Here is a 57,671-nt window from a genome sequence, read left to right as displayed (position 1 = left end):
GTTGTAAGTTGATGCGTAAACGGCACTATTTTGCCGAATATTTTTGCGCCAATACAACGATGCCCCACATTTGAGTGGATGTAGTAAGCAAAATCAAGCGGTGTAGCGCCAAGTGGTAAATCGATAATATCGCCGCTTGGGGTAAATATATATACGCGGTCTTCTACTACTTGGTTTTTAAGCTCTTCTGCTAAATCGCCGCCATCGACTACTTCTTCTTGCCATTGGAGTAGTTTACGCAACCAGCTAATTTTTTGCTCATAACCCGAGCCGCGCCCTGGTAATGCACCTTCTTTGTACATCCAGTGTGCAGCCACCCCTAACTCAGCATCTTGATGCATGTCGCTGGTACGAATTTGTATTTCTACTGTTTTACCTTCAGGTCCAAATACCACGGTATGAATTGACTGATAGCCGTTTTGTTTTGGGGTTGCTACATAGTCGTCAAACTCTTTATTAAGATGACGCCAATTGGTGTGCACAATGCCCAGCGCACCGTAGCAGTCTTGCAATCGTTCAACGACGATACGCATTGCCCGAATATCAAAAAGCTGATCAAACTCGTAGTTTTTTTGCTGCATTTTTTTATAAATGCTGTAAATGTGCTTAGGACGGCCATAAACCTGGGCCTCTATGCCCGCTTCACTTAAACGATTTTTTACTTGCTCAACCATATCTTCCATGTAGGCTTCGCGTGTAAGACGTTTGTCGTCAAGTTGTTTGGCTATGCTTTTATAGGTGCCTGGGTGCAAATATCTAAACGATAAATCTTCCAGTTCCCATTTTAATTGCCCTATTCCTAATCTGTTTGCCAATGGTGCAAAAATATCAGCCGTTTCTTTAGCGGCAATGACGCGGTCTTCTTCATCCGCATTTTTTACATTGCGTAAATGACATACCTGCTCGGCAAGCTTAATGACCACGGCGCGCACATCTTCAACCATGGTTAATAACATTTTTCGAATATTATCAACTTGCATAGTGCCTTTACCTTGATGCGATAAAGTACTAATAGTGGCCATTTGTGCAACCCCAGTTAGCAGCATGGCAATGTTATTCCCAAGCTGCTCTTCGATGGTTTCAAGCGAAATTAAGTCGTTTAAAAAATACGGGGTTAAATACGCAGTAGCTAACGATTCGGGGTCGAGATTTAGCTCAGCTAAAATTTCAACCATTTCGATTGCAGTAGTTTGCCTGCTTTCACTATCACATTTTACGCAGAGCGCTTGGGCCTTAGTAAGTAGCTCTGTTTTTTCTTCAGACAAGGCAAGAAATGAAAGCCGAGTGCTAAAATCTGTTGTCTCATCTTGTTGATGTGATTGTCGTGTAGCTACCATAATGCGTTCTACCTCCGTTGAAATAACGCCATAGTTTCAATATGCCCTGTATGAGGAAACATATTCATTAGCCCAATTTTATTAAGATCAAAGCCAGCTTGTGAAATAATTGCGCTGTCACGGGCTAAAGTAACAGGGTCACAAGAGACATATAAAATAGTTTTAAACTGCTTTAAAGGTAATTGCTCTAATACCGCCATAGCACCAGTCCTAGAAGGATCAAGTACAAGCACATCTAAGTTTTTGCTAAACCATGGGGCGCTCTGTATGCTTTGGGTTAAATCAAAGCAATGAAACTGCGCATTGGTAATAGAGTTAGTTTGCGCATTTTGAGCAGCCATTGCAACCGCTGAAGTCACACCTTCTACACCAATTACAGATTTTGCTTGTTTTGCCAGCACTAATGAGAAATTACCAATACCACAAAATAAATCCAATAAATTTTCATCACCTTTTAAATCAAGCCAATTTGCAGCTTGCTTTAACATAGCTTCGTTAACTTGTGCATTTACCTGAATAAAATTACCTAAACCAAATTCAAATTTTAGATCAAATTCTTTAAGATAATAAAATGGCATGGCTAAGTGTGAATGTTCTATTGCATCGCTCTCGCTTTGCCATACAATTTCAAATTGCTGGCTTTTTGTTATGTGCTCAACCAAAGCCTTTGTATCATCATTAATTGCTTTAGTGTGACGAATAACAACAAAGTTTTGTTTATCACTTTGGCATAACTGTAAATGGCTTATACTGTGCAGTGCTTTGTGTTGATTAATTAAATCATCAAAAAGTGTAAAAACATCTGTAAATACTTCATCAAGTACTGCACATTTATTAATACTCACAATATTTTTTGAGCCACTTGCTCTGTAACCCACGCGCATTTTTTTAGCTGCTTTATCAAACATAACGGCTATGCGAGCGCTGCGTCTGTAATGCACAGGTTTACTTAATAATGGGGTTTGCCAGTTTAAGCTGTTTAATTTAGCAAACTTACTAAATAACTGAGTAACTGCAGTTTGTTTTTCTACAACTTGTTGGCTTACTTCTAAATGCTGTAATTGGCAACCACCACACTGATTATAGTGCTCACAAAAAGCATCTAATCTTGATTCACTCGCTTGAATAACTTTAATTACTTTTGCACTGCTGTATTTAGCTTTATCTTCGACGAGTGTTGCTTTGACTGTTTCGTTTGGTAATGCACCGCTTACAAAACATACTTTATTGTTATGTTTAGCAATGCCACGCCCTTGATGATCCATTCCCGTTATAGTTAATTCTAGTGTTTGTTGCTTTAACGGTTTTTTTTTCGCTTTAAAAATTTGCGCCATTAGGCATTACCTTAACTTTATTTATGAAGCACCTATATTTAGATGCTTTAGAATGCGTGTTGAACCGTATATACTCAAGTCATACTAATAACGATAAAACGCTCTCATTATGACCAAATTAGGCTTACGCGATTCTGTTTTAACACTGACCCTGATCCCAACGGTGATCATAGGATTACTACTTGGTGGCTATTTTACAATAAATCGTTACATTGAGCTTGATGAAATTTTATATCAGCAAGGCACTACTATTTCTGAGCCCCTTGCTATTGCACTTGAGCAACCCATGCTCGAAAAAAACAAACAGCTATTGAATCGCCTTATAAGCTACACACATAACAAGCACTCCCCTACAATTAAGTCGATTGCAATTTTTGATAAAAATAATGCGCTATTAATGACCAGTAATTATCACCGCTCATTTAAAAAGTTAATTAGTCAAAAAACGCTCATAAATTTAAAAACCACCCATGTGCAAAAGTCAGATGAGCTTGTTACATTTTTCACACCCATTATTAACCATACAAGTCACGATTCTAAATGGGACCCGTCGGCTTTTCAGTCATCTCTGGGCACCGTTATTATACAGCTAAATAAAGACCAAGCTGTTATAGGGCAACAACGAGCTTTATTAATTAGCGGTATTGTAATTATTTTATCATTGGTGTTTGCAGCTATTTTAGCTTTAAAGTTAAGCCGCATGTTTATGACGCCGCTTAATAAGTTAGTACTTGCAACCGACAAGTTAGTTGAAGGTAAAAGAAGTACTGGCCTTAACGACAACATGATTGGTGAGTTTGAGTTACTTCGAGAAGGCTTAAACACCATTGCTCACACTATGGTGATGCAAAAAGATGAAATGCAAAAAAATATTGATCAAGCAACAAGCGACTACCGCGAAACACTAGAGCAATACGAAACGTCAAATATAGAGCTCTCGTTTGCAAAAAAAGAAGCGCAAGATGCTAACCGTGTAAAATCAGACTTTTTAGCTAAAATGAGTCACGAGCTTCGTACTCCGTTAAACGGTGTTATTGGATTTACACGCCAGCTTTATAAAACACCGCTGAATAAACATCAAAAAGATTACCTCGACACTATTATGCTCTCAGCAAATAGTTTAATGACTATTATTAGCGACATTTTAGACTTCTCCAAACTAGAAGCGGGGGCAATGGAGCTTGAGTCGATTCAGTTTCAACTTCGTGATGCTGTAAATGAAGTAATGACACTACTCGCTCCTAGCGCACACGATAAGCAATTAGAGCTATCCATTTACATTAACCAACAAGTACCGGATGACTTAACAGGCGATCCCACTCGCTTTAAACAAGTCTTAATAAACCTGTTAAGTAATGCGATTAAATTTACCGAAAAAGGCTCTATTAAGGTCGACATAAGCCATCGGTTACTCGACGACGAACGCACTTCTTTACTTGTGTCAGTAACAGATACTGGCGTGGGTATACCTATGGATAAGCAAGACTCTTTATTCACTCCATTTGGGCAAGCAGACTCAAGCATTACACGTAAGTTTGGTGGTACAGGCCTTGGTCTTATTATTACCAAGCATATTGTTGAAGCAATGAGTGGTCGTATAACGTTAAATTCTGCGCCTGGTAACGGTACCTGCTTTACATTCAATAGTGTGTTTAGTTTGCCAAATCACGTATTTACAAATGACTTACCGACTAAATCGCTCATTGGTAAGCGTATCTTATATTTAGAGCCACATGAGCATACGCACCATGCCGTACTTTCGTTATTAACCCAGTGGGAATCAAACGTTACGGCATGCTTTAACGAAACTAGCTTTTTAGACGCTATAAAAAATACTGAACATAAATATGACGTTTGCTTAATTGGCCATATGGCATCAGTTGATGATATGCAGCAACTAAAAAGCTATGTAAAAGCCGTGCGTGAATCTACTGATTACTTATATTTAATGCTTAATACTGTATCGCACAATATGCGAGAAGCCTTTATAGGCAGCGGAGCTGATGCATGTTTAAGTAAGCCACTTAATCACCGTAAGTTATGTGAAGTACTTGCAGCACCTTACAGACTTGACCACCCGACTCATAATATTGAACAAAACGATCAAGCTCTACTGCCGTTAAAAGTATTGGTTGTTGATGATAACGATGCTAATTTAAAACTTCTCCATACTTTGTTAAGTGAACAGATTGAAGTAATAGAAACGGCTCATAATGGTTCACAGGCATACAGTTTAAGTAAAAGTCATAAATACGACATAATTTTTATGGATATACAAATGCCAATTATGGACGGTATAACCGCATGTAAGCTTATACAAGAATCATCACTTAATGAAGACACACCCATTATCGCTGTAACGGCACACGCCCTTCAAAGCGAAAAAGAGCAACTACTAAAAGATGGCTTTAAAGGCTATTTAACTAAGCCTATTGATGAAGATATGCTTAAACAAATTATTAGCGACCATAGTCCACAGACTCCTGTTAATCGTGACAAAGCTAAGACAGATACACCACAAAGTCCTGCACCATTTCAAAGTAGTAGAATTGATTGGGCACAAGCCCTGCAGCGTGCTGGCGGAAAGAGCGAGTTAGCGCTAGAGATGCTTAACATGCTACTTTTAAGTGTCCCTGAGACCCTTACATTACTTACTAAAGCAATAGAGAGTAACGATTGCCAGCAAGTGTTAAGTATTGTCCATAAGTTTCATGGTGCATGTTGCTACACTGGTGTACCAAAACTTAAGTCACTCGCAGAAACAATTGAAACATCGCTTAAAAATAAATGCTTGTTAGAGAATATTGAACCTGAATTATTTGAGTTACAAGATGAGCTTGAAAACCTACTTGCGGATGCAAGTGTGACCGAACTACAAAGATAAGCTTTGAATTTTAGATACAAAAAAACGCGGTATTTACCGCGTTTTTTTATTAAGCTTTTTAAATGCTTATGTTTGCTTATCTTACATTCTTGCTTCAATCATTAATCGTTTCATGTCGCGTACGGCTTTTTCAAGCCCATCTATCGCTGCACGAGCAATAATAGCGTGACCAATATTTAGCTCATAAATCTCAGGCATTGCAGCGATTGGTTTCACGTTATGATAATGAAGACCATGGCCAGCGTTAACAATCAAACCTAAGCTTGCTGCGTATTTAACACCTTCACGAATGTGCTCTAACTCTTTGTATAAATCAGTATCATTTGTTGCATCAGCGTACGCGCCTGTGTGTATTTCTACATAAGGAGCACCACATTCTTTGGCTGCATCTAACTGTGCTTTATCTGCATCAATAAATAGCGATACTTTAATACCCGCTTCGGTAAGCGTTTTTGTTGCTGCTTTAATTTTATCTATATTACCGGCTACGTCTAAGCCACCTTCGGTTGTTAATTCTTCGCGCTTTTCAGGTACTAAACACACGTACTCAGGTTTTACTTCAAGCGCTATTTTTATCATTTCATCGGTAACAGCGGTTTCAAGATTCATACGAGTTTGAATGGTTTTAGCCATTACATAAACGTCGCGATCTTGAATATGGCGTCTGTCTTCACGTAAGTGAATCGTAATACCGTCTGCGCCTGCATGCTCTGCTACACTGGCTGCATGAGCGGGATCTGGATAGCTTGTTCCACGCGCTTGGCGAAGTGTTGCAATATGATCTACGTTTACACCCAAAAGAATATCTTTCATTTTCTTACCTGTAAAATTACGTTTATTGAGAGGCCATAAATAGCTCGCGGCTTTTTAATGGTTTACTACCTAATAAGGGTTTTAATAAATAGCGACTTAATTGCTTTGCCATATATAGCACATCATTTTGGCTAAAGTCATGATTTGCTATGGCGTTAAGTTGTTTGCCACTAAATCCAGAACGTGTATCTTCTTGTACTAAAAAACCAAGTTCGGGGAAATAACTATACGTCTGCTTTTCATCTATTGGTTCACCACTGGCGTCAAAACTAAAATCCACGCCATAACCGAGTAATTCCAATAGTTGAAACTCGTATGAGCGAAGCACCTCTTGTAAATTAGCCCCGCTGTTTAGGTTTGATAGATGAGTTTTATATAGCTCAAATACTTGTTCAATTGGCTCGTTAACAGGAACGATACGATTTGTAAGCTCATTTAAATAAAAACCACAATAAAGCTCATCACCTTTTAAAAAGTGCGAGTTCCCATGCAGTTCAAACTTATTGATATATTTTAAATCGTACTTGCCACTGTAATTAACAAGCAGTGCCTGAAACGGCTGAAGTTGTGCTTTATGTTTAGTGGCCTGGCGACCACTAATTCGGGCCAGCATTCTTAACTGACCAACGCCTTCTACAAGCATATCTAACATTACTTGGGAGTCACTATAAGGACGCCTATGTAATAAATACGCGGTGTAGAAGTCGCTATCCATTCACTAAGCTACTGCTTGGTTTAGTCTTCACTGTAACCTAAGCTTCTTAGTGCACGTTCATCGTCAGCCCAACCCGACTTAACTTTAACCCAAAGCTCTAAAAACACTTTGTTATCAAGCATTTCTTCTATGTCTTTACGGGCTTCACGGCCAATGGTTTTTAGCTTTTCGCCTTTATTACCAATAACCATGCGTTTTTGTGTTTCGCGCTCAACAAGAATCAACCCGTTGATATGCCAAATACCGTTGTCTTGCCATTTAAACTGCTCAATTTCAACAGTTACAGAATACGGCAATTCTTCGCCCATAAAACGCATTAGTTTTTCACGAATTACTTCAGCTGCCATAAAGCGCATTGAACGGTCAGTTACATAATCTTCCGGAAAGTAAAATTCGCAAGGAGGTAAGCGTTTAGTAACTTCTGCTTTGATTAAATCAACATTTTTACCTTGCGTTGCCGATACAGGCATAATTCCAACAAAATCAAACTTGTCGCTTAACCACTTCATATGAGGCAACACAAGGTCACGGTCTTTAACTTGGTCTATTTTATTAATAACCAATAATACCGGCTTACCACTTTGCGATACTTTATTAAGTACCATGTCGTCATCGGCATTCCAATGAGTGCCCTCAACTACAAAAATAATAAGCTCAACATCACCAATAGAGCTAGACGCGGCACGGTTCATTAAACGGTTAATCGCACGTTTTTCTTCAACGTGTAGACCTGGTGTATCTATGTATACCGCTTGGTGTTTACCTTCGGTATGAATACCCATAATACGATGACGCGTGGTTTGTGGTTTACGTGAGGTAATACTCACTTTTTGCTCAATAATTTCATTAAGCAAAGTCGACTTACCTACGTTTGGGCGCCCTACAATAGCAACCATTCCACAAAACGTATCTACATCACCTTCATGAGGCTGTATTAGGGTATCAAGGTTCATTTTTAAGTATCTTCAATGCTTTTTCAGCAGCTTTTTGTTCGGCTTTACGGCGCGAGCTACCTACAGAAATTATGCTATCCATTCCATCAACAATACATTCGACCGTGAATGTTTGATTGTGTGCTTGGCCTTTGGTATCAACCACAGTGTAACCCGGTAAAGATAATTTACGGGCTTGTAAATACTCTTGCAGCAGGGTCTTCGGATCTTTTTGGTTAAGCCCTGGTGAAATAGCATCTAATCGTGATTCGTACCATGACAATATAAGATCGCCACAGCTATCAATACCTGAATCTAAAAATGCAGCGCCAATAATAGCTTCTACTGCATCAGCAAGCGTTGACTCGCGACGGAATCCGCCACTTTTAAGCTCGCCCGGCCCTAAGCGTAAATAATCGCCTAGGCCAAATTCAAGACCAAACTCGGCAAGTGTTTGACCACGCACAAGCGTTGAGCGCATGCGGCTTAAATCGCCTTCACGCGCTTTAGGAAATTTGGCATAAAGTGCATTGGCAATCACAAAGCTTAAAATAGAGTCGCCTAAAAATTCTAGTCGCTCATTATGCTGGCCTTTGTGGCTGCGGTGCGTCATTGCTTGCTCAAGTAAACCTTGATCGGCAAATTCATAGCCAATTTTTTTATATAATTCTGTTACATTTTTTTTCATCGTTACTGAATATTACCTAGGCGCTCAAAGCGAACACCAGTTGGAACCCATCCTGGTAAAATATCATCAGGGCCATTCTCAAATTCAAAACTCATCCATATAAAGACAGCTTTACCCACCAAGTTTTCTTTTGGTACAAAGCCCCAAAAGCGACCATCTTGGCTGTTGTCGCGGTTATCACCCATCATAAAATAATGATCAGCAGGAACAGTCCATTCATCAGAAGGCGTGCCCGGTTGCTGGTAGTAACGCCCTTTTCTCTCAGGCGCTTGTGGGTTGATTAATATATCATGCGTAACTGTTGTTAAATTTTCATTTACACGAGCTAGAGGCATTGGGCCTTGTTTAAATTCGTTATCATTAATTAGTTTAAAATCAATTTTATTGAATTCATTACATAAAAGCTCACCCTGCTGGGTTTCGCCTTCTTTACAATTTGGCTGAATATATAAACGTTTATCGCGATAAACAATTTTATCGCCAGGTAAACCAATTGTACGTTTAATATAGTCAACATTTTCGTCTAAAGGGTATTTAAAAACAACAATATCACCACGCTCAGGCTGCCCAATATCAACTAATTGAGTACGCCAAACAGGGTCTTTTATTCCATATGAATACTTTTGTACTAAAATAAAATCACCTACTAATAATGTAGGCATCATTGAACCGGATGGAATTTGAAACGGTTCAAAGATAAATGATCTAAAAATAGTAATTGCTGCAATCATCGGGAAAATCGACTTTGCTGTTTCTGTTAGTACTGGTTCTGGTGCAATTAATGCCGCAGTTTCTTCATCTAACGGAGCTCCAGCAGACGTTTGCGCTATCGCTAAGCGCTCCTGCCTTTTTGGGGCGTACATTAGGTGATCTATTAACCATATTAAGCCTGAGCCTAAAGTTAATAACACCAATAAAACTGAAAAATAACCAGCCATTTATAATCCTTTGTTTTTATTTGCCAACTTTTAAAATAGCTAAAAACGCTTCTTGAGGCACTTCAACATTACCTACTTGCTTCATACGTTTTTTACCATCTTTTTGCTTTTTAAGTAGCTTTTTCTTACGGCTCACATCACCACCGTAACACTTAGCAATTACGTTTTTACGTAATTGTTTTACCGTGGTACGGGCAATAACATGTTGTCCGATAGCAGCTTGAATCGCTATATCAAACATTTGACGTGGGATAAGCTCTTTTAACGCATCAGCTAACTGGCGACCACGAGACTGTGCACCATCTCTGTGAACAATTATCGCAAGTGCGTCAACGCGCTCACCATTGATTAAAATATCAACACGCACCATATCTGATGTTTGAAAGTGTTTAAAGTTATAATCAAGCGACGCAAAACCACGGCTAGTAGATTTTAATTTATCAAAGAAATCCATCACCACTTCAGCCATAGGTAGCTCGTAAGTTACAGCTACTTGCTTTCCGTGATAAGTCATTTTTGTTTGGCTACCACGTTTTTCAATACACAAAGTAATAACGTTACCTAGGTATTCTTGTGGTACCAAAATATTAGCTTCAACAATCGGCTCACGAATCTCTACAATATCGTTTACTGCAGGCAAATCAGATGGATTATCAATCTGAAATGTACCTTCTTTAGTAACTATCTCATAGATTACCGTAGGTGCTGTTGTAATTAAATCAATATCGTATTCACGCTCTAAACGCTCTTGAATGATTTCCATGTGTAGCATACCTAAGAAGCCACAGCGGAAACCAAAGCCTAGTGCAGTTGAATTCTCTGGTTCAAAGAATAACGACGCATCGTTTAAGCTTAATTTATTAAGTGCATCACGGAACGATTCATACTCATCTGATGCAATTGGGAACATACCCGCATAAACCTGAGGCTTAATTTTTTGAAAGCCAGGTAAGCGAAGTGGAGCTGCATTTTTTTGATGAGTAATAGTGTCACCTACTGGCGCACCATGTATCTCTTTAATACCAGCAATAACAAACCCTACTTCACCTGTTCTTAAAATACCGGTGTTGGTTTGCTTAGGTGTAAACACACCTACTTGGTCGGCAGTATGTATATGCTCGTTCGACATTATTTTTATTTTGTCGCCAGTGCGTAATTCACCGTGCTTAATACGCACTAGTGATACAACGCCTTGGTATGGGTCAAACCAAGAATCGATAATAAGTGCTTGTAAAGGTGCATCTTTGTCGCCTACTGGCGGCGGTACATCTTTAACAATCATTTCAAGAACTTCGGCAATACCTACACCTGTTTTAGCGCTACACTGCACTGCATCAAGGGCATCAATACCAATAATCTCTTCAATTTCTTCTGCAACACGTAAAGGATCCGCTTGCGGTAAATCGATTTTATTAAGTACTGGAATTACTTCTAATTCCATTTCAATAGCGGTGTAACAGTTAGCTAGTGTTTGTGCTTCAACGCCTTGGCCTGCATCAACAACAAGCAACGCGCCTTCACAAGCAGCTAAAGATCGTGAAACTTCATACGTAAAATCAACGTGTCCTGGAGTATCAATGAAATTAAGTTGGTAGGTTTCGCCGTCGTTCGCTTTGTAATTCAACGTTACACTTTGCGCTTTAATGGTAATACCACGTTCGCGCTCAATATCCATTGAATCCAAAACTTGTTTTTGCATTTCACGGTCGGTTAAACCGCCACAAACTTGGATCAAACGATCTGAAAGGGTCGATTTACCATGGTCAATATGGGCGATGATCGAAAAATTACGGATATGCTTCATAAACTGGATTCTATACTTCTATTTTAATGGACTAAATATGAATACCTAAGTGACTTGAAAATACTTGCTTTAGGATGCCATAAGCTAAATTTGTATATAACAAACTGTACTTACGCTTTTTAAGATGGGTTATAACCATTTTATGTATTGAATAACAATAAGTTATATTTACTTAACTTAAATAATTCAGCCAGATAAAATAATTTAAAAAACCACGGTTCCCTGTATTTCCAAGTTACTTTGGTATAAAACGGCAATTTTACATTTAATTGGCGTCAATCACCATCTATTTGAGTTAAAGGGATACTAATTGGGTGAATTTTTATAACTTTTATATCGTGCTTTAGAGATTTCACGCGAGTTTTAGCTATAAAAAAGCCAGTAACGCCACCTAGAGCAGCAGCTAAAATCTGCCAGCCTTCGGAAGCTATAAACAATTGCGCCGCAACAAATGCAAAAACAAGACTCAAAAGGAGCGGTAGCATGTAAACCGCAAAAGCATGCTTAACAACATGACTATCATCTAGTGACAAAGTGACCTTTTGCCCTATTTCTACTGAGGATTCAAATTTATAAGGAAAGGTTTTTTTTGCAGTGCCAAATAATTTACTAAACACTTGTGAGCCGCAACGACCATTGCAGCCTTCACAAGCTTGTTTTTGCTGTGCTTCTAAATGAGCAATGTGGCCATCGAGGGCCACAACAGTGAGGGTTTGTTCAATCATAACAATCCTTACGGAATCGTCTATAGTGCGCGGGTAACTGACTCCGCAATCGCTTTTGCGGTCATACTCGGTACATTACCAACAACCGAAACATCAAAATTACCGCCATTATGCACATATACTGTCGTTGCACCAGAAGTGAGTGCTCCACTTAAACGCTTACCTGGTAATGGGCGCTGAATAAATACAGAAACCTCAACAAAACCATCAGAGAACAAGTAATAATCAGTTAACTCGTTATTTAAATCGAGCTTATGTCTGTCTGATTTTAGCAACTCAAAGCCATCTGGTAACCAGCTAATTTTCCAATTAGTGGCAGTACTATCTTCATTTATAAGTGCATCGTTTGGCAAAGGCGTTGGAAAGTTTCGATTGAGCACTTCAACTAGCATACCGGCTGGCTGCTCTGTCACACTAATATGTGTAAGCTGTAACTGCTCTAAGGCTTCACCTTCATGGTTAACATACGCGGCTTTTAGCAACAACGACGATTCCATATCCAGCCAAATCCAATAATTATATTTATACTCGTCTTTAGATTCAATGCGAACAAGTTGCGCTGCGCGCCCTGCAATACGCCCTTTACCGCCTAGTACAAAATCATAGTGCGCACTTAAGCGATCTATATCTTTAAAAAGTACTTCGGGGATTGGACCTGCTATTGAATCTGTTTTTAGAGAATATGGTTCAGACTGAGGTTCAAAATAAGTAACTTGATTATCGATACGGACCATTTCAAGCCCAGCACCGTTAAGTAAACTTAAATGCTCAAGCTCGGTGTCACCTTGTAAAGCATGCACCCATCGGTAGGGTTCCATTGTTTTACCTTTAACAACCACAAACGAGGCGTCAAAATTACGGGTGTGAACGGCATTAGCCATTTTGAGTAATAAATCTTTGGCAGGATTTGTGTCGTTGGCAAATGCATTAAAGCTTACTACCAACGACAGAACAAAAGTGATTACTTTCATTTAATTAGTTTTTTTCCTCAGACGCTTTGGTATTAGTTTGCGCTGTTTCTAAAGAATTCGCAACTCGTGCTTGGCGTTGATGCTCAAGAACTAACGCACCAATACGCTGTTGCTGTAGTTCACGTAAACCTTGCTCAGCATTTTCAAGCGCAGGCTCAGATGAGTAACTTACTGGCGAGGCCATACCTGCTAGCGGTGTGGTTTGCAGTAATGGAATTTCACTTTGCTGCTCATTGTTACTTTGAGGAAGCGTATTAACGCCCACAATAGCAAACATCGCTACACTTGCTGCAATAGCTAATTGAGCAACTGGTTTGCGCCAATTAAAAGCGACTACTTTATTATCTTGTACTGTTTCACTGATTGCTTGAGGCTGTGTTTTTGACTGACTAAAGTCAGCATAAACAGGCTCGCTTTCTAGTGCTAATGCAACGCGATCGCTAATATCAATATGTATGTCGTTATTATTTTTTTGAGCACGCATCGCATCACCAATTAACGCATAACGGCCAAACGTAGTTACATCTTGCTCTGCAATTTTTGCATCAGTTAGATGTTGCTCGCCATCAAGTAATGCCGATAACGCTTCGTTATCTAACTTGTTAAGGTGTGCTTTTGTCATACTAAGACTCGCCTATTAATGGGTTTAATTTGTTATCAATTGCTTCACGGGCACGAAATATACGCGAACGCACAGTCCCGACTGGGCAATCCATTACCACTGCTATTTCTTCATAGCTCATCCCTTCTATTTCTCTAAGGGTGATTGCGGTTTTAAGATCTTCAGGCAAACTATCAATCGTATTAAAAATAACAGCGCGTACTTCTTCGCTTAAAAGTAGGTTTTCAGGAGATGCATTCGATCGCATTGAATCTGCACAATCATAAAACTCGGCATCTTCAGCGTCTATATCATTTGCTGGCGGCTTGCGCCCCTGAGCTACTAAGTAATTTTTAGCACAATTAACGGCAATACGGTATAACCACGTGTAAAAGGCGCTGTCACCTCTAAAGTTAGGAAGTGCACGGTAAGCTTTAATAAAAGCTTCTTGTGCTACATCAGCAATATCGCCTTGGTTAGATACATAACGTGAGATCAAACCTGCAATTTTGTTTTGATACTTCTTTACTAATAGGTTGAAGGCGTTTTTATCTCCTTGCTGGACCCTTTTTACTAGCACTAAATCTAATTCCTGCTCGCTCATTCGAGCCGGTACTCCTATGTCTGATTTTTGCTTGTTATTCATATTGTCGTCATTGTTCACAAATACTCTGACCTCTTTATGAATAAAAAGTTCTGCTTAATATTATTTTTTTATAAAATAGATGATAATAACGGCGCTAAGCCTTTAAAATCACTACGTAGTAGTATGGCAAATATGATACAACTACAGATATTAAAAACAAATATTGCTCTATATGGGCATTGTAACCGCAAAGTACCTCTGACATGAACCAAAATAAACATCACATTGCAGATGTCGCTATTATAGGTAGCGGCGCAGCAGGCTTATCACTTGCATTATCTCTAGCTAATTATTGTAACGTTACCGTGATCAGTAAAGGAGCGCTTACTGAAGGTTCTACTTTGTATGCCCAAGGCGGTATAGCTGCTGTATTTGATAAACAAAACGACAGCATAGAATCTCATGTTGAAGATACACTCGATGCAGGCGGCGGTTTATGCGATAGAGACGCTGTTCATTATACCGCCAGCAATGCTCACGATTGCCTACAGTGGTTAATCGACCAAGGCGTACCCTTTGATATGGAGTTTGATAGCAAAGGAAAAGAGCGTTTTCATTTAACACGTGAAGGTGGTCACAGCCATCGCCGTATATTGCATGCAGCCGATGCAACAGGCAAAGCGGTGCAAACAACACTTATCAGCCAAGTTAAAATTCATAAAAATATAACGCTTTTAGAGCAGTACAACGCCATTGATTTAATCACAGATAAAAGCGCCGGAAAAACAGGCTCACACATTGAAGGCATGTATGTGTGGAACAAAAAAGCTAAAAAGGTAGAAACCATTTCAGCTAAATTTGTTGCTCTTGCAACCGGTGGTGCAAGTAAAGTGTATTTATATACATCTAATCCAGACGTATCAAGTGGTGATGGTATTGCAATGGCTTGGCGTGCAGGTTGTAAAGTTGCCAATATGGAATTTAATCAATTTCATCCAACAAGTCTTTATCATCCAGAGCTACAAAACTTTTTGATTACCGAAGCCATGCGCGGTGAAGGGGCTTATTTAAAGCGCCCTGATGGAACTCGGTTTATGAAAGACTTTGATAGCCGTGAAGAGCTTGCTCCACGCGATATAGTGGCACGCGCAATCGATTTTGAAATGAAGCGCTTAGGCGCTAACTGTGTTTATTTAGATATTAGCCACAAAGATAAAGACTTTATTATTGAGCACTTTCCTACTATTTACGCAAAATGCTTAAGTGTAGGCCTCGATATAACGAAAGAAGCAATCCCAGTTGTGCCTGCTGCGCATTATACCTGTGGTGGTGTAATGACTGACTTTAACGGCAAAACAGATCTCGATAACTTATATGCTGTAGGTGAAGTTGCTTACACAGGTTTACATGGTGCAAACCGTATGGCAAGTAATTCACTATTAGAGTGCATTGTATTTGCCCACGCTGCAGCTAAAGATATTTTAAGTAAAATTGAACATGCACCAGAGCCGATGGCGCTTCCTCATTGGGATGAGAGCCGTGTTAGTAACTCAGATGAAGAAATTGTTATTACCCATAACTGGCATGAACTACGTTTATTTATGTGGGATTATGTAGGTATTGTACGCTCTACTAAACGCTTAGAACGAGCACTTCATAGAGTTGAGTTGCTACAGCAAGAAATACACGATTACTATGCAAACTTTAGAGTAAGTAACAACTTACTTGAGCTTCGTAATTTAGTGCAAGTATCAGAGCTTATTATTAGAAGTGCTATGGAGCGAAAAGAAAGCAGAGGCTTGCATTACACTATTGATTACCCTGAACAAAGTGAAAATCCAATGCCGACTATTTTGACTCCAAAACGCAATTAATTGCGCCGACAGTGGCACGTTTTAGACGCGCATAACTTTGCTCATTAACGCCATTGGCTGAAATTATAAGCCAATGGTTGTTACTAAAACCTTTAATATGAAGCCATATATTATTACCATAAAATCGGCTTTTGTTACTTATTTCCCCCTGAATTTTTAAGCTCTCGCCCTCAAACCTAAATAACTTTGGTTCTAATATTATAATGCCCTCATGCGGGTGAATTGCTAATACCTTGCGCCACATTATCAAGCCAGCTAGTGCATTAATTATTAAACAAAAAAGCATAGCTAATAGTGAATCCAAAAATAAACATAATATAAAACTGAGCATGCAAAAAAAGACCACAATTGGTTTGTGGTCAGCTTTATTATTCGTAACCGTAAACCTATACACGAACTCGGTCTAAGATCAGCGAAACCATACCGTTTAACTGCTCGTCTTTACATTCTTCATGACCCATAAACCATGCAAATAAGTCAGGGTCTTCTTCTGTTAGCAAACGTTGAAAGATAGCCTGTTGCTCTGCGCTCAAAGAGTCGTATGCTTCTTCTACAAACGGCATAAACAAAACATCTAGCTCTAACATGCCACGACGACAAGCCCAACGAATACGTGCTTTACTATGAATTTCAACCATTTTAAACCTCATACTTAATTGACTCGAGTTTAACAAACACAAGCCTGTTTAGCAGCTATTAATCTCTCATTAAATAATAAACCCGCACCAATAAGCGCTTGTCTGTACCATACGTAACAACTGCGTTATTATGTCACTTCATTTATATTGCAAAGAAGGTTTTTATGTCGAGCGTTTATGCATGTCCGTTATCTCATCAACTTATTAGCCTCCGCGGTGCTGATAAATTATCTTATCTGCACGGACAAATCACTCAAGATCTAAATAAATTAACCAGCAGTAATTATTTGTGGGCTGGCCATTGCAGCGCCAAAGGTAAACTTTGGGGTGTATTTAAATTATTTTCTTACCAAGATAGTTACTACCTTGCAGGTAGCCAAGCTGAAGTTGAAAAATCATTAGCTGAACTTAAAAAATACGCTGTATTTGCAAAAGTTGATATTACTGAATGCTCAAAACGTTTAATTGGTTTAATTGGTGATGATTTATCTGATGTACTGGCACAACTTGATATTAGCTTTGAAGGCGATGCAAGCGCGTGTGATTTTACTAATGGCAAAGCGCTAAAATTAGCTGATAACCGTGTTTTAATAATGGTTGATAACCAATTTAGCATGCCTGATAACGTATCCACACTTGATAACGAAGCCCCTTGGCAACAAGCAGCGATGCTTGCCGGTGAGCCTCAGCTAAGTGCAGATGCAATTGGCGAGTACGTTCCTCAAATGGTAAACCTACATGCTATTGGCGGTATAAGTTTCAAAAAAGGGTGTTATACAGGTCAAGAAACCGTAGCCCGTATGAAGTACCTTGGTAAAAATAAACGTGCAATGTATATCGTTTCAGGGCAAAGCGAAGGGATTCTTTCAGAGCCTGATTTAGAAACCCAATTAGGCGAAAATTGGCGCCGTGCAGGTAAACTTATTGCACAAAGCTTTGATGAGCAAACAAATAAATTAACAGGCCTCGTTGTGTTGCCAAACGATACTGATGTAACTCAGGTACTTCGTGCAAAACACACACCTCAGGTGGAGCTAAGCATTCTGCCTCTACCCTACTCTCTTGAAGATGAATAAATAGGAATGACTATGATCGTTGCGGCAAACAAAGTGGTAAAAATGCATTATTCAGTAATGGATAATGATGGCAATAGCATTGATAACTCGTTCGGTGGTGAGCCACTACACTTTATCATTGGCACAGGCTATTTAATTTCAGGCCTAGAAAATGCTTTGCTGGGCAAGCAACCAGGCGACACGCTTAGCGTAAAGGTTGAACCTGAAGAAGGTTACGGCGAGCGCCACGAAAACCTAATGCAAGCAGTACCTAAATCAATGTTTGAAGGTATGGAAATTGAAGTTGGCATGCAATTTCGTGCATCAACAGATGATGGTGACCAATCAGTAATGATCATCGATATCCAAGATGAAGAAGTGATTGTAGATGGTAATAACCCACTTGCAGGTATAACACTTAACTTTGATGTAGAAATACTAGAAGTACGTGATGCTACAGAAGATGAATTAACTCACGGCCACGTACATGGCGAAGGTGGGTGTGGCCACGACCACTAATGCACTGCTAAACAAATAAAAAAAGCGCCTTAGGCGCTTTTTTTATATCATATTGTTACGCTTAACCGTTTCAGCTTTTGGCTTACTAGGCAGCGCGATTGATACGTTTTTTTCTTTTAAAGCAGCTAGTAAACCTTTTTGATCGTTTGTACCAACTCTATACAAGGTGCCATCTTTGAGCGTTAACTGTATTGCACTAAAGCCAGATACTGTATATACCCAACCATCATGAGTAATTCGCATACCAATACCGTGCCTGTAAGAGTTTTGAACTGCTTTTGCTTCTGCTACTTCGCTAAGCTCAATACTTTGCCCAGCAACGCCTGGACCAAACGCCCAGCTAATATTTTTATCATCTACTTTTACTGTTAGGCCATGGAACAAAAAGCCCACCAGCACTAAAATCCCAGTAAATATTATTAAAGGTCCATCAGCGCCTAACAAGTTCCACGCAAGCGCCACAAAACCGCCAATCCACGCTAATACAAAAAAGATAAACACCGCATACTGTTTATGCTGATACATAATATTCTCTAAATTAAATAAATACTTAAAAGCTGTATACCAATGTAGCACTCAGCTCTGAGTCAAACTTGAGTTTATCATCTTCGGGTTTTGAATTATAACGATACATGTAGGTAAATTTGAGTGATACCGCGCCAATCACTTGGCTTATCAGTGCTGTTTCCGATTTTAAGCGAGAATTAAGACCTGAAAGCGACTGCTCTATACTCACATCTTGATTAAAACGAGTACGCTTAGAGACCAAACGTTCCCACTGCATTGCAACACGTACTAAATAACCGGTTTTATCAATTTCATCTTCGCTCACATCCGAATCTTCATCGGCGACTGAACGGTATAAACCAGGTCCTATATCAATATCTACTTTGTTTTTAGAGCCTTGATATACACGCGCACCATAGCCTGTCGCCACCGTGCTTTTAAAATCAAGTCCACTAAACTCATCTTCTTCGTAATCACCGTAAATAAAAAATGAGGAGTTTTTAACACCTACTTTATAGTTACCTTGCGCTGATACAAAAATACGATTAGCTGTAACATCAGTGCCACCGCTTTCATCGTTCTCATCACGCTTATAAAGAGAGTCTATTTTAAATTGGTTACGCCACTTTTCAAAATCTTGGTATAAATTACCTTTGAGCTTAAAACTGGTCGAATTGGTGTTACCTTTACTTAGAATAAAACCAAATTCAGTATCACCGTAAAGCATATCACCTTTGTGTAACTCATGAATTTCTTCATCAGAGAGCTTGCCATATTCATGAAAATCTTCAAATGGATCAACAGCCCAACTTGGGCAGCTAATTATTAAAAAAATTAAAAATAAATACTTACACACAACACTCTCTCTGCACACAATTATAAAAATAAGCGGTATTGCTTATTCACTCTCTTTCCATAAAATATGACAAAACGGAGCATCTTTATCACGACTAATCAAAATTTTAGCAAACAAAACATCATCATTTTCAAATTCTAAACCAACTAGCACCTGAATAAAGTGCTCTGGCTCTATCTCAAGGGCAACAAAATCTTGCCACTGATCGTCTGGCTCGTCTTCTTCGATAAAGCCTAGGTCTTCTCTAAACTCATTAAAGTCTTCAACATCTTTATCACTCAAGTTATTTGGCGCTAGCTCTAAAAAAATATCATAAGCTTGGTGAGTAGCTTCTTCTACCGTATATAAACGTGGACCCGACATATGTGCTTAACCTTAAGCTTTTAAGTTGCGCTATATTATCAAATCTCATCATCATTTTGATAAAAAAAAGCGTAAAACACAGACTTTTTTGTAACTGAGTCATGCTTTATTCAGCATACAACTCAAACAATAAATAATAATTTAACTAACCCATTGAATATCAAGATTACTTTTTTAATTTAAGCTTAAAATAACAACGTAAAAAATTTTATTATCTCAAGTGCTAATTGTTTAGCTTTTTCTCATCTAAATCTAACCCTTTAAGACTACAGCTTTAGCAATAAATTCCATTTATTTAAAAAATACCGTCACTTTACTTAATTCTTATAACAACATAAGCTCAACTAACAGGTCAGAGGAGTGTGTAATGATAAAACTAGAAAAACAAAATGGCATTGCAACCGTCACGCTTAGCAGAGCAAAAAAACAAAACGCATTAAGCTTTGAAATGTTTGTAGAGCTAAACAAAGCCATTAAAAACATAAAAAGAGATCGCAGTATTCGTGCTGTAGTAATAAAAGGCGATGGCGAGCATTTTTGTGCAGGCCTTGATATATCAGCCGTAATGGCGGCACCATTGAATATTATAAAATTATTGCTTAAATGGTTACCTGGCAATCAAAACTTAGCGCAAAAAGTAGTATTAGGCTGGCAGTCACTGAGCGTGCCTGTTATTGCACAAATTGATGGCAACTGTTTAGGGGGTGGTTTACAAATAGCGCTGGGTGCCGATTACAGGATTGTTCATATTGATGCCAAGCTTGCCATTATGGAAGCGCGTTGGGGGTTGTGCCCCGATATGGGCGCAAATGTAATGATGAGCGGTTTAGTTAAGCGTGACCAAGCCCTTTGGCTTGCAAGCCACGCAAACCCAATCACAGCACAACAAGCAAATGAGCTAGGTTTAGTTACTCAGCTTACCGATGATACTCAACAAGCCACGCAAAACATGCTCAATACATTACTTGAGCGCTCACCCGATACGCTTGCTGCTATTAAACGTGTTACACAACTTAGCTATAAACCAAACCAACGAAAAATACTCGCTAAAGAAACCTTCAGCCAAATTCGCTTATTGCTAAACCCAAACACTAAAAAAGCAATTGCTAAAGCAAAAGGAAAAGTGGATATAACCTACGCAAATACAAAGCACTGGTAGACTATTGCACAATGCATAAAAGAGTTTGATTTGTTAAAGTTAAGCTCTTATCTTTTCTGTGAGCCACTTTGATGAAATATCTGCTCAGTAGCGCTATTATTTTACTATGTTTAGCCTGCGCTAAACTCATTATGCACTTTATTGGTGGAAGCTTTCCTGCGCCGTTACTCGCTATGGTTATTTTATTAGTTTTACTCTTATCGGGTATTGTAAAAGAGCAACATGTAAAACCATGCGCCTCCCCTATTTTAAATATTATGCCTATATTTTTCATTCCTGCTGGCGTGGGATTTATTGAGCATCTCGGTCTTATAAAATCGCACTGGGCATTTTTAGCATCAGTTGTGGTGCTTGTCCCTATAACTACCTTATTGCTTGTTAGCAGTGTAATTTCGTACTTTAAGGGAAGAGAAAATAATGACTAATTTTACTTTTTACGCTATTTCAGAGCTACAGCCCAATTTATGGTGGCTAAGTATTCCTTTTATTATTGTATTATTTTTAGCACTAAGGGCCGTAAACCAAAGTATAAAAAACAGCGTATTTAAATCGCTCACCAACCCCGTATTTTTAAGTATTAGTATTATTGCTTTATTACTCGTTAATCTAAACTTGCCTTATACGCAATTTGCCACGCACAGCAAATTACTAAGCTGGTTATTAGAGCCCGCAATTGTGGCTCTAGCGCTTCCTTTATATCAGCAGTTTACACACGTACAAAAAAATCTATTACTCATAGTCGCAACATGTAGCTTAGGCATTGTTACTGCAACCGTTGTGGCATTTTTGCTAAGCATATTATTTAACGCACCTGCACAGCTAAGTGCATCAGTTGCCGCACTCAGTGTGACGACCCCAATATCTTTAATTGTTACTGACTCGTTAGGAGGGATTAGCTCACTTGCTGCGGCTTTAGTTATTTTTATTGGTTTACTAGGCGCTTTATTTGGTTTTATGCTTTTTAAACTCATTAATATTTTTAATCACGAATCTCAAGGCGTTGCCATGGGCACAGCTTGCCATGCAATTGGGACCGCTGCTGCTATTGCTGAGCATCCAAAAGTAGGCGCTTACTCATCAGTTGCAATGGCACTAAGTGCTTTATTAACAGCGATTATAGTGCCGCTGTTATATCCATTTTTAGTCAACATTTTGCTATAGTTGGAAAAATACAACATAGCCCTAACTTAGAGCGCTTTATGATCAGTTCTGAAATCGAACAGTTTGAAAAATATTACACCATGCTTACTGAGTATATGGTTACCTACAGTATGCAAATTGTTGGCGCTATTTTTATCGTCCTCATTGGTTTGTGGATAGCACAAAAGCTTGCCAAATTTGTAGCCGCGTTAATGACCCGTCATAACGTTGATATTACGCTCACAAACTTTGTCAGTAGCGTGGTAAAAGTACTGCTAATTGTAATGGTTATAATTATTGCACTTGGCAAAATAGGTATCAGCGTTACGCCATTTGTAGCAGCCATTGGTGCTGCATCTTTAGGTGCTGGTTTAGCGCTGCAAGGAATGCTTTCTAATTATGGTGCAGGCCTTGCCATTATAGCCACTCGACCTTTTGTTGTTGGTGATACTATTGAAGTTAAAAATGTAAGCGGCCAAGTTAAAACAATTGAGCTTGGCTACACTATTTTAATCAATGAAGAAAAAGTAGAAATCACCATTCCAAATAAGCACATAGTGGGTGAAATACTTCATAACTCATTTAGTTACTCATTGGTCAAAGGTGAAATAGACATAGCCTATAGTGCTTGCTCTGATAACGCGATTAGCCTCATTGAAGACGTACTTAAAGCACATGAATTAGTCGCACAAAATCCGTTATCACAAGTGGGTATTGAACGCTTCGCCGATAGCGGTGTTACAATAAGCTACCGATACTGGGTGCCTACTACTAAAATTATCGAAACCAAACTGGCTATTAACGGTGGTGTTTATAAAGCAATTAATAACGCTGATATTGAAATTCCATTCCCTCAACGCGTCATTACAATTAACAAAGCCGACCTAGAAAGCTAATTTATTTTTATTTTGAGCTTGCATATCTGCAAGCTCATCCTTTACTCCCCCCTCTGCTCAGAATAAACTCAAATAGTTGTGTTATAGATTTATTTGCCATATAAATAGTGTTAATAAATATCAATACGCACTTAATTTTAATAATAAAAAAACAATAATGAGTAATGATGATGCGCAACCCCTTCTACCTAGGCGATTGGCAAGTAACACCTTCAACTAACTCAATTCAACTCACTGGTAAAGCCAAACAGTTAGAGCCCAAAGCGATGGAAGTTTTATTGCATTTGTGTCAACAAAATGGCGACATTGTAAGCAGCGATGAATTGCTCAATAAATGCTGGAAAAACAATGATATTGGCGATAATCCATTACATAAAACTATCACTCAGCTAAGAAAAGCGCTCGGTGATAAAGCCAATGAACCAAATTATATTGAAACTATCCGTAAACGTGGCTACCGCATTATTGCAAAATTATCTTTTCCGTTAGCAGATCCTATCCCAAGCACTAAAAGTACATGGCAGGGAGGATCCCCTTTCTTAGGCCTGCGTGCATATAACCCAAATGATACCCACGTTTTTTTTGGCCGTACCCAATCTATAGCTACCCTGCTGGAAAGGATATCTAGCCAGGTAAATTACGGTCGTGCTTTTTGCTTAATACTTGGCCCTAGTGGTACAGGTAAATCCTCGCTTGTTAATGCTGGAATTTTACCAAAACTGCTAGATGAGCGAGGCTATAATAGCATCGGGGTTATTTCCTACACCCAGATCGACTTTGCAGATGTGCATAAAAATAGACTTTTTCTAGACTTAGCTTCTGCATTACTTGATTGGGATATAAACGCCCAGCCTGTGTTTGAAGGATTAAGCGCGCAAACACTTGCAGAGCAACTAGAATTGGCAATAGATGGCGTAATTAACGCCATACAAGCTGCACTTAGTAAAGCCTCTACACAACTTAAAACACCACAGTTATTTTTATTTATTGACCGCTTAGAAGTACTGCTTTCTTCTCCTATATTTAGTAGCGAAACACGCAGCCATTTTTTATCGGTTATTGAACGCTTAGCAATCTCTAAAGCTGTGATTGTATTTAGTGCGTGTCGTAACGACTTTTACCCTTTAGTTGTTGAACAACCAAGTCTAATGGCAGGCAAAGCTCATGGCGCCCACTACGATTTAACACCGCCAAACCGCCAAGAACTCCAACAAATTATTCGCCTGCCAGCGCTAACCGCTAATTTAACGTTCTCAAATGACCCACAAACCCAAACACCACTGGATGAAATATTGTGCGCCGATACAGCCAATAACCCCGATGCATTACCCATGCTGCAATACACATTGCAAGAGCTGTACTTACAGCGCAGTGATAATAACGAGCTACTGCACAGTGTTTACACAAAACTCGGGGGTATTGAGGGCGCCATAGGCAAAAAAGCTGAAGATATATTTATTGACCTTAGTAATGAGCAACAGCAGCAACTAAAAAGCGTATTATCACAACTGATCACTTTAAACCCAGATGGTAAAACCATTACGAGCCGCGCTGCCCGCTGGCAAATATTAACGAACACAAGCCAAAAAGAGCTTGTGCAAGCCATGGTCGATAGCCGTTTATTTGTATCGCATTTACAAAACCAAGAAGCCTGTTTTAGCCTTGCTCACGAGGCATTATTACGTCAATGGCCGCGCGCAAAACAATGGATTAATGACCATAAAGATGCCTTAGCAATAAAAAGTCGTTTACAACACCAAGCGCAAAATTGGATAGATGAAGGTAAAAATAGTGCTTACCTCCTAGCGCCAGGTAAACCGCTACAAGAAGCGCAGCTATTACTAAACGACAAACTGTTTAAATTAGATGATAACGAGCATGCTCTTATCAAAAGCTCTGTAAAAAAAACAAAAACAAAAATAAGAGTAAAACGGGTGACCGTTGCTTTATTGTGCTTACTTACATTTACCGCGTTATTAATGAGCTTTACTAGTTTTAAGGCCCAACAACATGCGCAAAAAAAACAGCTTGAGGCCGAAAGCTTACTAGGGTTTATGGTGGGTGACTTTGCCGATAAATTACGTAGCGTTGAACGCATGGACTTACTTGATGGTATTAGTAATAAAGCACTTGAGTATTTTACTGATCAAACTGACGATTCAAGTTCACTTTTTAGCTTTAGCGATAATAAAGCACAATTTAACAACCGTTTTCAGTACGCACAAACCCTCGAAGCAATGGGTGAAGTAGCTTATTCGCGAGGTAAAACCGATGAAGCCTTTACCGCCTTTGAAAACGCCCGCACCCGCCTTGAGGCATTATTAAAAATACAGCCTAACAACTTAGAGCTACTAACGCTTGCAGGCGCCAATGCCTTTTGGCTTGGTCAATTAGCTTATGATCAAAATGATCATCAAGCTACTGAGCAAATGTTTAAAAAATACCACGCTTACAGTAAAAAAATGTATGCGCTGGCAGCCAATGATTTTAACTCCATTATGGAATTATCGTATTCGTCTAATTCTTTAGGTTCTTTATACATTGAAAAATCCAACTACAGCGCTGCAAAAAAGAACTTTGCAGAGTCACTTTTACTTAAAAATAAAGCGCTTGAACTGAAACCCAATAACAAAGATTTACTTCGAGATAAATCCGATACGATTAGTTGGCTTGCAAAAACAGAAGAGAAGCTAAGTAACTTTAATGAAGCAGTTAATATATTGGAAGATGCAGTTGAGGTAATCACAAAATTGATTGCTAACTACCCTCGTGATGCAAGCCTTTTTTACACGTCAGCAAACCTATATATGCAACAAAGTTATTTACTGAGCTATTTGAGTGATAAACGGATGGCTCATAAAAAAGCCAGCTTGGCTAATCAAGTTATCAATGAAGCTTTAGTACAAGATCCAAAAAACAATAAATTTCAGCTTATGTATTATCGCTCTTTAGCACATTCACTAATGCTATCTACTGATGAAGCTACTGACTCAACAATTGAAAAAATAATTAATTTTTTAAAATCTCAAAATTTTAAAAATACCAGCACTATTAATACACAAATTACACTGATTCAATATTTTATAAATAGACAATCACCACTCAAAGCGCAGGAGTTATTAACTGAGCTTGAGAATAATGAAAACTACAAACATCAATTAGCCAACCTAACTAAAACTGGTGATTACTTAGTATATACAAGAATAAACTTAATCAAAGCAAACTTAGCTACAACTAATAAACAGCGAGAGCAATTTTGCTTAAGTGCTATCAAAGCAATTTCTAAAGCTGCAAAAATAAGTCAGAGCGTAAAAATAACATACCCACTAGTACAAGCTTATACCTGTTTAAACAGAGAAGACGAGATATCAGAAATAAAAACAAGCCTAGTTAAATTAGGCATTACGAACTTCCAACTATAATTACTCATAAAGGAAATGATATGAATAACACCCTAGAAAATGTCGACTTTCAAGTAAATATTAAACTTAACAACGGTGAAGCTATTTTTAGCTATACAAAAAATGGCGAATCCGCTACTGGCGGTGGTGTTGTAAGAACTGAAACCGCTGGCAACTACAATTTAGACGACGCCACAATTCAAAATGGTTTCGTATTTACTGGCGCTACTATCACCGATATCGACACACAAAAACCATGCGCCCAAGACTTCAGCTATAAAGTAAGTGACAACGGCCACACAATTATCATTACCGACACAGATGAAAATAATGGCTCTGTATGCTTAATCTTTAACGTTGAGTGTAATGGCAATAAATATGAAAGCGCTGATCCCCAAGTTAAGAATGAAAAAGAACTCTAATTAGTAATGCTTATTTTTAAATTGCACAGCCATATTAATTGCGATGCAATTTATTTAAAAATGCCCCTTAAATAAACATAAATAACAACAACTTAAATCAGAAGGTTACCGAAAGGTTTAAAAACGATAAATTGAATAAACTGCTAGACATAAAGTTTCATTAACAATAAAAATGAGCAACACCATGTCTAACAATAATGAAAATAGCAGAGCAAACAACACCGACAGCGCTGTATCTGCATTAATCAGCAGCATTTCTAATACCGTTAACAATGAAAAAATAAGCGCAATTATTAATGTCACTAATGTCATGGCCGATGCTATTTTTATTGTTAATGCAGATGGGGTGTTTGAATCAGTAAATCCCGTAGCAGCACGTTTTTTCAATGTAACGTCTGATTCATTAATAGGTAAAAAATGGCAAGATTGTTTACAAGAACAGTATCGCGATGACTATAAATACATGTTTGAAAGTTGGAAAAACAACTATCAAACACCACTCAACCATGGTCCGAAAGAAGTTAAAATAAGAAAAAACAATGGTAACTGTTTAGATGTTGAGTTATCTATATCATGTTTACCCGAATCGGTAGTCGCAAGTACCCCACTTTTTATTTGTATAATGCATGATATTTCAAAGCACGTTAAAAAGTATAAAGTACTGGAAAACGTAGCCAGACTTGATCATCTCACTGGTATTGCTAATCGTTGTACTTTAGAAAAAACCATCATTAAAAATTGGCAAGAGTGCATAGTTAATAAGCAGCCTCTTAGCTTTATACTTATCGATATTGATTACTTTAAATTATTTAACGATAACTTTGGCCATGTAAAAGGTGATAAGTGCCTTCAAAAAGTCGCTCGTACAATTGAAGAGTGCTTACCATCTAAAGACAGTTTAGTAGCACGCTATGGTGGTGAGGAGTTTGCTGTTGTGCTGCCTCGTTCGCACATTTCAAATGCACAAATGATTGCTAAGCGTATTCAAGAAAAAATACTCAACATTAATTTTAGAGATCTCGGTTTACCAGCGAATGTAAAAATAAGTGTAAGTCAGGGTTTAGCGTGTGAATACGATAATCAATACAGAACATCTGAGGCATTAATATGCGCGGCGGATACGGCCTTATACAGAGCGAAGTCGGAAGGTCGTAATAAATTATGTATAAGGTGATGTACTAACTATTTGGCATGGCATTTATCTACTAAAATAAAAAAACCGCAATTGCGGTTTTTTTATTACTTGAGAAAAGTTTAAATATCGATTAACAATCCTTCATCCTTTTTAATCTTTTCGATCACCATATAAGTATGATGAGTACCCACGCCGGGAATATCTACTAAGTCGCCAAGAACTTGTCTATATTCTTCCATATTAGAAACGCGAATTTTTAATAAGTAATCATAACCACCAGCAACCATGTCACATTCGACTACTTGTTCTATCCTTAATATGTGCTCTCTAAATACTTTAAATACAGCTGTATTTGAAGCAACAAGCGATACTTGAACATGCGCTACTAAGCTCTGATTAAGTTTAGCTTCGCTAAGCTTGGCATAATAGCCTTCAATATACCCTTCTTGCTCTAATCGTTTAACACGATCTAGGCACGGGCTGGCACTCAAATTAACCTGTTTTGCGAGGTTAACATTAGAAATTCTGCCGTTCTTTTGAAGAACGTCTAGTATGGCTAAATCAATACGATCTAGCATGCGTAATCTATTTGGAATTGTCATAACAGAATTTTATGCGGATAAGTTAAATTTATACCCTGTAAATTATCGTAAATCGCGAAATTTAACCAGCATATTCTGCTGAATTTTAATTAGAATGCACTCACAATATCACTGGTAATTTATTGGTAATTAATTTTACTTTAATTCTTAACATCCTGAGGGTTGCTTATGTTATTCAACGGCGATTTAACTACTACTTGTCCTATCAGACAAAGAATCCGTGACTTCTACCGCATAGATGAAAATGCAGTTATTGATCATATTTTACCGCTTGCAGAAGTAGGCGTAAAAGCACGAAGTCGTGCCTGGGAAAGAGCCCGCCAGATTGTTTTGAACATTCGTAAAGAGCAAGATGGGCAAGGCGGTGTTGATGCGCTTTTAAATGAATTTTCACTCTCTAGTGAAGAAGGCGTTGTATTAATGTGTTTGGCCGAAGCACTGCTTCGCGTACCAGACAAAGCAACTCAAGATGTACTTATTCGTGACAAGTTAGCCAAAGGTGATTGGAGCTCTCATTTAGGAAGCAGCGATTCTTTATTTGTAAACGCATCTTCTTGGGGATTATTAGTTACCGGTAAAATGGTTAACTACACAGACAAAACTAAAGAACAACAGTTCGGCATGCTTAAAAAGACCATTGGTCGTTTAGGTGAGCCAGTTATTCGTAAGTCTGTAAACTTTGCTATGAAAATTATGGGCAAGCAATTCGTAATGGGTCGTACCATTGACGAAGCAATTGAACGTGCTGCCGAAACAGAGCAAAAAGGCTATGTGTATTCTTACGATATGCTAGGCGAAGGCGCGCGCACAATGAAAGATGCGAAGCGTTACTTTGACAGCTACATGAATGCTATACACTCAATTGGTAAAGCGGCTAATGGTCGTGGTCCAATTAAGAGCCCGGGTATTTCAGTTAAGCTTTCTGCTATTCATCCACGCTATGAGTTCACTCATAAAGACCGTGTGATGGAAGAAATAGTACCAAAGTTAAAAGAACTTGCGCTTGCCGCTAAAAAATACGATATCGGCTTTACCGTTGATGCAGAAGAAGCAGACCGTTTAGATATTTCATTAGATGTAATTGAAGCGGTATTCAGTGATGAAGATCTTGGTGATTGGCAAGGATTTGGCTTAGCAGTTCAAGCGTATCAAAAACGCGCTATTTTTGTAATTGAATGGCTAACTGATCTTGCAACCCGCGTTGGTCGCAAGATGATGGTACGTCTAGTTAAAGGCGCATACTGGGATACTGAAATCAAAACCACACAGCAAGATGGTTTAGATCATTACCCTGTATTTACCCGTAAAGCAACAACAGACGTTTCTTACAAAGCGTGTGCTATTAAAATGCTTGAAGCGCGCGATGTGCTTTATCCGCAATTTGCTACACATAACGCTTACACTGCCGCAACTATTCTAGAAGTAGCAAAAGGCGACAACACTGGTTTTGAATTTCAACGTTTGCACGGTATGGGTGAGTCATTATTCGACCAAATCGTTAACGAAGAAAAAATTCAATGCCGCGTATATGCCCCAGTTGGTCAACATGAAGACCTCCTTGCGTACCTTGTTCGTCGTTTATTAGAAAATGGTGCTAACTCATCATTTGTGAACGCAATTGTTGATACAACAAAACCTGTTGAATCATTACTTCCAGACCCTGTAGAAACATTGCAAGGCTTGCGTAATAAGTACAATACGCAAATCAAAATGCCAATTGATTTATACGGTGAAGAACGTGCTAACTCAAAAGGCATGGATTTAACCGACATTAATGTTATCACTCCTTTCAAAGAGAATCTTGAAACATGGTTTAACGAGCACTTAATTGAGCAAAGCCAAGTACCTGAAGGCTCATTAGCTGTTAAAAACCCAGCAAATCACAAAGAAATCATTGGCCACGTTAAATTGCAAACTGGCGAAGAGATGAAAGTATTACTGGCTAACGCTGAAGCTGCACTTGAATCATGGTCACAAACACCAGTAAGAGAACGTGCTAACTTACTGCGTCGCGTTGCTGACATATTAGAGCGTCATCACGACGAACTTGTTGCTATCTGTATTAAAGAAGCAGGTAAAGTAGCGCAAGATGGTATTGATGAAGTACGTGAAGCGGTTGATTTTTGCCGTTACTACGCGGCGCGCGCTGAGGAGCTATCGCAAGATGAGCGTTTTGAAGCCCGTGGCGTTATTTTATGTATTAGCCCGTGGAACTTCCCGCTTGCAATATTCTTAGGCCAAGTTGCCGCTGCGATTGTTACAGGTAACACTGTAATTGCAAAGCCTGCTGAGCAAACAAGTTTAATAGCCCTTCGTGCTATTGAACTAATGCTGTCTGTTGGTTTACCTGAGCATGTTGTTCAACCGGTTATTGCTCGTGGTTCTGAAGTAGGCAAAACAATTGTTCCTGATGAGCGCATTCAAGCGGTTATGTTTACAGGCTCTACTGAAACAGGCACATTAATTTCTCAAACACTTGCTGCACGTAACGATATTCAAGTACCGTTAATTGCAGAAACAGGTGGCCAAAACTGTATGATTGTCGACTCAACGGCGCTTCCTGAGCAAGTAGTTGACGATGTGATCAGTTCTGGTTTTCAAAGTGCTGGGCAACGTTGTTCAGCTCTTCGTGTGTTATTCATTCAAGATGACGTAGCAGATGGCATTATCGAAATGCTTAAAGGTGCCCTAGCTGAGCTACACATTGGCGACCCATCGTTACTATCAACTGATGTTGGTCCGGTAATTGATGAAAAAGCACTTAAAAACTTAAACGAGCACGTTGAGTACTTAAAAGGTAATTCTATACTTCATTACGAGTGTAAAATTCCGGATAACACGCAAAATGGCGCATACTTTTTTGCACCTCGTTTATACGAAATCAAAGATTTATCAGTACTTAAGCGTGAAGTATTTGGCCCATGTGTTCATATTGTTCGCTTTAAATCGAGCGAACTTGATGATGTGATGGATCAAATTAACAACACAGGTTATGGCTTAACAATGGGTGTACATTCACGTATTGAAGAGCGCTGTGAGTACCTTGCTAAAATGTCACGTGCGGGTAATGTTTACATTAACCGAAACATGATTGGTGCTATTGTTGGTGTGCAACCATTTGGTGGCCGTGGTTTATCAGGTACTGGCCCTAAAGCCGGTGGCCCTAACTACCTTCAACGTTTAGTAAAAGAAAAGGCATCACCAGATAACGTGCAAATGACAAACCTGACGCCAGATGAGCTTGATTTACACCACTACAGCGGTGCAGATGAGCAAGTTAAAAAGCTAATGGCTAACTCAATGCGCGATGAAAAAATCTGGCGTGCAACACCACTAAACGACCGAGTTTCGGCTGTACGTCAGTTGCTTGCTAAAATCGCGACGGTAGAAATTATCGACGATTTAGCAGACGATTTAGCATTAACATTATCAGAAGCTCGTGCACAGCTTAACCGCCTTGAAAAGCACATGCGTAAATTTACTACCCTGCCAGGGCCAACGGGTGAGTCTAATACACTTCATCTAGAAGCGCGTGGTTGTGTAGTGTGTTATGCAGATAAGAGCACATCATTTAACTTCTGGGCATTGTCTATCATTACCGCTATTGCCGCAGGTAATACGGTAATTACTGTAGCGTCTGAGCTGTTTTACGATGAAGCTGTTGCCTTTAAAGATAAATTTATCTCTACAGGTGTTGCTGAAGGTGTTTTCCAAGTAGCTAAACCTAATCAGTTACAAGCTATCTTAGCTCACCCTCATTTAGCTGGTGCGGTAGTTGCCGCTCGCTCGTCTCGTTTAGGCTACTTCAGCCAACAGCTTGCACAGCGTAAAGGCGCAATTTTACCGGTAATTAGCTCTGAGTATTATGATACATTAATCAAGCGCTTAATTACTGAAAAAACAATTAGTATTGATACAACAGCATCAGGCGGTAATACCTCGCTAATGACGCTTGTTGAAGATGATGAATAATTAAGCTAATAGTTTTTCACTAAAAAATAAAAAAAGGCACTGTAAAGTGCCTTTTTTATTTGGTCGTTACGTATAAGTTTGTTAGTTTAAAAGTAGATTAACAACTGAAGCCGTGAAATTGAAAACCATTCCTATTACTAAGTTAGTCCCAGGTATGTTTGTGCAAAGCGTTACCAAACAAACTGGCAGCATTAAAATTAAAAACCAAGGCTGGGTTAAAACTCAAGCTGGTATTAATAACCTGATAAAAGCAGGTATTTTAGAAGTAGAAATCGACCCAGATAAAACCCTCATTGATTCAGTCCCTGAAAAAGATCCTATCGCTACACCTACAACAAAAATAAAGCGTGATCCTTGGCAAAAAATAAACAGCGCTGAGCAAGAAATGGGAAAAGCAAAAAAGCTTTATGACGAAGCAAAAACACTGCAAATAAAAGCATTTAAAGATATAAAAGCTGGCCGTGATATAGATATAACCCCGTTTAGAGAACTGGCAAGTGGCTTTATGGATTCTGTTTTTAGAAATCAAGATGCCCTAGCCTGCCTTACCCAAATGCGCCAAAAAGATGCCTACCTACTTGAGCACTCAATTAATGTATCAATATTAATGGGTATTTTTGCAAAACACTTAAATATAGAGAAAGACACTATTGTTGAGCTGACTACCGGCGCACTATTACACGACATTGGTAAAATAAAAATCCCTGATGAAGTGCTAAACAAACCTGGCCGCTTTACAGACGACGAATTTAAAATAATGAAAATGCATTCGCTTTTCAGTAAAGAGATATTAGAAGACTCTGGCTTAACAGGAATCGCGGTAGATATTGCAGGTATGCACCACGAAAGACTCGATGGTAAAGGCTACCCGTTTGGTAAAAAAGGTGACGAGATAAGTCAGTATGTGCGTATGGCGTCAATTGTAGATGTTTATGATGCACTTACCGCAGAACGTGTTTATAAAGCAGGCATGGAGCCAATAAAGGCGTTTAAAATATTAAAAGACGGGTGCCCTGATAGCTTTGATCCTGTGCTGCTTAATAAATTTATTCAATGTATTGGCATCCATCCGGTAGGAACGCTTGTAAGGTTATCGAGTCAAAGAGTGGGTTTGGTCACCGAGAGTAATCCGGGGGCACCACTAAAACCTGTCGTTAAAACATTTTACAGCGCTAAGCATAGCCGCTACACCGAAGTAAAAGATATTGATTTATCTAATAAAAAAACTGTAGACACTCTTGAGTCAGCGATTAAACCTAAAGAATATAACATTGATTTAGAACGCTTTTATAAAAATTCAATATTATCCTAAGCACTATTGAGAGCTCAATATTCTACCGAGCTCTCAACGTGATAACTAAGCGCTTACTGCGGCCAGTCTTGCAAAGCTTTTAAGCTAAACTCATAACCATCAAAATCTAGCACACTTTGCTCAGGTGTAATTTCTGTGACTGTTAGAGCTCCTATGCTTTCTCCTTCGTGTAATTCTCGGCCATTTAGCTTGATCCAACGTTTATCAGCACTCGATGAATATATATGCGCTTGATATTTAATACTTGGTAACATTGATTGCAAACCATCAGGTAATAACTCAACAGGCTCAACACGTGATGACGTTTTTGACGCTTGAGTAACTTCATAATCTTGGTTTTTTTCGACATCTTGTATAGCTTGCGCAAATGCATTTTTAAGAGTTGTAGGCACAGCATCAAGCTCAGGGTCACTCGTCTGTTGAGATTGGGTGCTGCCATTAATTGGCTTACCCAATACTTTATATTTACTCATATCAAGTTGAGCCGATGCGGTATTTTGATTTTGCCCAAATACCGAAGTGTTTTGTGCATTATTTGGATTGTAATTACTTTGTGGGTTAAACGCTGGCTGATTATAATTTTGAACAGGCATTACTTGTTGCATGTTTTGCTGATTATAACCTGCTGCGCTCGTGACCTGGCTCGACGGCATAGGAATATACTGACCATTTGGGGTTAATAACATTTGCTGTACACCATTGGGGGTTTGCACATGCACAAGTTGCCCTTCAATCGTTGCAGTATTTGTTGGAGCTACTTTAGCAGGCTCCAACTTAGCTACTTGCTGTTTTTCAGCTTCAGCATCTTCCTCTTTAACGTCTTTGTTAGGCGATGATTTTTCGCTTTCCACCACCTTAATTACAGCGGGTTCCGCTGCGTTTAATAAAGTCGTACTTTGAAACCACTTTCCGGCGGTAAAGCCACCCGCTACCGCAATAAAGGCAGCTAAGCTTGTACCAAATACTAATGCTAATCGTCTATAACGCTTAAGTGCTTGCTGTTGCTTTAACTGCTCAGATTGTAAGTCGTACTGTTCAGCACTCATATCTGATTGCTGCGACTGCTTTAGCGCATCTAATAAATAAGACATAACTTACCTAACTATAAAATAAATGAAAGCCCAATGCCTACGGCAAATAAAGCAGCGAATGCAAGGCTATAGGGTACAAATGACGTTGCTTTGTTAGCTTCGTTAACCGGTGCTACAAAATCCATGGGTAATGACTCATGGGCTGATTTTTTTATTATATCGCTATCAACTATCAACTGCTGCTTTGCAAAAGTCCCAACTAAAGCACGCTCACAGACCAAGTTCATTAATCGTGGCACACCGCCAGTTAATTGATGAACAGCTTGCATGGCATCCATCGAAAAGATTCCTTTATCACACCCTGCAATATGTAACCGATGCTTTATGTAAGCGACTGTTTGGCCTTGCGTAAGTGGTAATAAATGGTAACGAGCCGTTATCCTCTGGGCAAGTTGCCTTAATTCGTTGCGCTTCAAAAGATCTTGCAGCTCAGGTTGACCAACCAATACTATTTGTAATAATTTTTTATGATCGGTTTCTATATTTGTCAGCAAACGTAATTGCTCAAGCACGTTAGGGGCAAGTAATTGTGCTTCGTCAATAATAAGTATAGTGTGCCCGCCCGATTTATTATTAGTCTCTAAATGCTTTTTTATAATATCGGTAAGACTTTTAAGCGTCGCATTATGAACATCGTAACTAATATTGAGCTCATCACAAATACTGGCTAATAACTCCAGCTCTGAAAGCGCTGGGTTATGGATCATCGCTACTTGAGTGTTTTCAGGAAGCTGCTCCAACATACTGCGGGTAATTGTAGTTTTACCTGTACCTACTTCACCTGTTAATAATACAAAACCACCGTCTTCACCTAATCCATAGGTAAGGTGTGCTAAGGCTTCTTTATGTCGTTCACTTAAAAATAAGTAATGAGGGTTGGGCGAAATCGAAAAAGGTTTTTCGTTCAGGCCAAAATAGCTTAAATACACCGTGATGTTCCTTCGTAATTAAATCACGGCCTATAATGGCAAAAAAATGCGCTGAGTGACAACGTTGTAAGCGCTTTATTATTGAAATAACGTAAATTTATGTAAAACAAAAAAGTGCAGCTGTTTTAAGGCTGCACTTTTGTCTGTCTAATCTTAGTATGCATTTTACTCTTCGTAGCGCACTAATCGTAAATACACATTACTGGTTTTAGCATGTAAGCTATTCAACCCACTATCAAATTGATAAACCCACGCTGAGCTCATTGTGCTTACACCCGATGTATTTGACCAATAGTTTTGAAGCTTAGTGCCCAAAAATACGTCTTCATTAATACTCGGCTCTGTGCAACTGTGCTCTAAAATACTCGCCAATTCTTTAATGTTAGGCACTTGCCAATCATCGTAATCTGCGGTTGTATCATTTTTAGCACCGCGTAGTGCCTCTTGCCAAGTAAGAGAAGGTGTTGAACCTTCACAAAGTTGTGTCTCTGTATTATAAGTTTGTCCATAACTACAGCGTTGCCACATAAGGCCTGTTTCACTATCAGACACTGTGCCATCTGTATTTATAGTAAATCTATCTGTCGGTGTTGTGGTATCTGCACCGTCGTAGCACGTTTGCGCCGCTGCAATATTAAAGCTCAAACTTATAGTTGCTAGTGCATAGAGTAATTTAAATTTCATTATTTTCTCCTAACGACTTCTAACTAAACGTACATAAGCAGTATTTTCTTTTGGATAAGCAAGGTCGTTACCATCACTCATATCAATGATATACGCTTGAGATAAACTGGTACCATCAGCTGCTGTTTGAGAGGTCCAGTAACGTAAATGGCTTAATGCACTTTCACTTGGCATATTAGGAAAAAATGCCTCATCAATTAATATACTTTGCCCTTGTTTACCGTAATCAATTAAGTCCAAAAGCTCTGTATAAGTAGGTAATCGCCAGTTTGTACCACCACAAAAATCTAAATCATTAACTTCGTTTATATAACTTTGTACTCCACAACTTGTATTGTCCGGACACGTTGAATTGGCTGTACTGGTATCGGTAAAAGTCGTATTCCCTACATCCCAAAAGTAATGATTTTGACCATCACGTAACGAAGTATTTGGTACCGTGCCAGATGCCACACTTTTCACCTCCCATACAAGCCCAGTAACATTATCGCGTATACAGGTAAAGTCACTACTATCATCACCAACTTCATCAGCAAACTGATTAAGTTTAGTGTAATCAAACGCTAAATTACCTTTGCCAACTTTATCTAAGCGGTTTGCATAGCTATCGCGCCCAAGCTCTGCATCTTGCGCTGGAAAGTCATCACTCTCACAATTAATACGTTGAGTATTGTTATAACACTCACCGACACCACTATCGTTGATGAATCCAAGTGCTTTGGGTGATACATCAACAAATAAGGAGTCTGTATCTGTGCGTCCTTTTGAGTCGGTTACCGTGACTTCAAAGCTCAATGTAGACTCAGTATCAACATCTGAGGCAAAAAATGTCGTTGTACATTGGTCGCTATTGCTTAATGTTTCGCTATTACCGGTAAGTTGTTGCCATTCACACTTATAGGTATCGGTAACTGTTTCGCTATTTGTAGCATCAAGCGTTACTTGCTCAAACTCTTCGACATTTTGATCAGCGCCTGCATTTGCATCTACTAACTCATTTGTTTTGTTGAGTGTCATTGAATATTGAGTGCTCGCCTCGCCACCTTCATCATCAGTGACAGTTAGCTGCCAAGATAAATTCACGTTACTTTCAAGTAATGGATGAGAAAAACTAAGAGTTGATTCATTAAAACTCTCAATATCTAAATCAGGACCCGATAGCAATTGCCACAAATAACTATCAATTTGGCCATTATCATCAGGATCGCTCGACTCTAGGGCACTCAAAGTCACTGTATCGTTGTATACAGAGGGAAGTGTTTCAGGAGATGTTTGTGTAACAACAGCAAGAGGTAGTTGGTTATTAGAGCTCACTGAAATAGAAATGTCGTCACTAACAGCGCTACTACCTGTACTTTGATAGCTCACTCTTAATATTATTTCACTATCAGTTTTTACGTCAGGTGCAGTAAGTGTTTGCTCAGCGCCTTCAAGGGGGAAACCTTCTATGCTTGGGCCACTAACTTGTTGCCATGAAAACGTACCATCAGCGGGGGAACCTTGTGCTGTGATGGTAAATTCAGATTTTTCGATAATTTGTAAATCGGCTCCAGCATTAACAGACGTTTCAACAACTGTATTATCGCTATCACCGCCACCGCCTCCACACGCACTCAGTAAACTACAAGAAATGAGGGGGATTAAAGCAAACGCTTTCATACGCAGCACCTTATTATGTCAAATAATTACTATAGTGTAATCACTAGCAATAAAGATGCCATTAAAGTACTACATATATGTGTCTTGATGAATACGTACAAACAACTTCGTACCGATTTTACTGTAATCTATTTTGTATTCACGCCCGTCTAGAGCTTGGATAAACAGCAACTGCTTTTCTTCGCCAAATACATCAGCGCTACTTACATAAACCATTTCTAAATAACGCTCTTTTGCATCACGGCGGTTTTTAGGTAATTCTTCTTTAAATGGCTCCAGACCATGTTGCGTTACTTTAATTCGAGGATGAATTTCAGAGTTTACAATCACTAAATCATGCTTTTTATCTTTATGTATTATGGTGTTTCGACCACTTTTTAAAAAGGCTCTCTCTTGACTCATTTTTCTTTCCTACAGTCGTAGCTTAATTACTAAGCTGCGACGCTATAAACTGACTAGGCTCGCGCTTCCACTTATTTAAGTTAGCACTAAATGCCCAAATATCTCTATCTAACACGCTGGCAGGCAATAATAAATCGTAACCTGTTAGCTGCTGAAGGTGCTTAGTTCTATTAGCAAACATGGCTATAAGCCCAGTATAGCTTATCCCTTTATGGGATGTGTAATGTGTATCTTCTATTAACCATTCTGATGGGCAATTGCCATTTTTGCAATGTTTTTGAACAACTTGCATAAATAAATTACGCTGCTCTATTAATAACTTCCCTGCAATTCTAGGCGCTATACTTGATAAAAAGTCGTCTATATCATTTACCCTAACGCCAACCGCATTTAATTCTAAATAGTCAAAGCCATCTTCTACTTTGGGTATTCCACTGTGATGAAAGTTACTATGAGGCATACACCAAGCTCCGTACTTGTGGCAATAAACGAGCTCAGATTCGCTCAATATAAGGCTATGGTATGGTTCTTGAGATTTTAAAAATCCAATAAAAATAGCCACAAGGCACAAGCTCACTAAAAATATTTCAAGTATGCTAATTTCACCCGGCCTCAGTAAATTAAATAACATAATAAAGACTAAGCCTATAGCACCTACAACAATCGCCTCAATTGCGTTTCGCGCGCCCTGTGCCCGAAACTTAATGACATTGTCAGATTTATCCATATCGGTAAAACACCATATAAAAAACAAACATAATAATGCCCCAAATTATGACCTTTCTTGTTGTTATACATAAGTTACAGCTAGTTTTAAATTTCATACATTACCGCTTTTTCCTCAACAAAATAGGAACAATGAATAAATCTTATTTACTTTTACGCTTAACGCACAAATTTATGAGATACATAACCGTCTTTTCACGGTCTTATTTCGTACAATACTTACAATTCATTTTCAGGTATGAAATCAATGTACTCAAGACAATCAGGTAAAGCACTTTTTCCATTTATTATTACGTTACTTCTAATATTTAGCGTTTATTTATATTTACCCGCTAGCCACGGCGAACAAGCCGATTCATCACAAATGTCTACCGAAGTAACGGCTCATACTGTTACCTCTGAGGAAAACGCAGTGATGATAGAGGCCATCGGTAGTGCACGTGCAAACCAAGCTATTTATATAAAAAGTGCGCAAAACGATTATGTCACAGATATATATTTTAAAGATGGCGACTTAGTCAGTAAAGGACAAAAATTAGTACAGTTACAAAGCCAACAAGAGCAACTCGCAGTTAAAGAACTCGGTATTAACTTACGTGAGGAAAAACGCCAGTTAGATCGCCTTACCGAACTTTCACGCTCGCAATCAACGGCAAAGTCATTACTTGAAGAACAATTATCTCGTGTTGATGCCACTGAAGCTCAACTAGAAAGCGCTAAAACAAAGTTAAATGAAATGACTATTACCGCGCCATTTTCAGGCCTGTTAGGTAAGCGTGAAATATCAGTTGGCGCCTACGTAAGCAACACAACAATAATCACCACACTTGATGATATTAGTATTATTAAAGTTGACTTTAAAGTACCTGAAAAATATTTAGCACAATTAAACATAGGTATGAAAGTACTTACCCAAAACGATGCCTACCCAGGGCAGACATTTAACGGCAAGGTAACGCATATTAGCTCGCGTATTGATTCGGTAACACGCAGTGTTGAAGTAACTGCAAGTTTTGCTAATAAATCAGGATTACTTCGCCCAGGTATGCTACTAAATACAGCACTTGAGCTAAGCAGTAACCAAGCTTTAATGGTGCCAGAAAAAGCGGTTATCCCTTTACAAGACAAACACTTTGTTTTTCAAATTCAAGACGGAGTAGCCAATAAGGTTGAAGTGCATGTTGCTGGCAGAAATAATGGCTGGGTTGCTATCGATGAAGGTTTAAATGATGGCGAGCAAATTGTTACTGAAGGGCTAATAAAAATTCGCTCTGGTAGTAAAGTAAGCGTAAAGGGGTAATACGTGAAAATTACTGATACTAGCGTTAAACGCCCCGTTTTTGCCATAGTAATTAATTTGCTGCTTCTTACTTTTGGTCTGGTTGCATTTACTATGCTACCACTTCGTGAGTACCCTGATATTGAAACGCCAATAGTAAATATCAGCACTGAATACACAGGTGCTTCTGCCGAAATTATAGAAACCAAAATAACGCAAATAATAGAAAATCGAATTTCCGGTATTGAAGGTATTAAAAGTATTAACTCTTCGAGCCGGAATGGGCGCTCAAATATTACCATTGAGTTTGATATTAACCGCGACATAGATGCTGCATCTAACGATGTACGCGAACGTGTAGCACGTGCACTTGATAGTTTACCCGATCAGGTACGCCCACCAGAAGTGTCAAAATCAAATAGTGATGAAAGCCCTATTGCATGGTTTGTATTAAACAGCGAAACAATGGACTCGTTGCAGCTCTCTGATTATGCGCAGCGTTTTATTGTTGACCGCTTAGCCGTTGTAGATGGTGTATCTAACGTGCGTATTGGTGGTGAGCGCCAATACGCCATGAAAATTTGGCTAAACCGCCAAGCAATGGCTGCACGCGGTATTACCTCAAGCGATATTGAAAATACACTGCGTACAGAAAACGTTGAATTACCTGCCGGCGAAATAGAATCAATAGATCGCGACTTTACCGTGCGTACTGCACGTAGTTATAAAGATCAGCGCGATTTTAAAAACCTTGTTATTAAACGTGGTGAAGAAGGTTATTTAGTGCGTTTAGGTGAAGTTGCCGACGTAAAATTAGAAGCTGCCGATGACGAAAGCTTATTTCGTGGTAACGGGCGCAACATGATTGGCCTAGGAATTGTAAAACAAGCTAAAGCAAACACGCTTACCGTAGTAGACAACGCACGCAGCGAACTTGAAAAAATCAAACGTAACCTACCTGAAGGCACAACAATTCAAGACAGCTACGATTCGTCTGTATTTATTAAAGAATCAATTAGTGAAGTTTACAGCACACTTGCCATCTCTATGGGTTTAGTCGTACTCGTTATATTTTTGTTTTTAGGCAATATACGAGCAACGCTTATTCCTGCGGTTACCGTACCGGTCGCACTTGTTGGTAGCTTTATGTTTTTATTAGCAATGGGTTACTCAATCAACTTACTCACTTTACTTGCCTTAGTACTGGCTATTGGTTTAGTAGTAGATGATGCCATTGTAATGCTTGAAAACATTCACCGTCGTATTGAACTAGGTGAGCCGCCATTACTAGCTGCATATAGAGGTGCGCGTGAAGTTGGTTTTGCCATTGTCGCAACCACGCTTGTACTAATATCGGTGTTTGTGCCACTTGTATTTATGGATGGCCGTATAGGGGCATTATTTACTGAGTTTGCAATGGCGGTGAGTGCTGCCGTATTTTTCTCAAGTGTTACAGCGCTGACTCTCGCACCAGCCTTGTGTTCTAAAGTACTTAAAGTATCAGACAAACCAAATAAATTTAGCCAATGGATGGACCGCCAGTTTACTAAAATTGAAGTAAGTTACCGTAATTCGCTCTCCACTAACATAACCCGTAAATGGGGCTTAATGGTGAGCTTATTATTAGCGGGCTTTGTTAGTTACTCGTTGTTTTTACAAGTTCCCTCTGAGCTAACGCCAAAAGAAGACCGTGGCACGTTCTTCATTATGATGAGCGGCCCTGAGGGCGCAAGTTACGAAAATAACGCCGCTAATATGGCTAAAATTGAAGAACGCTTAATGCCTTACTCGCAAGCAGGTGAGCTAAGTCGCGTACTTGTTCGAGTACCTGGCTGGGGTGGCAGCGGCGGTGTTGCTATTGTTGGTATGGCCGATTGGGATAAGCGCAAACGCTCAACATGGGAAGTAATGGACGAAATAAGCGGTAAAATGCAAGAAGTTACCGATGTTCGTGCATTTGCCATTATGCGCCGTGGTATTGGCGGTGGTGGTTCATCTCGCCCTATTGAGTTTGTATTGCAAGGTAATGATTATGCACAACTTGCCGATTGGCGTGACCGTATAATTAAGCGTGCTGAACAAAACCCAGGTTTAGTAAGAATCGATCATGATTATAAAGAAACCTTCCCGCAGTTTTTAGTCAGCATAGATAAAAACAAGGCCGCTGATTTAGGCGTTTCTGTATCTGATGTAGGCCGTACACTTGAAACAATGCTTGGCCAGCGCCGTGTTACAACCTTTATTGACCGTGGTGAAGAATACGATGTAATTTTAAAAGGGACTAAAGAAGACTTTACTAACCCTACTGACATTTCAAATATATATCTTAAATCACGAAGCGGTGAACTAGTCCCACTTGATAGCCTTATCAGCTTAAAAGAAGAAGCAACCGCATCGCGCTTAAACCGATACAACCGTATGCGCGCAATTACATTAAGCGCCAACTTAGCCGACGGTTATACGCTTGAGCAAGCGCTTAACTTTTTAAACGAAGTAGCCGCGCAAGAAAACGATATAGATGGCGCCGTAGATTACAAAGGCGAGTCGCAGCTTTATTACGAAGGCGCATCAGCGATGACCTACGTATTTATACTTGCACTCACTGTTACCTTTTTAGTACTGGCAGCGCAGTTTGAAAGCTTTATGCATCCGTTCGTCATTATGCTTACCGTACCACTTGGTTTAATGGGCGCTATGTTCGGACTTTGGGCTACAGGACTTACCTTAAATATTTACAGCCAAATAGGTATTGTCATGCTCATTGGGTTAAGTGCTAAAAACGGTATTTTGATTGTAGAATTTACTAACCAACTGCGCGATAAAGGCGTTGAATTTAGTGAAGCTATTTTGCAAGCAGCAACTCAGCGTTTGCGCCCTATTATTATGACCTCGCTGACTACGGTTATGAGTTCGGTACCTTTAGTACTTGCTTCAGGTCCGGGCGCTGAAAGCCGTATGGTGATAGGTGTAGTCGTGTTTACTGGGGTTATTGTATCGACCCTACTAACTCTTTTTGTTGTACCTGCTGCATATTATGCACTTGCACGTAACACTCAATCACCTGAGTTTTTACAGCAAAAATTAGACAAACAAGCTGCTGAAAAACCTTTCGAAGAGATCTAGCCTCTTAATTGCGCCGTAACCTTGTTGTTGCGGCGCATACAATTTATGCTCGCCTTTAAACCCCATATACATTTTAGGAATACTTATGAGCTCAACAACGCAAGTAGCAACATTTGGTGGCGGCTGTTTTTGGTGTATAGATGCTGCATTTAGACGTGTAAATGGCGTACTAACCGTAAGCTCTGGCTACACCGGCGGTGAAACAAATAACCCAACATATGATTCTGTATGCTCAGGCACAACCGGTCACGCTGAGGTTGTTAAAATTGAATTTGACGCGACTGTAGTTAGCTTTGAAACACTCTTAGCTATGTTTTTCACACTGCATGATGCAACACAATTGAATCGCCAAGGTAACGATATAGGCACACAATATAGAAGTGTGGTTTACTATCACGATGAAGCTCAACTTAAGCAAACCAACGAAGTGATAGCTCAACTGCAAAGCCATGTCGCTGAGCCAATTGTGACAGAAGTCAGCCCTGCCACTACGTATTATCCAGCAGAGCATTATCATCAAGATTACTATAACGAAAACCCACAGCAGGGTTACTGTAGTATTTTAATAGCACCTAAATTACATAAGTTTGAAACCGTATTTAAAGAGTTCTTAGCTGACTAGCTAATTTGAGCAGTTAAATTAATTAGTTAAACTTAGCTACACATTAAAAAGCCCGACATAAGTCGGGCTTTTTAATATTAATAAATACCGTTAAAACTGGTAGCTTGCGCCTGCAAAAAAGCGACGCTCTGGTGTGTTGTAGTAATACACTTCACCCGTTGTAAAATCAACGTTTGAATCAACAGCGTTATACTCTTTATCAAATAAGTTTTCTACACGAAGCGAAACTTCAATATGTTCATTTACTTGATAATTACCCGCTAAGTTCCAAAGCGTGTATGATCCTAAACGCGTCACAGCACCTTGTCGGTCGCTACGGTATTGCATGTCTAAGCTTGCGTCAAAAGCACCAAACTGTTTTGCAAGTTCCCAGTTAAAAGTACGTTTAGCAACATTACGTAACTCTGCGCCCGTTTCTTCGTCTTCAGCGCTTAAGTAAGCAAAGTTAAGGTTGCTATCAAAACCAAAAAACTGCTGAGATAAGCTAAATTCAACCCCTTCGTAACGTGCTTCATCGATATTAGCCAATGCAAAGTTTGCATCGTAATCAATCTTATCTTCTATATTGTTTCTAAATATTGCAATATCAACTTGCGCGATATCAAAATCCACACTCAAACCTAACTCACGGTTTACTGATTTTTCAGGTTGTAAATCAGGGTTACCATAAAGTGGATAATATAAATCGTTAAATGTAGGAGCTTTAAAGCCAGTACTTTGGCTTATACGAAATGTTGCATCTTCAGATAAATGATAACCTGCAGCGGCGGTATACGTTGTTTCATCGCCAAATTGCTCGTCATCATCTTGGCGAACAGTTAAATTAGCCAGTACTTTATCTGCATCGTAGTAAGCACCTACAAACACAGCAAGTACATCGCGGCTGTCTTCAACAAATAGTTGCGAACTATGCGACACATCATCGTTGTACCAATTAACACCACCACTAATGTTAAGTTCATTAGATAACAGGTACTGGCCGTTATAATCAATTTGTGTGCGTTTAGTTATAAATGTACTTGTTGTTGGCCCAACTGAAAAATCGACATATGTATTGTCTGAATCATCTGTTGAAAGCGCTAAATCAATACTATGCGTTTGGTTAGTGTAGTTTTTACTCCAACCTGCAGAAAGTTGATAGTTTTTAAAATCATCTCGTTCAATCGTACTGCCTGCAGGGCTAAAGCGACTGTCGTAATCTGCATAGCCTTCACTGTATTGGCCTAATAACTTAAAGTCGCCGTAATGTGCATCGGTGTAGTTAACTTTAAAACCAAGGTTTTTATTTTCATAGCCATCTTCATCAGGTGCTACGCCTTGCAGTACATCAAAGTTATCTGTTTTTTCAAAGCCTGCGTTAAATGCTGTTGTTATATCATCTGATTTTACAGAGCCTGCAACTTGATAATTTTGATAAGAGTCAGAACCAAATGTAGCGCTTAGGGATAAGTTATCTGACTCACGCGTAATAATATTAATAACACCAGCGAGTGCATCAGAGCCATAAACAGCCGCGCGAGAGCCTTTAATAATTTCTATGCGTTCAATACTATTTAGAGGAACATTATTTAATGCTTTTTGACCTAGTGTTGCTGAGCCTGTACGTACACCGTCAATTAAAATCAACGTATCGCCAGAGCCCGTACCACGAAGTGACACACCTGTATTTTGACCAAAACCACCATTTGGATTAACCTGAAAACCCACTCGCGTGCTTAAAAGTGTAGGTAAATCGCGTACATTACTAGCTTCTATTTCAGCACGTTCAATAACATTTACACTCGCTAAAACGTCGTTAATTGATTGCTCAAACTTATTAGCTGTAACGGTTATTTTTTCAATTGATTGCTCTGCACCAGACACAGAAAATGAAAGCGCAGCAGAAATTGCAACGCCTAGAGTTGTTTTGTTTAACATGATGTCCCCTACCTTTGCCCACCGCAAAGATTTAAGTAAGTAAGATTGCATCAAGGCCGGTCTCCGGACTCAGTAAGCACATAAAAACATGCAATACTCTACCGTTGCGGGGGCAGTGTTGGGCTTGTAGTCATCATGAAAACGCACCAACTTCCCGATTATCCTGCTAAAAAAATCATTACATGAAGTGGCTAGCAAGCACCTTGAAAATATGCCGTCATTGTGAGTATTTTGTTTACAAATGTCAATGGACGTCTATATAGCTAAAAGCTATTTCAGTTCAGTGCTGTATTATTATAGCTTGAAGGAATACCGTACTTATCAAGTAGCTTCTGAAGTTGCATTTGTGTAGTAGGTAAATTTAATATTTCATCCATTTTGTGAATTGATATTTTATTTGATTGTGAGTTAATCAAAAAATGTGTTTCATACACTGCATCTGGTACGTCACTCTTAAATAGTAAATCCATATTTAAGATATTCTGCTTTTTAAAATACTGATAAGCAATACTGTTTAAAACCCCGACTTCAGCGCGCCTTAATAGCAGCATTTTAACTACATTGAATTCATCAATTGTTAGGCTTACCTGGTGCTCTTCTCTCAAGTATTCGGCATTTGTATTAAATCCTGCAAATTGATACGAGTACCCTAAAACCCCAACTTTGGTTAATTTGTCCAGATTGTCAAAATAAGTTTGTTCTGATGCATTCTCTTTGAGTGTATAAAGCTCGTTTTTGGTGATGGTATAAAATTCAGTTTTTTCAATGTTTTTCTGCGTTGTTTTTGGCAGCCATTGCATTGCCATTAAAAATAAAACGTCGAAGTTATTTTTTTCAACAGACAAAGTAAGCCTTTTTACAGGTAAAGAAATAAGTATAAAATTAAATTCCTCCTGTGCGTCGTTTAAAATATTAATAAACTCAGGAGCAAAGCCCTGCTTTTTTTGCGCGTTAATAATAATCGGAAAGTAGCCATCTTCGACCAATACATCAATATCAACTGCCTTTGATAAGCTTGGCTTGGTAAATATAAGCAAAACAAATAACAGAAATAATTGATGGGGTCTCATTTTAATACCTTCTAGAGTGAAATTTTTATTATATTCAATTAAATATAATAGCTTAAATATCAAAAAGAGGATTAACACATGCAGAACTACGAGAGGATAAAGTGGGAAAGTTGTAAAAAGATTAAGTAGCTTTAATCTGTCTGCAAATATAGACAAATTAAAGCACTTTTATTAAAAACAGTTTATAAATTAGTCGCGAAAGTTTTTAAACTGAAAAGGCTGACCTAAATCGGCACTGCGAACTACCTGCATTGCTTCTTGAAGATCGTCACGCTTTTTACCTGTCACACGCACTTCTTCGCCTTGAATAGCGGCTTGTACTTTAACTTTTGAATCTTTAATGGCTTTAACCACTTTTTTGGCCATGTCTTTTTCGATACCTTGCTTTAACCCAACGTTACGAAATACATTTTTTCCTGCACGGCTAATATCTTGAAGTTCTAAACTAGCTACATCCATACCGCGCTTTGAAATTTTTCCCGCTAAAATATCGAACAACTGCATAACTTGAGAGTCAGCTTCTGCTTTAAGCTTAATTGTTTTATCGTTTAGCTCAATAGATGCATCAACGCCTCTAAAATCAAAGCGAGTCTCTAGTTCACGGTTTGCGTTATCAACCGCATTTTTAGCTTCGTTCATTTCTACTTCAGATACAATATCAAATGAAGGCATTAGTATACTCCTAACTATTTAATCTTAATTTTATGTGGCAATTATAACGCTAAAATTATAAATCTTTACATTTTTCTGCATCTTGTTCAGGTGCGATACTAAATTAGTTTGATATACTTGCGCCTCTTTTTTAAGCGATTTTAGGATTTGTCGTGACAAGGCGTGTTTATCAAGCAGTTTTTTTAATCAGCATAGTGGCTTTCACCTTTTTATTTGCTAAAGAAATAAAAGGTGGCGTTGTAAATTTATTCCCTCATGTTGATAAAGTCGCCCATTTTGGGATTTTTTTTATATTAGCCATAATAATGGATAAGGCTTTTAAGCTTCCTTTATATGCTCAAATACTCTTATTAGCAGGCTATGGCGCCTCGATAGAAATAATGCAAGACGCACTTCCTTATAGGCAAGCATCACTTGGTGATTTTTTTGCTGATTTTGCAGGTGCTGCAAGCTACTTTTTACTTAGAGTAATTTTTACACCTCGAAAAAAGAACCCACATGGCTAATATTTTAATCGTTGGCGATGGCGCTATTGGCTTGTTGCTGAGCCACTTTTTGAGCGCATCGCATAATATCAGTGTTTTAACTCGTAAAAACCCAACAAACACCCGCTTTTACAGCAGAGCTAAGGGTGCATCAAAAAAAATTAACGCAAAATTTATTTCATTAAATCAGTTAGATAAAGCAACTGAATTTGATGTAATTTTATTTACCGTTAAAGCTTTTCAAGTGCTTGATGCGTTTTCTCAAATAAAGCCATTTTTACCGACACATTGCTCTGTTGTACTTTCGCATAATGGAATGGGCAACGTTGATGAGATAAATAACCAGCTAAACACCCATCAAGCACTCTACTTTTTAACGACAAGCATAGCTGGCTTTAAATCAAACCAATATATTGTGCAACACACAGGTGAAGGACAAAGCGTTATTGGTGGCTGTAATGAGCTTGCACTTCAAAATAGCGCGCCAATAGCTGATATTTTTAAAGTAATACCCAATCTAAAGTTTACTAATAACATTCAGCAGCTTCGTTTTGAAAAGCTACTCGTCAATATTGCCATTAATCCATTAAGCGCTTTAAGTAATGTAAAAAATGGCGAATTACGTGCACCTAAGTACAATACAATAATTTTTAATGCACTCACTGAAGCATGCAATATTGCAAAGGCTCAAGGGCTTAATATCCCATTAATTAAAGCTCTCAATACCGCTTATAAAATAATGGAGTTAACCGCAAATAATTACTCATCAATGCAGCAAGATATAGCTCACAATAGAGAAACTGAAATATCAGCTATATGTGGCTATATTAGCCAACAAGGTAAACTTCACAGTATTCCAACGCCTTACAACGATGAGTTGTTAGTTAAAATTCAGGCAAAAAAAAGCGTGGTATAAACCACGCTTATATAAGCTTTTAACTTTACGGGCGATAAACTTTTACAGTTTCGAAGCCCTGTTCGTGCAGCATAAGTGCCTGTAGTTGGCTCATTACGCCTCTGTCACAATATAAATAGTAGTCGGTGTCTTTTGGTAAATCACCAAACTTAGTAGCCAAACGGAAGAACGGCAAATGCACCACTTCAACACCATCGATTGCAAGCGGTGCAGCTTCTTCTTCTTCTGGTGAGCGAATATCAATTACTACAGAGCCTGCAGGTAAATCAGCAACCGACTCAGCCTCTTTTAGCTCTTGCTTGGCTTCTACGTCAATATCGCGTACATCCATTATGCGCGCGTTATTTACTACGGTATCTAGCACATCAAAATCGAACTTTTCTTCTTCGGCTTCTATTACTTCAATTTTAGCTTTAACTGTCGGCTTTTTAGAAATAACACCACAATATTCAGGCATCGTTTCAGCCATTTCAGCTGTACCAATTTGGCGAGCAAGGTTAATAATTTCTTGTTTATCATTTTGAATTAGCGGGCGTAAAATAAGTGTTTCGGTAACGCGGTCAATCACGCTTAAGTTCGCTAATGTTTGACTAGATACTTGGCCAATACTTTCACCAGTGACAAGCGCCTGAATGTTTAACTTTTCAGCCACTACACTTCCTGCTCGCATCATCATACGTTTAAGCACAACACCCATTTGGCTGTTTTCAACGTTTTCTAAAATTTCAGCAACAACAGGTTCAAAATCAACTGTTATAAATTTCACTTTATGTGTTGAGCTGTATTTTTTCCATAAAAAATAGCTCGCTTGCTTAACACCAATCTCGTGTGCTGCGCCACCTAGATTAAAGAATAAAAAGTGCGTACGTGCGCCTTTACGAATCATTTGGTAACTTGCTACGCCAGAGTCAAAACCACCCGACATAAGCGAAAGCACGTCTTCTTGCGTTGGTAGTGGAAAGCCCGCCATACCAAAATGCGTTTGCGAAACAATGTAAGCTTTATCGTCTTTTACTTCTAATCGTATTGTTACTTCTGGACGGCTAAGCTTAACGCTTGCGCCTTCAATATGTTGATTTAGCCCACCACCAACATAACGCTCTAAATCAGTCGAGGTAAAGTCGTGTTGGCCTATACGCTTAGCACGCACACAAAAAGTTTTACCCACAATTGTGTGACCCACTAACGCTATTGTTTTTTGATAGATATCATCGAGAGTTTCAAATTGTGTTTCGGTTACTTCAATAAACTGAACGATACCAGGTATGCGTTTAAGGCTGTCGATAAAATCAAGGCGAACTTGTGCATCTTCAAGCTTTGTAACAACTGAAATATTATCCCAGTTATTTCTTACTTGTACTTTTTCGTCAAGACGTCGCAATACAATTTTAATGTTATTTTCTAACACTTTAGTAAAGCGTTTACGGACCGAACGGCTTTTGATGGCTATTTCAGGATGTAGTTTGACGATAAATTTAAGCATAGTTCACTCTTAGACTGCGGGAATTCGCGCTCCCAGGCATTTGGCGCGCGATTATAGCAAAAAATTCAGCGTCTAGGAAACAGCCAAAAGGCAACGGCTAAACAACAGTTGGGGCTTGTTGTGCTAATTCAGTGTATTTTTCGCGTAATAGGTTCATTTTATCAATACTTTTATCGGTACTGTACGCTCTAAATAATGTAAGTACTTTTAAAATACCGTGATATATATCTTGCTCAGCAAGGGTACCGCTTGGCCTACGAGCCTTAATATAAGGCGTCCAAAAGCTAACAGTTAACTTTAGTGTATGGGCTAAATCAATGACATCTTGCTCATCAATAGCAATCATTTCACTATCGCGAAGACCTAGAATAATTTTACGAACTTGCTCTAATAACTCTAACTGAAAATCAATGTAAGCTTGTTTTAGCTCAGTGTCTCTGGCGAGTATATCGCCAAGATTGTCGTAAAAAAAATGGTAACGCCACATCAATTCAAATAACGAATCTAAATAAGCCGTTAAATGATTAAATGCATCATCATCTTTATTAATAGGTTTAAAGTGAGTATTTAAATGATCGCGATACAGCGCAAAAATATGACGGATAATGTCTTCTTTATTTTTAAAATGATAATAAAGATTACCCGGGCTCATCCCTAAGTTTGATGCAATATGATTTGTCGTTATTGCACGCTCACCATTTTCGTTAAACAACAAAATACTGGTGTGTATTATTTTATCCTTGGTATTCATATGCTAATACTCAAATTATCTATAGGCTACATTACACTAAAAAGAGGTAAACAGTATAAACAAATATGAATCATTAAAACACTCAAACCTTGGACTGACCTGTTCAAAGAAAGTAAGTGTTTATATGCTTTATTAGCTAGGCTGCTTTGTGGCATAAACACTGTTAAACTAGCGCTAAAATCATAAATAGTGAACATTATGAAAGTTATTGCAATTTATCCAGGCACCTTTGATCCACTAACCAATGGTCATACAGATCTTATTCAACGTGCAGCTAAAATGTTTGATACTGTATTAGTTGCGGTTGCGAACAACCCAAGTAAAAAACCCTGTTTTAACCTTGAAGAACGTGTTGAACTTGCAAACTCTATTTTAAGTCACTTAGATAATGTTAAGGTCATTGGTTTTTCTGGCTTATTGGCTGACCTTGCGCGCGATCACAATGCTAATGTGCTTATTCGTGGTATTAGAGCGGTATCTGATTTTGACTATGAATTTCAATTAGCTAACATGAACCGCCGCCTGAATCCTGATTTAGAAAGTGTATTTTTAACACCCGCAGAGCGAAATTCATTTATTTCATCAACGCTTGTTAAAGAAGTAGCACGTCACAATGGTGATGTAAGCGAGTTTGTAGACCCTGTAATTGTCAAAGCGCTAAAAACTAAATTGGGCTGTGGTGCCAGTTAATAATAAATAAGGCCTGTTAGCACTGAAATCCATTACTAATAGGCCCTTTTATTAAACACTTTATTTAGCTTTCCTTCTAACCAAGCAAGTTTTAAAACATCTTTACCTATAAAGAAAACTAAAACCATGGTCAAATCTGTAAAATTTATACCTACTATGTACACCCACCAGAACCACCAAAATTCATAATGGTGCATAACATCATTATCTATATACATTGCAAAAAATAATAAAGTGTTTATACCTAAACCAAATAATAAATAAATGTATACACCGCTCATTTTTATAAAAAAACCAGATAAAATAATAACAAATAGAGTAATACTATCGAATAAGAAAAAATCGAAGTAAGTTATCGAGTCCATATCAATAAAAATACTAGAAGAGTAAGAAAGTGCCATGATGAAAGATAGCCAAACAATGCTTTTATCTGCGTTATTTATAGAGCTTACTAAAGAATATAGAAAAGCCATCAAAAAGCCCCACTGTACAAATGCACCTATATAAAAAGAGATATTTGTATTTAAAAGTAGCTCAATCATCTCACCCCAACACTATATAAACCATTATTGTACCGCTTAACATATAACGGCAACATAAAAAATGCACAAAATCACTCTTCTTTTAAGTTGAGCTTTACTGCCTCAGCGATCTAAACTTAACCCTCTAACACACCTTAAAAGCTTGTTTAAGCCTAAAACATCCTTATTGATGATTAATACCAATGCCATTGTAAAGTCGACAAAATACATTCCAAAAATATAAACTGTCCAAAACCACCAATAGTAAAGAGTACCTGCAATTTCAATATCGTAATGCATACCTAAAAATAAACATGCATTAATAAAAAGCCCTACAATTAAATAGTCAAAAGCAATTGGTACTAATTTTTTATATATAAATCGCCAAAGTATCAGGGCGCTAATAGTAGCAAGATCATAATAGAAGTAATTTAGGTGAGGATTTTCAATCAGTGGATCCATAAAAAGACTAGATATATATGAAACCATCATTATAAATGAAAGATGCGCTCTACTTTTATCATTTTTATTAATACTCGCTGATAGGTTATATAAAAATGCGATTAGGAAGAACCATGTAAATAGTATTGCTACGTTATATCCTAAATCTACCAGTGCCCAAAGTATGTCAGCTACCACTATTATTCCTTTTCATAATACTATTGTGGAACCATGTTTTAATTGCAGCTAAAGCTAAAAAATCTTTGTTTATAAAAAATATAGCTAGCATCATAAAGTCGGCTAAATTAATAACAATTGAATAAAAAAACCAAAACCACCAAGGTTCGTAATTTTTAAAAACTGACACATCTATATACATACCAAGAAACAATGATGAGTTTATAATCAACCCTAACAACAAGTAGATCGATATAAGATTTTCAATAATGAACAACCTTAAAATAATAATGGCGAAAATAGTTGTTATATCAAACAAAAAGAGCTGAAGATACGATATGTGTTGTATATCTATAAACAGGCTTGAGGAATAAGAAATTGACATAACAAATGATAACCATACAGCTTCTTTTCGAGGTTTGTTAATACTTATAACTAATGAGTACAAAAAAGCCATTAAAAAGCCCCACTGTACAAATGCACCTATGTAAAAAGAAATTGCTGGATTAACTAGAATATTATCCATTATTTTTGAGATTTTTGTTGAATACTAGTGACAGAATCATTAAAACATCGAACATATTTACACCAACAGAATAAACACTCCAATACCACCAAGGCTCATAGTTATACAAGACGTATAGATCGTAATGTAATATTAAGGTAAGCACAGCATTTATTATTAACGCAAAGATGATGAAGTGAAAAGCCATAGAGCGGTGAAGTACTTTAAAGTACTCTAAAATTAATAAAGCTAAAATAGTAACAAAATCGTAGAGCATCGAGTTTAAATATAAACCTTCTAATAAGTCTATATAACCACTAAAAACATATGAGCAGAGCATAAGCGCAGATAAATAAACAGGAGACTTATTTTCTTTATTTATCGTAGAGGTCAAACAATACAGAAAGGCCATTAAAAAGCCCCACTGAGTGAAGGCTTGTACATAAACCATTAGGGGTTCAGTAACGTACATTTAAGCTAAGTTACTTTGTGGGTATCGTTTGACTTGAAGTAATTAAGGAGTTTGCTTTTTAATTTATGAAAACCAAGTAAGTCTCTATCTACAATCAAAATAACAATCATTATAAGATCGATTATATTGACTGAAAATGTATACAAATCCCACAAGAACCAAGGTTCCCTGTTATTGTAAACATACATATCTAAGTACATACACAAACTCAATAATGAATTAACTATAAGGCCTATTAATAAATACATAAATGAGGGAGTTGTTTTTTTTAATAGTAAATAAACTGATAATAAGGCACCCACCGTAGCATAATCATAAAGTGCCCAATCAAGATAAAGTGAGCTTTCAACTGATAACCATGAGAAAAAATAGTCTGATGTAGAATAAGAAAACATCATAATGAAAGAACTGAGCAATAAGGTTGTATTTCTTTTTATATCTAATGAAAAAACAAAAATATTAAAAAAAAATGCCATCAAAAAACCCCACGAGGCAAAAGCTGATAGCGAAAAGAAACCAAAAAACTCAGTTAAAAACATTCATTACCTTCATTAATTATTTTGGTTTATTTGGGGGATAAAGTATCACACCACCACGCTGTAAATCAGTACTCGCAGCAGCCATAGCTTCTTGTGAGATGCTTACTGTATCAGATTGCAGGGTTTTAGGGCTAGCAGTTTGTTCCATTGCAGGCTTTAATTGTTGTGTTTTGTTGTATGCTTGCATTTGTAATTGGCTATTAGCTGAAACTTGCATGTGATTGATCCTTGTAAAAGTTTTAATTATATTCGGTGCAACTTTTAACCACATTATTATGTAGATAAATGCATTACCTGTTTTAAGCAGTGATAGCTATTTTGCTATCTATCTTATACTTAGCAACCAATGTGCCAACTTTTTTTGACGCATTAAAACTCACTCAAAAAAATATAATCAAACCAAACAACTCCGACCAGTTTACTGCAAATATAAAAAAACGCACAGGGATAACCGTACGTTTTTTGTATCCAGGGAGTTTAAGCTACGTATTTACACGGGATCTCCGCACGTGTACTTAGCTTCAAAATATATTCCATTGCTACTTCGTCACAATTTTCTTTACGAAGGCAAAGTTCACAATCTTTCATTACTTTTTCAGGCAAAGAGTCTTTGCTACAAAAAGTAAAACGTTGCTGTTCAAAAAAATCGGGGACACGGGTCAATACAATAACTCGGTTAAGTGCCAATTTTTTGGCTTTAGTAAGTAGGTGCTCTACAAGCTGTCTACCCTGCCCCGTCACTTTACTTTTTGGGTCTATACCCAATGAGCGTATTTCAGCAAGGCCGGTATCGTAAATGTATAACGATGCACAACCTGACACTTTTCCATTTATTTCAGTAACTGCAAACTCGTTAATAGAGTGCACCATATCGCTTTTTGCACGAGGTAGGTTTTCGCCTACCGTTGCCCAATGCTGTATAAGTGTTGCAATTGCCTCTACATCATCTAAATTTGCATCACGTACCGTTATTTGCTGTTTTTTTTTGGCTTCTTTAACAGCATTAGTTACTTGCTCAATAGACGTCCCACCAAGCGCTTGACGCGCTTTTATACACGCATCAATTTCAAGTACTGGGTAAACATCGTCTTCAAATACAGTGTTTACTGATTTGTACTGCTCAAGTGATAGCTCCTCAAGCGTTTTACCTTCGCTAATCGCAAGCTGTACAAGTACACCCACAATGTGATGCCCTTCTCTAAATGGCACACCTTTAGCAACTAAGTAATCAGCAAGTTCGGTGGCATTAGCGTGGCCGCCTTTTGCCGCTGCTAACGTTTTATCACCATTTACTTTTACGCCTTTAATACATGCTTGCGCCATATGAATACATGCAAGCCATGTTGGCATGGCGTCAAACAGGCCTTCTTTGTCTTCTTGCATATCTTTATTGTATGCAAGTGGCAGTGCCTTTAATGTCATCATCATAGCGCTAAATGCACCAAATACACGTCCGGTTTTACCGCGAATAAGCTCAAGTGCATCAGGATTTTTTTTCTGAGGCATGAGCGATGAGCCTGACGTTACGTTATCAGCAAGCTCTATAAATCCGGCTTCACCCGAATTATAAAAAATCAGATCTTCAGACATACGAGATAAGTGAATCATCGAAATAGACGCACAACTTAAAAGATCTAACACGAAGTCACGATCAGATACGCCATCAAGGCTATTTTTTGTAGCCGCTGTAAAACCTAATCCGTGGGCTAATGCTTGGCGATCAATCGGATAAGCTGTACCTGCTAATGCACCACTGCCTAATGGGCAAAAATTCATACGCGCTTTAGCATCTTGCAGGCGGCTTTCATCGCGCTCTAGCATTTCTACATACGCCATACACCAGTGGCTAAACAATACTGGTTGTGCGCGCTGTAAATGCGTGTAACCAGGTAATATTGTGCCAAGCTCTCGCTCTGCAAGCGCTACAAACTCGCCTTTTAGCTGTGCAATGGCATCTAGTAAATGATCGGCTGTATCACGGCACCATAGTCTAAAATCGGTGGCAACTTGGTCATTACGGCTTCGGCCTGTATGTAATTTTTTAGCTAAATCACCTACTTTTTCAATTAGAGCAGCTTCAACATGTGAATGAATGTCTTCTGCACCTGAAGTAGCAACTGATTGTGGATCAGCTTTAACTTCTTCAAGTAGCTCATTTAATGCAGCAACTAATTTTGTATGCTCATCACTTGAAAGTACATTTACCTGTTCAAGTGCACCAGCCCATGCCACAGAGCCAATAATATCTTGCTCTGCTAACTGGTAGTCAAAGGGAAGAGAGTCGTTAAATTGCTTAAACGCCTCATCTGGACCCGTAGAAAAACGTCCGCCCCATAAT

Annotated in this window: 53 protein-coding genes and 1 riboswitch (2 of these 54 only partly in view); of the genes, 19 read left to right on the top strand and 34 right to left on the bottom strand. The window is 38.5% G+C overall.

Annotation, left to right across the window (positions count from 1 at the left end; genetic code table 11):
* Positions 1 to 1,337: the 5' portion of a GTP diphosphokinase gene (relA, locus tag H5120_RS01645; RefSeq protein WP_024594977.1), read on the bottom strand. The gene continues 820 nt to the left of window position 1, outside the view; only the first 1,337 of its 2,157 coding nucleotides appear in the window; the start codon lies at positions 1,335 to 1,337; its stop codon lies beyond the left edge, outside the window.
* A gap of 8 nt (positions 1,338 to 1,345) precedes the next feature.
* Positions 1,346 to 2,671: a 23S rRNA (uracil(1939)-C(5))-methyltransferase RlmD gene (rlmD, locus tag H5120_RS01640; RefSeq protein ID WP_182673370.1), complete on the bottom strand. Its 1,326-nt coding sequence runs from the start codon at positions 2,669 to 2,671 to the stop codon at positions 1,346 to 1,348.
* 109 nt (positions 2,672 to 2,780) lie between these two features.
* Between rlmD and barA the strand changes: the two genes are divergently transcribed.
* Positions 2,781 to 5,555 (top strand): two-component sensor histidine kinase BarA, encoded by a 2,775-nt coding sequence (barA, locus tag H5120_RS01635; protein ID WP_182673369.1) that lies wholly within the window; start codon positions 2,781 to 2,783, stop codon positions 5,553 to 5,555.
* Between the two features lie 81 nt (positions 5,556 to 5,636).
* Here barA and pdxJ read toward each other — a convergent pair whose 3' ends face one another.
* The 10 genes from pdxJ to rpoE form a co-directional block, all read right to left on the bottom strand.
* Complete coding sequence (gene pdxJ / locus H5120_RS01630; RefSeq protein ID WP_182673368.1) at positions 5,637 to 6,368, bottom strand: pyridoxine 5'-phosphate synthase; 732 nt, start codon at positions 6,366 to 6,368, stop codon at positions 5,637 to 5,639.
* 22 nt (positions 6,369 to 6,390) lie between these two features.
* Complete coding sequence (recO, locus tag H5120_RS01625) at positions 6,391 to 7,083, bottom strand: DNA repair protein RecO (protein ID WP_002958713.1); 693 nt, start codon at positions 7,081 to 7,083, stop codon at positions 6,391 to 6,393.
* 20 nt (positions 7,084 to 7,103) lie between these two features.
* Positions 7,104 to 8,036 carry a GTPase Era gene (gene era, locus H5120_RS01620; RefSeq protein WP_002958714.1) on the bottom strand — a complete coding sequence of 311 codons (933 nt, stop codon included), beginning with the start codon at positions 8,034 to 8,036 and terminating at the stop codon, positions 7,104 to 7,106.
* Positions 8,026 to 8,703: a ribonuclease III gene (gene rnc, locus H5120_RS01615; protein ID WP_002958715.1), complete on the bottom strand. Its 678-nt coding sequence runs from the start codon at positions 8,701 to 8,703 to the stop codon at positions 8,026 to 8,028. Before rnc ends, era begins: the two co-directional genes overlap by 11 nt.
* Positions 8,704 to 8,705: 2 nt before the next feature.
* Positions 8,706 to 9,641: a signal peptidase I gene (gene lepB, locus H5120_RS01610; RefSeq protein ID WP_002958716.1), complete on the bottom strand. Its 936-nt coding sequence runs from the start codon at positions 9,639 to 9,641 to the stop codon at positions 8,706 to 8,708.
* A 16-nt stretch (positions 9,642 to 9,657) separates the two neighbouring features.
* Positions 9,658 to 11,445 carry a translation elongation factor 4 gene (lepA, locus tag H5120_RS01605; protein ID WP_002958717.1) on the bottom strand — a complete coding sequence of 596 codons (1,788 nt, stop codon included), beginning with the start codon at positions 11,443 to 11,445 and terminating at the stop codon, positions 9,658 to 9,660.
* A gap of 275 nt (positions 11,446 to 11,720) precedes the next feature.
* The gene (locus H5120_RS01600) at positions 11,721 to 12,170 is read right to left on the bottom strand and encodes a SoxR reducing system RseC family protein (protein ID WP_024594973.1); all 450 of its coding nucleotides are present in this window, start codon (positions 12,168 to 12,170) and stop codon (positions 11,721 to 11,723) included.
* Between the two features lie 20 nt (positions 12,171 to 12,190).
* Positions 12,191 to 13,141, bottom strand: coding sequence for a MucB/RseB C-terminal domain-containing protein (locus tag H5120_RS01595; protein WP_002958719.1), 951 nt, complete (start codon positions 13,139 to 13,141; stop codon positions 12,191 to 12,193).
* Between the two features lie 4 nt (positions 13,142 to 13,145).
* Positions 13,146 to 13,763: a sigma-E factor negative regulatory protein gene (locus H5120_RS01590; protein WP_182673367.1), complete on the bottom strand. Its 618-nt coding sequence runs from the start codon at positions 13,761 to 13,763 to the stop codon at positions 13,146 to 13,148.
* A 1-nt stretch (position 13,764) separates the two neighbouring features.
* Positions 13,765 to 14,346 (bottom strand): RNA polymerase sigma factor RpoE, encoded by a 582-nt coding sequence (rpoE, locus tag H5120_RS01585; RefSeq protein ID WP_002958721.1) that lies wholly within the window; start codon positions 14,344 to 14,346, stop codon positions 13,765 to 13,767.
* Positions 14,347 to 14,591: 245 nt separating this feature from the next.
* On the opposite strand from rpoE, the gene nadB reads away from it, so the two are divergent.
* Positions 14,592 to 16,202: an L-aspartate oxidase gene (nadB, locus tag H5120_RS01580; protein ID WP_182673366.1), complete on the top strand. Its 1,611-nt coding sequence runs from the start codon at positions 14,592 to 14,594 to the stop codon at positions 16,200 to 16,202.
* On the opposite strand, the gene H5120_RS20175 is transcribed toward nadB, so the two are convergent.
* On the bottom strand, positions 16,177 to 16,533 hold the full coding sequence (locus H5120_RS20175) for a hypothetical protein (protein WP_223231626.1): 357 nt from the start codon (positions 16,531 to 16,533) through the stop codon (positions 16,177 to 16,179). The genes nadB and H5120_RS20175 overlap by 26 nt on opposite strands.
* A gap of 55 nt (positions 16,534 to 16,588) precedes the next feature.
* Positions 16,589 to 16,840, bottom strand: coding sequence for a succinate dehydrogenase assembly factor 2 (locus tag H5120_RS01575; protein ID WP_002958724.1), 252 nt, complete (start codon positions 16,838 to 16,840; stop codon positions 16,589 to 16,591).
* Positions 16,841 to 17,004: 164 nt separating this feature from the next.
* On the opposite strand from H5120_RS01575, the gene H5120_RS01570 reads away from it, so the two are divergent.
* A complete protein-coding gene (locus H5120_RS01570; RefSeq protein WP_182673365.1) occupies positions 17,005 to 17,916 on the top strand; it encodes a folate-binding protein YgfZ in 912 nt (303 codons plus the stop codon).
* Between the two features lie 12 nt (positions 17,917 to 17,928).
* Positions 17,929 to 18,414 carry a peptidylprolyl isomerase gene (locus tag H5120_RS01565; protein WP_002958726.1) on the top strand — a complete coding sequence of 162 codons (486 nt, stop codon included), beginning with the start codon at positions 17,929 to 17,931 and terminating at the stop codon, positions 18,412 to 18,414.
* Between the two features lie 42 nt (positions 18,415 to 18,456).
* Here H5120_RS01565 and H5120_RS01560 read toward each other — a convergent pair whose 3' ends face one another.
* The 3 genes from H5120_RS01560 to H5120_RS01550 are packed head-to-tail and all read right to left on the bottom strand — an operon-like array spanning position 18,457 to position 20,140.
* Positions 18,457 to 18,939, bottom strand: coding sequence for a hypothetical protein (locus H5120_RS01560; RefSeq protein WP_002958727.1), 483 nt, complete (start codon positions 18,937 to 18,939; stop codon positions 18,457 to 18,459).
* Positions 18,940 to 18,964: 25 nt separating this feature from the next.
* The gene (locus tag H5120_RS01555) at positions 18,965 to 19,777 is read right to left on the bottom strand and encodes a DUF481 domain-containing protein (RefSeq protein WP_002958728.1); all 813 of its coding nucleotides are present in this window, start codon (positions 19,775 to 19,777) and stop codon (positions 18,965 to 18,967) included.
* A gap of 42 nt (positions 19,778 to 19,819) precedes the next feature.
* Positions 19,820 to 20,140 carry an HI1450 family dsDNA-mimic protein gene (locus H5120_RS01550; protein ID WP_002958729.1) on the bottom strand — a complete coding sequence of 107 codons (321 nt, stop codon included), beginning with the start codon at positions 20,138 to 20,140 and terminating at the stop codon, positions 19,820 to 19,822.
* Positions 20,141 to 20,507: 367 nt separating this feature from the next.
* Between H5120_RS01550 and H5120_RS01545 the strand changes: the two genes are divergently transcribed.
* From H5120_RS01545 to H5120_RS01515, 7 genes are all read left to right on the top strand, one after another.
* Complete coding sequence (locus H5120_RS01545) at positions 20,508 to 21,299, top strand: crotonase/enoyl-CoA hydratase family protein (protein WP_182673364.1); 792 nt, start codon at positions 20,508 to 20,510, stop codon at positions 21,297 to 21,299.
* 71 nt (positions 21,300 to 21,370) lie between these two features.
* A complete protein-coding gene (locus H5120_RS01540; RefSeq protein ID WP_182673363.1) occupies positions 21,371 to 21,724 on the top strand; it encodes a CidA/LrgA family protein in 354 nt (117 codons plus the stop codon).
* Entirely contained in the window at positions 21,717 to 22,460 is a 744-nt protein-coding gene (locus H5120_RS01535) for an LrgB family protein (protein WP_182673362.1), read from the top strand. Before H5120_RS01540 ends, H5120_RS01535 begins: the two co-directional genes overlap by 8 nt.
* A 38-nt stretch (positions 22,461 to 22,498) precedes the next feature.
* A complete protein-coding gene (locus H5120_RS01530) occupies positions 22,499 to 23,335 on the top strand; it encodes a mechanosensitive ion channel family protein (protein WP_002958733.1) in 837 nt (278 codons plus the stop codon).
* Positions 23,336 to 23,502: 167 nt separating this feature from the next.
* Complete coding sequence (locus H5120_RS01525) at positions 23,503 to 26,757, top strand: winged helix-turn-helix domain-containing protein (protein ID WP_182673382.1); 3,255 nt, start codon at positions 23,503 to 23,505, stop codon at positions 26,755 to 26,757.
* Between the two features lie 20 nt (positions 26,758 to 26,777).
* The gene (locus tag H5120_RS01520) at positions 26,778 to 27,158 is read left to right on the top strand and encodes a DP-EP family protein (RefSeq protein ID WP_182673361.1); all 381 of its coding nucleotides are present in this window, start codon (positions 26,778 to 26,780) and stop codon (positions 27,156 to 27,158) included.
* Between the two features lie 184 nt (positions 27,159 to 27,342).
* Positions 27,343 to 28,332, top strand: a complete 990-nt coding sequence (locus H5120_RS01515; protein WP_182673360.1) for a sensor domain-containing diguanylate cyclase — start codon at positions 27,343 to 27,345, stop codon at positions 28,330 to 28,332.
* A gap of 80 nt (positions 28,333 to 28,412) precedes the next feature.
* Here H5120_RS01515 and H5120_RS01510 read toward each other — a convergent pair whose 3' ends face one another.
* Positions 28,413 to 28,895: a winged helix-turn-helix transcriptional regulator gene (locus H5120_RS01510; RefSeq protein WP_024596882.1), complete on the bottom strand. Its 483-nt coding sequence runs from the start codon at positions 28,893 to 28,895 to the stop codon at positions 28,413 to 28,415.
* 168 nt (positions 28,896 to 29,063) lie between these two features.
* Between H5120_RS01510 and putA the strand changes: the two genes are divergently transcribed.
* Both putA and H5120_RS01500 read left to right on the top strand, forming a co-directional pair.
* Positions 29,064 to 32,867, top strand: a complete 3,804-nt coding sequence (gene putA / locus H5120_RS01505) for a bifunctional proline dehydrogenase/L-glutamate gamma-semialdehyde dehydrogenase PutA (RefSeq protein WP_182673359.1) — start codon at positions 29,064 to 29,066, stop codon at positions 32,865 to 32,867.
* Positions 32,868 to 32,985: 118 nt separating this feature from the next.
* Positions 32,986 to 34,179, top strand: coding sequence for an HD-GYP domain-containing protein (locus H5120_RS01500; protein WP_182673358.1), 1,194 nt, complete (start codon positions 32,986 to 32,988; stop codon positions 34,177 to 34,179).
* A gap of 53 nt (positions 34,180 to 34,232) precedes the next feature.
* Here H5120_RS01500 and H5120_RS01495 read toward each other — a convergent pair whose 3' ends face one another.
* The 6 genes from H5120_RS01495 to H5120_RS01470 form a co-directional block, all read right to left on the bottom strand.
* Positions 34,233 to 35,270 carry a general secretion pathway protein GspB gene (locus H5120_RS01495; protein ID WP_182673357.1) on the bottom strand — a complete coding sequence of 346 codons (1,038 nt, stop codon included), beginning with the start codon at positions 35,268 to 35,270 and terminating at the stop codon, positions 34,233 to 34,235.
* A gap of 11 nt (positions 35,271 to 35,281) precedes the next feature.
* On the bottom strand, positions 35,282 to 36,199 hold the full coding sequence (locus H5120_RS01490; protein WP_165744853.1) for an ExeA family protein: 918 nt from the start codon (positions 36,197 to 36,199) through the stop codon (positions 35,282 to 35,284).
* Positions 36,200 to 36,364: 165 nt separating this feature from the next.
* Positions 36,365 to 36,883 carry a DUF1566 domain-containing protein gene (locus tag H5120_RS01485; protein WP_182673356.1) on the bottom strand — a complete coding sequence of 173 codons (519 nt, stop codon included), beginning with the start codon at positions 36,881 to 36,883 and terminating at the stop codon, positions 36,365 to 36,367.
* A gap of 9 nt (positions 36,884 to 36,892) precedes the next feature.
* Positions 36,893 to 38,542, bottom strand: a complete 1,650-nt coding sequence (locus tag H5120_RS01480) for a DUF1566 domain-containing protein (RefSeq protein ID WP_182673355.1) — start codon at positions 38,540 to 38,542, stop codon at positions 36,893 to 36,895.
* Between the two features lie 69 nt (positions 38,543 to 38,611).
* On the bottom strand, positions 38,612 to 38,944 hold the full coding sequence (locus tag H5120_RS01475) for a hypothetical protein (RefSeq protein ID WP_024596875.1): 333 nt from the start codon (positions 38,942 to 38,944) through the stop codon (positions 38,612 to 38,614).
* Between the two features lie 22 nt (positions 38,945 to 38,966).
* The gene (locus H5120_RS01470) at positions 38,967 to 39,671 is read right to left on the bottom strand and encodes a DUF2982 domain-containing protein (protein ID WP_182673354.1); all 705 of its coding nucleotides are present in this window, start codon (positions 39,669 to 39,671) and stop codon (positions 38,967 to 38,969) included.
* A gap of 246 nt (positions 39,672 to 39,917) precedes the next feature.
* Here H5120_RS01470 and H5120_RS01465 point away from each other — a divergent pair, with 246 nt between their 5' ends.
* From H5120_RS01465 to msrA, 3 genes are all read left to right on the top strand, one after another.
* Positions 39,918 to 40,970 (top strand): efflux RND transporter periplasmic adaptor subunit, encoded by a 1,053-nt coding sequence (locus H5120_RS01465; protein WP_182673353.1) that lies wholly within the window; start codon positions 39,918 to 39,920, stop codon positions 40,968 to 40,970.
* 3 nt (positions 40,971 to 40,973) lie between these two features.
* Positions 40,974 to 44,072: an efflux RND transporter permease subunit gene (locus H5120_RS01460; protein WP_024603401.1), complete on the top strand. Its 3,099-nt coding sequence runs from the start codon at positions 40,974 to 40,976 to the stop codon at positions 44,070 to 44,072.
* Positions 44,073 to 44,157: 85 nt separating this feature from the next.
* Entirely contained in the window at positions 44,158 to 44,694 is a 537-nt protein-coding gene (gene msrA, locus H5120_RS01455; RefSeq protein ID WP_002958750.1) for a peptide-methionine (S)-S-oxide reductase MsrA, read from the top strand.
* Positions 44,695 to 44,784: 90 nt separating this feature from the next.
* Here msrA and H5120_RS01450 read toward each other — a convergent pair whose 3' ends face one another.
* From H5120_RS01450 to H5120_RS01440, 3 genes are all read right to left on the bottom strand, one after another.
* On the bottom strand, positions 44,785 to 46,611 hold the full coding sequence (locus tag H5120_RS01450; protein WP_182673352.1) for a TonB-dependent receptor domain-containing protein: 1,827 nt from the start codon (positions 46,609 to 46,611) through the stop codon (positions 44,785 to 44,787).
* A 36-nt stretch (positions 46,612 to 46,647) separates the two neighbouring features.
* A riboswitch (cobalamin riboswitch) is annotated at positions 46,648 to 46,832 on the bottom strand.
* A 54-nt stretch (positions 46,833 to 46,886) separates the two neighbouring features.
* Positions 46,887 to 47,837, bottom strand: a complete 951-nt coding sequence (locus H5120_RS01445) for an ABC transporter substrate-binding protein (RefSeq protein WP_182673351.1) — start codon at positions 47,835 to 47,837, stop codon at positions 46,887 to 46,889.
* Positions 47,838 to 47,870: 33 nt separating this feature from the next.
* Positions 47,871 to 48,353, bottom strand: coding sequence for a YajQ family cyclic di-GMP-binding protein (locus H5120_RS01440; RefSeq protein WP_002958753.1), 483 nt, complete (start codon positions 48,351 to 48,353; stop codon positions 47,871 to 47,873).
* A gap of 152 nt (positions 48,354 to 48,505) precedes the next feature.
* On the opposite strand from H5120_RS01440, the gene H5120_RS01435 reads away from it, so the two are divergent.
* Both H5120_RS01435 and H5120_RS01430 read left to right on the top strand, forming a co-directional pair.
* Positions 48,506 to 48,859: a VanZ family protein gene (locus H5120_RS01435; protein WP_002958754.1), complete on the top strand. Its 354-nt coding sequence runs from the start codon at positions 48,506 to 48,508 to the stop codon at positions 48,857 to 48,859.
* On the top strand, positions 48,852 to 49,754 hold the full coding sequence (locus H5120_RS01430) for a ketopantoate reductase family protein (RefSeq protein ID WP_182673350.1): 903 nt from the start codon (positions 48,852 to 48,854) through the stop codon (positions 49,752 to 49,754). Before H5120_RS01435 ends, H5120_RS01430 begins: the two co-directional genes overlap by 8 nt.
* 25 nt (positions 49,755 to 49,779) lie before the next feature.
* On the opposite strand, the gene thiI is transcribed toward H5120_RS01430, so the two are convergent.
* Both thiI and H5120_RS01420 read right to left on the bottom strand, forming a co-directional pair.
* Complete coding sequence (gene thiI, locus H5120_RS01425; protein ID WP_149602230.1) at positions 49,780 to 51,237, bottom strand: tRNA uracil 4-sulfurtransferase ThiI; 1,458 nt, start codon at positions 51,235 to 51,237, stop codon at positions 49,780 to 49,782.
* 97 nt (positions 51,238 to 51,334) lie between these two features.
* On the bottom strand, positions 51,335 to 51,988 hold the full coding sequence (locus H5120_RS01420) for a TetR/AcrR family transcriptional regulator (protein WP_002958757.1): 654 nt from the start codon (positions 51,986 to 51,988) through the stop codon (positions 51,335 to 51,337).
* Positions 51,989 to 52,186: 198 nt separating this feature from the next.
* On the opposite strand from H5120_RS01420, the gene coaD reads away from it, so the two are divergent.
* Positions 52,187 to 52,678, top strand: coding sequence for a pantetheine-phosphate adenylyltransferase (coaD, locus tag H5120_RS01415; RefSeq protein WP_024595945.1), 492 nt, complete (start codon positions 52,187 to 52,189; stop codon positions 52,676 to 52,678).
* 35 nt (positions 52,679 to 52,713) lie between these two features.
* Here coaD and H5120_RS01410 read toward each other — a convergent pair whose 3' ends face one another.
* From H5120_RS01410 to argH, 5 genes are all read right to left on the bottom strand, one after another.
* Positions 52,714 to 53,220 carry a hypothetical protein gene (locus H5120_RS01410; RefSeq protein WP_182673349.1) on the bottom strand — a complete coding sequence of 169 codons (507 nt, stop codon included), beginning with the start codon at positions 53,218 to 53,220 and terminating at the stop codon, positions 52,714 to 52,716.
* A gap of 102 nt (positions 53,221 to 53,322) precedes the next feature.
* The gene (locus tag H5120_RS01405) at positions 53,323 to 53,838 is read right to left on the bottom strand and encodes a hypothetical protein (RefSeq protein ID WP_138488651.1); all 516 of its coding nucleotides are present in this window, start codon (positions 53,836 to 53,838) and stop codon (positions 53,323 to 53,325) included.
* A gap of 961 nt (positions 53,839 to 54,799) precedes the next feature.
* Entirely contained in the window at positions 54,800 to 55,333 is a 534-nt protein-coding gene (locus H5120_RS01400; protein WP_024596069.1) for a hypothetical protein, read from the bottom strand.
* Positions 55,334 to 55,349: 16 nt separating this feature from the next.
* On the bottom strand, positions 55,350 to 55,550 hold the full coding sequence (locus H5120_RS01395) for a hypothetical protein (protein WP_024596070.1): 201 nt from the start codon (positions 55,548 to 55,550) through the stop codon (positions 55,350 to 55,352).
* Positions 55,551 to 55,810: 260 nt separating this feature from the next.
* Positions 55,811 to 57,671, bottom strand: the 3' portion of a protein-coding gene (gene argH, locus H5120_RS01390; RefSeq protein WP_002958762.1) for an argininosuccinate lyase. Its footprint extends 5 nt past the window's final position; only the last 1,861 of its 1,866 coding nucleotides appear in the window; the start codon falls outside the window, past its right edge; the stop codon is at positions 55,811 to 55,813.

Origin of the sequence: Pseudoalteromonas sp. SR43-2 (genome assembly GCF_014163885.1) — a bacterium.
In the GTDB taxonomy this organism is placed as follows: domain Bacteria; phylum Pseudomonadota; class Gammaproteobacteria; order Enterobacterales; family Alteromonadaceae; genus Pseudoalteromonas; species Pseudoalteromonas distincta.
The sequence above is the reverse complement of the archived record's forward strand: the minus strand, read 5'-3'. Positions and strand labels throughout refer to the sequence as shown.

What these genes read in the sequence shown, in the direction of transcription:
- rlmD (WP_182673370.1), bottom strand. Translation starts at nt 2,671, where the DNA reads ATGGCGCAAATTTTTAAAGCGAAAAAAAAACCGTTAAAGCAACAAACA.
- barA (WP_182673369.1), top strand. Translation starts at nt 2,781, where the DNA reads ATGACCAAATTAGGCTTACGCGATTCTGTTTTAACACTGACCCTGATC.
- pdxJ (WP_182673368.1), bottom strand. Translation starts at nt 6,368, where the DNA reads ATGAAAGATATTCTTTTGGGTGTAAACGTAGATCATATTGCAACACTT.
- recO (WP_002958713.1), bottom strand. Translation starts at nt 7,083, where the DNA reads ATGGATAGCGACTTCTACACCGCGTATTTATTACATAGGCGTCCTTAT.
- era (WP_002958714.1), bottom strand. Translation starts at nt 8,036, where the DNA reads ATGAACCTTGATACCCTAATACAGCCTCATGAAGGTGATGTAGATACG.
- rnc (WP_002958715.1), bottom strand. Translation starts at nt 8,703, where the DNA reads ATGAAAAAAAATGTAACAGAATTATATAAAAAAATTGGCTATGAATTT.
- lepB (WP_002958716.1), bottom strand. Translation starts at nt 9,641, where the DNA reads ATGGCTGGTTATTTTTCAGTTTTATTGGTGTTATTAACTTTAGGCTCA.
- lepA (WP_002958717.1), bottom strand. Translation starts at nt 11,445, where the DNA reads ATGAAGCATATCCGTAATTTTTCGATCATCGCCCATATTGACCATGGT.
- H5120_RS01600 (WP_024594973.1), bottom strand. Translation starts at nt 12,170, where the DNA reads ATGATTGAACAAACCCTCACTGTTGTGGCCCTCGATGGCCACATTGCT.
- H5120_RS01595 (WP_002958719.1), bottom strand. Translation starts at nt 13,141, where the DNA reads ATGAAAGTAATCACTTTTGTTCTGTCGTTGGTAGTAAGCTTTAATGCA.
- H5120_RS01590 (WP_182673367.1), bottom strand. Translation starts at nt 13,763, where the DNA reads ATGACAAAAGCACACCTTAACAAGTTAGATAACGAAGCGTTATCGGCA.
- rpoE (WP_002958721.1), bottom strand. Translation starts at nt 14,346, where the DNA reads ATGAGCGAGCAGGAATTAGATTTAGTGCTAGTAAAAAGGGTCCAGCAA.
- nadB (WP_182673366.1), top strand. Translation starts at nt 14,592, where the DNA reads ATGAACCAAAATAAACATCACATTGCAGATGTCGCTATTATAGGTAGC.
- H5120_RS20175 (WP_223231626.1), bottom strand. Translation starts at nt 16,533, where the DNA reads ATGCTCAGTTTTATATTATGTTTATTTTTGGATTCACTATTAGCTATG.
- H5120_RS01575 (WP_002958724.1), bottom strand. Translation starts at nt 16,840, where the DNA reads ATGGTTGAAATTCATAGTAAAGCACGTATTCGTTGGGCTTGTCGTCGT.
- H5120_RS01570 (WP_182673365.1), top strand. Translation starts at nt 17,005, where the DNA reads ATGTCGAGCGTTTATGCATGTCCGTTATCTCATCAACTTATTAGCCTC.
- H5120_RS01565 (WP_002958726.1), top strand. Translation starts at nt 17,929, where the DNA reads ATGATCGTTGCGGCAAACAAAGTGGTAAAAATGCATTATTCAGTAATG.
- H5120_RS01560 (WP_002958727.1), bottom strand. Translation starts at nt 18,939, where the DNA reads ATGTATCAGCATAAACAGTATGCGGTGTTTATCTTTTTTGTATTAGCG.
- H5120_RS01550 (WP_002958729.1), bottom strand. Translation starts at nt 20,140, where the DNA reads ATGTCGGGTCCACGTTTATATACGGTAGAAGAAGCTACTCACCAAGCT.
- H5120_RS01545 (WP_182673364.1), top strand. Translation starts at nt 20,508, where the DNA reads ATGATAAAACTAGAAAAACAAAATGGCATTGCAACCGTCACGCTTAGC.
- H5120_RS01540 (WP_182673363.1), top strand. Translation starts at nt 21,371, where the DNA reads ATGAAATATCTGCTCAGTAGCGCTATTATTTTACTATGTTTAGCCTGC.
- H5120_RS01535 (WP_182673362.1), top strand. Translation starts at nt 21,717, where the DNA reads ATGACTAATTTTACTTTTTACGCTATTTCAGAGCTACAGCCCAATTTA.
- H5120_RS01530 (WP_002958733.1), top strand. Translation starts at nt 22,499, where the DNA reads ATGATCAGTTCTGAAATCGAACAGTTTGAAAAATATTACACCATGCTT.
- H5120_RS01525 (WP_182673382.1), top strand. Translation starts at nt 23,503, where the DNA reads ATGATGCGCAACCCCTTCTACCTAGGCGATTGGCAAGTAACACCTTCA.
- H5120_RS01520 (WP_182673361.1), top strand. Translation starts at nt 26,778, where the DNA reads ATGAATAACACCCTAGAAAATGTCGACTTTCAAGTAAATATTAAACTT.
- H5120_RS01515 (WP_182673360.1), top strand. Translation starts at nt 27,343, where the DNA reads ATGTCTAACAATAATGAAAATAGCAGAGCAAACAACACCGACAGCGCT.
- H5120_RS01510 (WP_024596882.1), bottom strand. Translation starts at nt 28,895, where the DNA reads ATGACAATTCCAAATAGATTACGCATGCTAGATCGTATTGATTTAGCC.
- putA (WP_182673359.1), top strand. Translation starts at nt 29,064, where the DNA reads ATGTTATTCAACGGCGATTTAACTACTACTTGTCCTATCAGACAAAGA.
- H5120_RS01495 (WP_182673357.1), bottom strand. Translation starts at nt 35,270, where the DNA reads ATGTCTTATTTATTAGATGCGCTAAAGCAGTCGCAGCAATCAGATATG.
- H5120_RS01485 (WP_182673356.1), bottom strand. Translation starts at nt 36,883, where the DNA reads ATGAAATTTAAATTACTCTATGCACTAGCAACTATAAGTTTGAGCTTT.
- H5120_RS01480 (WP_182673355.1), bottom strand. Translation starts at nt 38,542, where the DNA reads ATGAAAGCGTTTGCTTTAATCCCCCTCATTTCTTGTAGTTTACTGAGT.
- H5120_RS01475 (WP_024596875.1), bottom strand. Translation starts at nt 38,944, where the DNA reads ATGAGTCAAGAGAGAGCCTTTTTAAAAAGTGGTCGAAACACCATAATA.
- H5120_RS01470 (WP_182673354.1), bottom strand. Translation starts at nt 39,671, where the DNA reads ATGGATAAATCTGACAATGTCATTAAGTTTCGGGCACAGGGCGCGCGA.
- H5120_RS01465 (WP_182673353.1), top strand. Translation starts at nt 39,918, where the DNA reads ATGTACTCAAGACAATCAGGTAAAGCACTTTTTCCATTTATTATTACG.
- msrA (WP_002958750.1), top strand. Translation starts at nt 44,158, where the DNA reads ATGAGCTCAACAACGCAAGTAGCAACATTTGGTGGCGGCTGTTTTTGG.
- H5120_RS01450 (WP_182673352.1), bottom strand. Translation starts at nt 46,611, where the DNA reads ATGTTAAACAAAACAACTCTAGGCGTTGCAATTTCTGCTGCGCTTTCA.
- H5120_RS01440 (WP_002958753.1), bottom strand. Translation starts at nt 48,353, where the DNA reads ATGCCTTCATTTGATATTGTATCTGAAGTAGAAATGAACGAAGCTAAA.
- H5120_RS01430 (WP_182673350.1), top strand. Translation starts at nt 48,852, where the DNA reads ATGGCTAATATTTTAATCGTTGGCGATGGCGCTATTGGCTTGTTGCTG.
- thiI (WP_149602230.1), bottom strand. Translation starts at nt 51,237, where the DNA reads ATGCTTAAATTTATCGTCAAACTACATCCTGAAATAGCCATCAAAAGC.
- H5120_RS01420 (WP_002958757.1), bottom strand. Translation starts at nt 51,988, where the DNA reads ATGAATACCAAGGATAAAATAATACACACCAGTATTTTGTTGTTTAAC.
- coaD (WP_024595945.1), top strand. Translation starts at nt 52,187, where the DNA reads ATGAAAGTTATTGCAATTTATCCAGGCACCTTTGATCCACTAACCAAT.
- H5120_RS01410 (WP_182673349.1), bottom strand. Translation starts at nt 53,220, where the DNA reads ATGATTGAGCTACTTTTAAATACAAATATCTCTTTTTATATAGGTGCA.
- H5120_RS01400 (WP_024596069.1), bottom strand. Translation starts at nt 55,333, where the DNA reads ATGTTTTTAACTGAGTTTTTTGGTTTCTTTTCGCTATCAGCTTTTGCC.
- H5120_RS01395 (WP_024596070.1), bottom strand. Translation starts at nt 55,550, where the DNA reads ATGCAAGTTTCAGCTAATAGCCAATTACAAATGCAAGCATACAACAAA.